31 protein-coding genes (1 of these 31 only partly in view) are annotated in these 51,653 nt (G+C 70.1%); 16 read left to right on the top strand and 15 right to left on the bottom strand.

What is annotated here, in order from left to right; translation table 11 throughout:
• Positions 1-49 precede the first annotated feature (49 nt).
• The 3 genes from Ari01nite_RS40420 to Ari01nite_RS40410 form a co-directional block, all read right to left on the bottom strand.
• On the bottom strand, positions 50-1,084 hold the full coding sequence (locus Ari01nite_RS40420) for an integrase core domain-containing protein (RefSeq protein ID WP_239163437.1): 1,035 nt from the start codon (positions 1,082-1,084) through the stop codon (positions 50-52).
• A gap of 270 nt (positions 1,085-1,354) precedes the next feature.
• Positions 1,355-1,672, bottom strand: a complete 318-nt coding sequence (locus Ari01nite_RS40415; protein ID WP_203788661.1) for a hypothetical protein — start codon at positions 1,670-1,672, stop codon at positions 1,355-1,357.
• A gap of 1 nt (position 1,673) precedes the next feature.
• A complete protein-coding gene (locus tag Ari01nite_RS40410) occupies positions 1,674-8,489 on the bottom strand; it encodes a polymorphic toxin-type HINT domain-containing protein (protein ID WP_203788658.1) in 6,816 nt (2,271 codons plus the stop codon).
• Positions 8,490-8,892: 403 nt separating this feature from the next.
• Between Ari01nite_RS40410 and Ari01nite_RS40405 the strand changes: the two genes are divergently transcribed.
• From Ari01nite_RS40405 to Ari01nite_RS40385, 5 genes are all read left to right on the top strand, one after another.
• Positions 8,893-13,179, top strand: coding sequence for an FG-GAP-like repeat-containing protein (locus Ari01nite_RS40405; protein ID WP_203788656.1), 4,287 nt, complete (start codon positions 8,893-8,895; stop codon positions 13,177-13,179).
• An 881-nt stretch (positions 13,180-14,060) separates the two neighbouring features.
• On the top strand, positions 14,061-15,038 hold the full coding sequence (locus Ari01nite_RS40400; RefSeq protein ID WP_203788654.1) for an NAD-dependent epimerase/dehydratase family protein: 978 nt from the start codon (positions 14,061-14,063) through the stop codon (positions 15,036-15,038).
• 152 nt (positions 15,039-15,190) lie between these two features.
• A complete protein-coding gene (locus Ari01nite_RS40395; protein WP_203788652.1) occupies positions 15,191-15,463 on the top strand; it encodes a helix-turn-helix domain-containing protein in 273 nt (90 codons plus the stop codon).
• 138 nt (positions 15,464-15,601) lie between these two features.
• Entirely contained in the window at positions 15,602-18,148 is a 2,547-nt protein-coding gene (locus Ari01nite_RS50425; protein WP_239163436.1) for an nSTAND1 domain-containing NTPase, read from the top strand.
• Entirely contained in the window at positions 18,145-19,566 is a 1,422-nt protein-coding gene (locus tag Ari01nite_RS40385) for a hypothetical protein (RefSeq protein WP_203788650.1), read from the top strand. Before Ari01nite_RS50425 ends, Ari01nite_RS40385 begins: the two co-directional genes overlap by 4 nt.
• A 171-nt stretch (positions 19,567-19,737) precedes the next feature.
• Here Ari01nite_RS40385 and Ari01nite_RS40380 read toward each other — a convergent pair whose 3' ends face one another.
• Positions 19,738-20,379 carry a DUF429 domain-containing protein gene (locus Ari01nite_RS40380; RefSeq protein ID WP_203788648.1) on the bottom strand — a complete coding sequence of 214 codons (642 nt, stop codon included), beginning with the start codon at positions 20,377-20,379 and terminating at the stop codon, positions 19,738-19,740.
• A 24-nt stretch (positions 20,380-20,403) separates the two neighbouring features.
• Here Ari01nite_RS40380 and Ari01nite_RS40375 point away from each other — a divergent pair, with 24 nt between their 5' ends.
• Positions 20,404-21,285: an NAD(P)-binding domain-containing protein gene (locus Ari01nite_RS40375; RefSeq protein WP_203788646.1), complete on the top strand. Its 882-nt coding sequence runs from the start codon at positions 20,404-20,406 to the stop codon at positions 21,283-21,285.
• On the opposite strand, the gene Ari01nite_RS40370 is transcribed toward Ari01nite_RS40375, so the two are convergent.
• A complete protein-coding gene (locus Ari01nite_RS40370; RefSeq protein ID WP_239163434.1) occupies positions 21,235-22,422 on the bottom strand; it encodes a right-handed parallel beta-helix repeat-containing protein in 1,188 nt (395 codons plus the stop codon). The two genes, Ari01nite_RS40375 and Ari01nite_RS40370, sit on opposite strands and share 51 nt — an antisense overlap.
• A gap of 139 nt (positions 22,423-22,561) precedes the next feature.
• Between Ari01nite_RS40370 and Ari01nite_RS40365 the strand changes: the two genes are divergently transcribed.
• Entirely contained in the window at positions 22,562-24,835 is a 2,274-nt protein-coding gene (locus Ari01nite_RS40365; protein WP_203788644.1) for a putative bifunctional diguanylate cyclase/phosphodiesterase, read from the top strand.
• Between the two features lie 93 nt (positions 24,836-24,928).
• Here the strand turns inward: Ari01nite_RS40365 and Ari01nite_RS40360 are convergent, their stop codons facing one another.
• Complete coding sequence (locus Ari01nite_RS40360; RefSeq protein WP_203788642.1) at positions 24,929-25,138, bottom strand: dodecin; 210 nt, start codon at positions 25,136-25,138, stop codon at positions 24,929-24,931.
• A 143-nt stretch (positions 25,139-25,281) separates the two neighbouring features.
• Here Ari01nite_RS40360 and Ari01nite_RS40355 point away from each other — a divergent pair, with 143 nt between their 5' ends.
• Complete coding sequence (locus tag Ari01nite_RS40355; protein WP_203788640.1) at positions 25,282-29,025, top strand: endonuclease/exonuclease/phosphatase family protein; 3,744 nt, start codon at positions 25,282-25,284, stop codon at positions 29,023-29,025.
• Positions 29,026-29,077: 52 nt separating this feature from the next.
• Positions 29,078-30,643 (top strand): outer membrane protein assembly factor BamB family protein, encoded by a 1,566-nt coding sequence (locus Ari01nite_RS40350; RefSeq protein ID WP_203788638.1) that lies wholly within the window; start codon positions 29,078-29,080, stop codon positions 30,641-30,643.
• Here the strand turns inward: Ari01nite_RS40350 and Ari01nite_RS40345 are convergent.
• The 6 genes from Ari01nite_RS40345 to Ari01nite_RS50415 all read right to left on the bottom strand — a co-directional run bounded on the left by Ari01nite_RS40345 (position 30,638) and on the right by Ari01nite_RS50415 (position 37,872).
• Positions 30,638-31,567 carry a diacylglycerol/lipid kinase family protein gene (locus Ari01nite_RS40345; RefSeq protein ID WP_203788636.1) on the bottom strand — a complete coding sequence of 310 codons (930 nt, stop codon included), beginning with the start codon at positions 31,565-31,567 and terminating at the stop codon, positions 30,638-30,640. The genes Ari01nite_RS40350 and Ari01nite_RS40345 overlap by 6 nt on opposite strands.
• 35 nt (positions 31,568-31,602) lie before the next feature.
• Entirely contained in the window at positions 31,603-32,544 is a 942-nt protein-coding gene (locus Ari01nite_RS40340; RefSeq protein WP_203788634.1) for a hypothetical protein, read from the bottom strand.
• Positions 32,545-32,686: 142 nt separating this feature from the next.
• Positions 32,687-34,264 carry a pectate lyase family protein gene (locus tag Ari01nite_RS40335; RefSeq protein ID WP_203788632.1) on the bottom strand — a complete coding sequence of 526 codons (1,578 nt, stop codon included), beginning with the start codon at positions 34,262-34,264 and terminating at the stop codon, positions 32,687-32,689.
• A 451-nt stretch (positions 34,265-34,715) separates the two neighbouring features.
• Positions 34,716-36,470, bottom strand: a complete 1,755-nt coding sequence (locus Ari01nite_RS40330) for an ABC transporter ATP-binding protein (RefSeq protein WP_203788630.1) — start codon at positions 36,468-36,470, stop codon at positions 34,716-34,718.
• Positions 36,467-36,898, bottom strand: coding sequence for an ATP-binding cassette domain-containing protein (locus Ari01nite_RS50420; protein WP_239163433.1), 432 nt, complete (start codon positions 36,896-36,898; stop codon positions 36,467-36,469). The genes Ari01nite_RS40330 and Ari01nite_RS50420 overlap by 4 nt, the downstream gene beginning before the upstream one ends.
• Positions 36,895-37,872 carry an ABC transporter transmembrane domain-containing protein gene (locus Ari01nite_RS50415; protein WP_239163432.1) on the bottom strand — a complete coding sequence of 326 codons (978 nt, stop codon included), beginning with the start codon at positions 37,870-37,872 and terminating at the stop codon, positions 36,895-36,897. The genes Ari01nite_RS50420 and Ari01nite_RS50415 overlap by 4 nt, the downstream gene beginning before the upstream one ends.
• Before the next feature lie 233 nt (positions 37,873-38,105).
• Between Ari01nite_RS50415 and Ari01nite_RS40320 the strand changes: the two genes are divergently transcribed.
• From Ari01nite_RS40320 to Ari01nite_RS40305, 4 genes are read left to right on the top strand one after another with little or no spacing between them, the layout of a single operon-like run.
• Complete coding sequence (locus Ari01nite_RS40320; RefSeq protein WP_203788628.1) at positions 38,106-39,500, top strand: hypothetical protein; 1,395 nt, start codon at positions 38,106-38,108, stop codon at positions 39,498-39,500.
• Entirely contained in the window at positions 39,497-41,617 is a 2,121-nt protein-coding gene (locus Ari01nite_RS40315) for a CHAT domain-containing protein (protein WP_203788626.1), read from the top strand. The genes Ari01nite_RS40320 and Ari01nite_RS40315 overlap by 4 nt, the downstream gene beginning before the upstream one ends.
• Complete coding sequence (locus tag Ari01nite_RS40310) at positions 41,614-46,245, top strand: hypothetical protein (protein ID WP_203788624.1); 4,632 nt, start codon at positions 41,614-41,616, stop codon at positions 46,243-46,245. Before Ari01nite_RS40315 ends, Ari01nite_RS40310 begins: the two co-directional genes overlap by 4 nt.
• Before the next feature lie 9 nt (positions 46,246-46,254).
• Positions 46,255-47,244 carry a hypothetical protein gene (locus Ari01nite_RS40305; RefSeq protein WP_203788621.1) on the top strand — a complete coding sequence of 330 codons (990 nt, stop codon included), beginning with the start codon at positions 46,255-46,257 and terminating at the stop codon, positions 47,242-47,244.
• A 28-nt stretch (positions 47,245-47,272) separates the two neighbouring features.
• On the opposite strand, the gene Ari01nite_RS40300 is transcribed toward Ari01nite_RS40305, so the two are convergent.
• The 3 genes from Ari01nite_RS40300 to Ari01nite_RS40290 all read right to left on the bottom strand — a co-directional run bounded on the left by Ari01nite_RS40300 (position 47,273) and on the right by Ari01nite_RS40290 (position 50,156).
• Positions 47,273-49,060 (bottom strand): carbohydrate-binding module family 20 domain-containing protein, encoded by a 1,788-nt coding sequence (locus Ari01nite_RS40300; RefSeq protein ID WP_239163431.1) that lies wholly within the window; start codon positions 49,058-49,060, stop codon positions 47,273-47,275.
• Between the two features lie 109 nt (positions 49,061-49,169).
• Complete coding sequence (locus Ari01nite_RS40295; RefSeq protein ID WP_203788618.1) at positions 49,170-49,460, bottom strand: hypothetical protein; 291 nt, start codon at positions 49,458-49,460, stop codon at positions 49,170-49,172.
• Between the two features lie 78 nt (positions 49,461-49,538).
• Complete coding sequence (locus Ari01nite_RS40290; RefSeq protein WP_203788615.1) at positions 49,539-50,156, bottom strand: phosphatase PAP2 family protein; 618 nt, start codon at positions 50,154-50,156, stop codon at positions 49,539-49,541.
• A 40-nt stretch (positions 50,157-50,196) separates the two neighbouring features.
• Between Ari01nite_RS40290 and Ari01nite_RS40285 the strand changes: the two genes are divergently transcribed.
• The 3 genes from Ari01nite_RS40285 to Ari01nite_RS40275 all read left to right on the top strand — a co-directional run.
• The gene (locus Ari01nite_RS40285; protein ID WP_203788613.1) at positions 50,197-50,958 is read left to right on the top strand and encodes a hypothetical protein; all 762 of its coding nucleotides are present in this window, start codon (positions 50,197-50,199) and stop codon (positions 50,956-50,958) included.
• A 92-nt stretch (positions 50,959-51,050) separates the two neighbouring features.
• Positions 51,051-51,470, top strand: a complete 420-nt coding sequence (locus Ari01nite_RS40280) for a YciI family protein (protein WP_203788611.1) — start codon at positions 51,051-51,053, stop codon at positions 51,468-51,470.
• Positions 51,470-51,653, top strand: the start of a protein-coding gene (locus tag Ari01nite_RS40275; RefSeq protein ID WP_239163430.1) for an RNA polymerase sigma factor. Its footprint extends 1,124 nt past the window's final position; 184 of the gene's 1,308 nt are visible here — the first part of the coding sequence; its start codon is at positions 51,470-51,472; its stop codon lies beyond the right edge, outside the window. Before Ari01nite_RS40280 ends, Ari01nite_RS40275 begins: the two co-directional genes overlap by 1 nt.

Here is a 51,653-nt window from a genome sequence, read left to right as displayed (position 1 = left end):
TAGTCGACGATCGCGAACCTGCGGGTGCCGATAATGCCATCCGCGCTGTTCAAGCGGCGTGCTCGTACTCGTGGAGGAGTCCGCCGAGCCGGTCGAGTCGACGGATACACAGACATGCTAGAGCTGCTGGTTCGGTAGTTGGGTCGGGTAATGCTCGTTGGGGTCGTGCGTTGGCGATGCCTCGGTGTGGCCGGTGTTCGTTGTGGTGGCGTTCGTACTCGCGCAAGGTGTACAGCAGACGCGGCTGGTTGAGGATCAGGGTCCGGTCGAGCACCTCGTGACGGCAGGACTGGATCCACCGCTCCATGATCGAGTTCATCCGGGGCATCCGTACTCCGGTGCGCACCACCTCGATCCCGGCGTCGGCGAGGATCATGTCGAACAGGGCCGGGTACTTGCCGTCACGATCACGGATCAGGTATCTGGCCTGGCATCCGGCGTCGTCGAGGTCCATGACCAGGTTCCGGGCGGCCTGCGCCACCCAGGCAGCGGTCGGATGGGGCGTGACGCCGAGGATCCGGACTCGGCGGGTGGCGTGCTCGATCATCGCGAGGACGTACAGCCGGGCGCCGGTCAACGTGACGGTCTCGAAGAAGTCGACGGCGACGAGCGCCTGGGCCTGGGAACGCAGAAACGTCGCCCACGTGCTGCTCGTACGCTCGGGTGCCGGATCGACTCCGGCGTCCTTGAGAATCTCCCACACCGTCGAGGCGGCGACCTGCACGCCGAGAACGAGCAGTTCGCCGTGGATACGACGGTAGCCCCAGCCGGTGTTCTCCGAGGCCAGACGCAGCACGAGCGTGCGGATCGAGCGGATCGTTCGTGGCCGTCCGGGCCGGCGGGGTCGCGACCGTCGGGCATGCCGGCGCGCGATCAGATCACGATGCCAGCGCAGCACGGTCTCCGGACGCACCACCAGCCGCAACCGGTGCAGCACCGTTCGCGGCAGAGGGTGCAGCAGAGCCGCCAGCCACGCCCGGTCCGTGGGGTTGAACCGGGCCCGTTCGCCACCAAGCTGCCGTTCGAGCACCATGATCTGGTGTCGCAGGGCGAGGATCTCGGCGTCCTTGTCACGGTCGCTCATCGGCAACAGCCGTAGCAGAGCGAATACGTTGGTCACACCGAGGTAAGCCAGTCGAAGCAACACAACCGGTCATCCTCGCGGAACACTCCGCAGATAACATCGCCGAGGCCCGGTCGCTGAGACCAGCCTCAGGCCGGACCGCACATGTCGCCGACCGAGTTGGCCTTGACCAGGGCGGATGAGGTTTTCGGCACCAGCAACGTTGGCGACCTTCGACACACAACGCGATGACGGCACTACTTACTGCAGCAGCACCGGCTTCAAAAGCGGCTACCGATCAACGCGCGGAATGAGTGCAAGATAGAGGCCCTCGCCAGAGGGCTCCCATACGCCGGTATCATTGAGGACGTACACCGGAAAAGGTCCAGCAACCACTTCTTCCTTTGGCCATCTTAATTGGCATATTGAGGCACGGCCAGATTCAACGAATCCGGTTGCGACTTCCCTGGAAATTACGAGCCTCTGCTCGTTGCCAATTTCCGAAAACATGCCGGACCGAAACAGTTCTGAGAACTCGTATAGGCCGACCGATCCCACGTCAAGAAGATCACTAATTTCCTGCGTGAGCCACTCCTGAGCTGTAGCCATGTCAGCATCCCCCTCCGAGCGTAGGGTTGCCCGCCAGGGGCACCTTGGCCTTCGCGCCGTTCTGCGAGACCTGTACATAGGGGCCGTGCGTGAGGGCATCAGGCCGGTTCCCAGCAGTGTAGCCCGGCATTACCCGAATCTGTCGGCCAAAGTTTTTCGGGTCCTTGTAGACGACCCCGCCGCCGCTCGCACTCGGCACCCTTTCCCAGGTATCCGGAATTGCTGCCTCAATTTCAGCGGCCGACATCCCACGGAGCGAATTCGGGTCGAATGCATTTGGGTCACCCCAAGGAATTACGGCACCGCCGTCGTTGTGCACGAGGACGGGGGTGTTGCCTGCGAGCACATAGTACGTGTGGATGTCTGCGACGGTGAGGTCGTGCATTGCTTGGGCGCCGGTGTAGTTGCGTACGGCGCTGACCGTGATGGGGGCTTGGTTGACGCTGGTGAGAACCTCGCCTGCCTTCAGGTCCGCGGCGTTCATCCAGGCGTGCTGTGTTTTGCTCCAGAATTTGTGGTGCCAAGTTGTCTCGACCACTGCCTGCGATCCGTCCGCCTCCTTGATGGTGAGGCTGGTCAGTTCGCTGTCGTTGTTGAGATGGAGGGCGGTGATCTTCTTGGTCGTCGTCTTACCGGATTCTGGATCGGTGGTGACGACAACGTCCCCGACTTGCACGTCCTCGATGGCGCGGCGGAAGCCGTCGGCAAGAAGAACGAGCGTTCCCGGCGCGAAGCTGTTGCAGGAGGACGCTCGGGGCTGACCGGGTCGGGGACCTTTGGCGCCCATCGCGCCGCTGCCGTCTCGGCCGCCGAACAGGATACCGCTGTCTTTGGCCGCAGCCAAAGCTGCCCCGAGCGGGCTTTCGTGTCCGGTGCATGAGAATCCGGGCTGCTTACAGAGCAGTTGGGCGAAGAGTACTACGTCGAGAACGTCGGCGCCCTGGCAAGTAGGAGCGCCCTGCATACACTCTGGGCGCGGCATTCTTTTGACGCCGCCCAGCCAGTGGGGACGCTGCCATTCGCGAACCGTCGCCAGCCACCCGTTGGTATAAGTCTTCCAGTCGGGCGCGGCTGTGACCGCAACCCCATATCGCACTTTTGCCGGCTGTCCCTTGCCGTTTCGGCCGTCGCCCTCTTTGCCGTCGGATCCCGGCAGCGGCGTCAGCGTTCGGCAGTTGCGCCGTTCCTCTTCGCAACCGGCCGGCTTGAGACCGGTCGGATCGCTGAGCGTGATGGGGTTGTTGTTGGCGTACGAGTAGCCGTTCCATTGCTGTGGGTCGGACAGGTCCTGGATGGGGTCGACCGATATGAACCGGCCGATGGTCATGTCGTACTCGCGGGCGCCGACGTGCAGCAGGCCGGTGCTGCTGTTCAGAGTCTTGTTTAGGAAGCCGCGGTTGTCGGGGACCGTGATGGTCGCGCCGCGGCGGTCGCCGTACGGGGTGTATTGGCGCCACGTCGGTATCTGCGCCGTGCTGTCCAAATACAGCGTCGGGGTGCCGTGCCGGTCGGTGAATGCGAAGGAGTAGGACGAGGTGGCTCCGGTACGGATGACGGTGCCGCCGCCGGGCAGGGCGTAGTAGCGGGTGCCGGTGACCGTGTTGGTGGCGGTGTTCCGGACGAACTGCTGGGTGCCCAGGTAGAGGGTGACGCTGCCAGGATCCTTCTGTAGCAGTAGCTCACCGTCCGGTCCGTACACGTTGCTGCTCGTCGCGCCGGCGGCGGAGACGGTGTTGAGCTTGCCGGTGTCGGTCCAGGTCAGCGTCTGGTTGCCGTTGCCCGCGTTGCGGCTGGTCATGTATCCGGCGGCGTCGTAGGCGTAGCTGGTGCTGCCGGTCGTGGCCCCGGTCGTGATGGTCGAGGTCAGGGTGTGCGGCTGGTCGGCGCCGTTCTCGTCGTACTTGTAATCGGTTGTGGTGTCGGTGCCGGACGGCAGGGCGTGCTGGATCTGGCTGGTGCGGTTGCCGAGCTCGTCGAAGACCCAGCTGGTCCAGTACGCGCTGCCCCCGCCGATCGTGTTGCCGACCATGCTGCGGTTCGCCGTGGTCGGGTTCGTCGCGCACGAGTCGGTGGCGGTCCACGCGGAGGTGAGCCGGCGTAGTTCGTCGTAGCGGAAGCACTGGGTTTCGCCGATGTTGTTGGCGGCCAGGCGGGTGTCGGTCTGCCGGGTCGGGTTGCCGGCGAGGTCGTACGCGAATTCTTGCTTGGCGACGTCTCGCGGCGTCGTCACCTGGCGGGTGACCTTCCGCCCGGTGATCAGCCCGGTGTGTTCGTCGAAGGTGTTGGAAATGACGGCGAGGTTGGTGCTTGCCCCGATCGTCTGCTGTTCGACGCGCCCGTACGCATCCTTGTTGACGGTCTGCACGTACCCGCCGAGCCCGCCCAGCGAGTTCGGCTTGTCGAAGGCGTCATATTGGTGCGTCACGGTCTCCTGCGGGAGTCCGTGCTTGAGCTGGTACTGCTCCTTGCCCAGCAGGAAATTGCCGTCGGTGTAGGTCCGAAGAACCGTGTACGCACCGGCGAGGGCACCCTCAGTGGGAGGGATGGTGACGACTTCGCCGGTGGAGTCACCTCGAACGGTGAAGCCTCGGACCTGGAACTTGTAGGGCTGTCCACCCGAGAAGGACGTCGCCGTGGTCAGGTGGCCTTTCGGGTAGGTCATGTTCGCAACGGCGTTATTCGTGTTGTCGTACACCAGGGCCGTGAGCTGGTTGCTGGCCGATTGCGAAGCGGTCGGTGCGGCGAATGTGGCGGTCTGACGGTTGAGTTCGTCGTAGGTGGACGAGACGGTCTTGCCGCGTGCGTCGGTGGACTGCAGCAGGTTGCCGTTGCCGTCGTAGGTCAGGTCGGTGGTGCTGCCGGCGTCCGGGTCGGTCTTGCCTACCAGTTGCCCGAGCAGGTTGTACTGCCTGGTCCAGGGGTTGTTCTGGACGTCGGTGACGCTGTTCTGGTTGCCGCGGGCGTCGTAGCCGTAGGTGGTGTTCACGGTGGTGCCGCCGGTGACGGTGAACGTGCCGGTGAACGTGTCCGATGGTGTGTTCAGCGTCGGCCGGGCGGTGTACTCACGCAGGCTGGTCGTGCGGCCTAGGGGATCGGTCAACGTGGTGATGACGGTGCCGCCGGTGGGTGGGATGACGGTGGTCCGGTCGCCGTTGTGGACGGTGACGGTCTTGGAGACTGTTACGTCGTCCTTGGCCTGCTCGACGATAACCGCGCGGCCGAGGCCGTCGTACGTGTTGATCGTCTGGTTCGGCACCTTCCTACCGATATCCTTGGCATTGGCTGGAGGGCCGACCGCCGGTGTGGTGGTGTCGTCCCACCAGCCGTTGTTGGTCCCCGCAATCCAGCCGCGGCTGTCGTAGAACGTGTCGGTGACCAGCCTGCCGCTCTGGTGGGTGACCGCTTGGGTCTGCCGTGGGCGCAGCATCGCGTCGTAGAGGGCCACGGTCTTGATGTAGCCGTTAGCGTCGTTGGCGTTCTCCGAGGTGACGGCGCTGATGCCGGTGTTGGAGATCCGGTAGGTGAACTTGTGGTTGGCCGGTGCTGTGGTGGGGCGGCCGTGCAGCCAGGCTGCGGTAGTGCGGCCGAGGGCGTCGTATTGCTGGCTGCTGACCAGGTCGTTGATGTCCTTGGCGCTGGTGACTAGGCCGCGTCGTGGGCTGACCGTGGTGGAGGTGGTGTGCCCGAGAGGTTTGGTGATCGTGGATCCGGTCTCGAGCTCGCCGATCATGCTGTATGAGGTCTTGGTCAGGTTGTTGTTGCCGTCGTAACTGTGCAGCTTGCGGCCGTAGTCGTCGTAGCTGGCCCGCGCTGTGGTTTGGTAGGTGTAGGCGCCGTTGGTGTAGTCCGCGGCGGCCTGCGTCATGGTCAGATCACCCTTGGTGGGCGCCGCGGTCTGCGGGAACGTGGTCGACCAGTCGGGGTCGTCGTAGAACATGCGGGTGTGGGAGACCACCTGAGCCGGCCGTGACACCGTTGCCGGCGGTGTCAGCGTGTTGAGAGCGCTGGGCACCGAGGCCGGCGTGTTCTGGCTGAAGCCGCCGCAGGCCACCGCGACGGTTTCGGTCTGGGCGATCAGGCCCACGACCCGGCTGTTGCTGGAGGTCGGGGCGTAGGTGTTGGTGGTGCAGCGGTCGTAGGCGGCGTTGGCCGGGACCGTGTGGCTGTAGCTGGTCTTGAGCACTCCGAAGGTCGGCGAGTCGACGTTGGTGTCGTAGGTGCTGTCTGTCTGCTGGTAGCGCCATCCGGCGCCGGCGCCGGTGATCCGCTGCTTCTGCACCGTCAGCGCCGTCTCCACACGTTTCGCGGTCAGGGCCGGCAGGCCGTCGCGGGCACGTGTGGCGGTGGCTGCGGAGATCCAGTACGCGCGAATGGTGGAGCTGTCGACCGGTCCGCTCTCGCCCTGATAGGTGATGGACTCCAGGGTGTTGCCGGCCAGTTCGTCGTGGTCCTCGTGTACGCCGCCGAGCGAGTCGGTGACGTTCACGACGGTGCTGTTGTTGTTTTTGGACATGCCGCGGTAGAAGACGGCTTCCGTTTGGGTGCGCCGGTCGCGGTCGCCGTCGCCGACGAAAGTCTGGACCTTGGCGTAGCCGCGGAACTCGCCGTAGGTGCGGTGTTTGGCTTTGACGGTCTCGTCGTCGTCGTAGTGCCAGGCGGCCCCGCCGAGGTAGGCGTAACTCGTCGCGGCGAGTGGTGCGCCGCCGGTCGGGTCGTCGGTGGTGACCCGGGTGACGGCGTAGGTGTTGAACCAGTCAAGGATTGGCTCGGTGTAGCCTTCGGGCGTCCAACGGATCGGGTAGCACGACTTGGTGTTGGTCGCCGGGTTCAGGCCGCTGGTGGCACCGCACGGCTGCGGCAGCTCGTACCCGACAGTGATCACCGACCCGGACTCGGTGGTGATGCTCTGCAGGCGCTGCCGGTAGTAGGCCGGCAGCCCGTCGGAGGCAGTCACCCGGTTCTGCAGCTTTGTCCCACTGAACGTCACCGGCGGCAGCGTGATGGGACTGGCGCCGGGCGCGCCGGTGGTGTCGTGGCCGGTGCGGACGATCGAGGAGAGCCACAGCGTGGGCGAGGTGCCGTCGCCGGTCGCTGGCATGGTCTGGGTCAGCGCGTAGGAGTCCACCGGCTCGTGTTGGCCGCTCGCCGAGCTGTACTGCTTGGTGGTGATGGAGGTCAGCCGGACCGTGGAGAAATACGACGGCGCCCACGCCTGACAAGTGGCGCCGCTGTCGCAGATCAGGTCGTAGGGTACGTCCGGCCAGTTGGCCTTGGTGCTCTCGTTCAGCGGCTGGCAGGTGCCGGTCAGGCAGCGGTTGCCGGTGCCGAAGACGACCTGGTTGGCGACAGTGCCGTAGGCGCCGCCGTCACGGAAGCCGTAGTCGATGCGCTCGAGATAGCTGTCCCGGACATAGGCGGTCGCGGTTGCGCCCTGGTTGCGGCCGTAGTGGTTGGTGGCCCGCTGGTAGTAGTAGGCCATGGCGTTGCCGTGCGCGTCGGTGACGTAGTCCAGGTTCCAGCGGCGGGCCGTGGTGCACATCGACTGCTCGAAGCCGGCCGCGTTGTAACAGGGATCCCCCGCGTGCGGTGAGTACACCGGCACCGTGTCCACCGAATTGGTAGTCGCCTTATCGGCGGTCCAGCCAGGCAGCCGATTACGGCCAAACTGGTAAACCGACCCGTCCCGGGTGGTCACCGTCCAGTAATCGGCTGCCGCGGTGCCGGACCCGTTATTGCTGCCCGTCACTCGGGTGACGACCTCGCCGTCGTCGGACTCGGGCTTCCAGACGTTCTTGGTCTTGTCGAAGACCAGCGTCGACGAGGAGCCGTTCAGCGACAGCGTCAGGGTAGGCCCGTTGTAGCAGAGATCGTCGGTCTTCTTGGGTGCGGCGGACCCGCCGGGGTTGTCCTTGCAGGAGGCGAAGCTCTGCTCGACGTAAGACTTCGGTGTGGACCAGCCGTCACCCACCCAGGACGCCTGCGCCTGGCTGGCAGCGGTCTGCCCATCGACAGCGCTGGAGTCATACTTCAGAGCCACCGTGGGAGCCAACCCACCCGCGGCCGGCGGCACCGCTACGGGGTAGCTATAGGTGAACGAGCCCGCACCGTTGCCACCCGACCAGGAGCCGGACGCCTTCAGGTCGCTGGCGGCGTAAGTACCTCCGGGCGCGCCGTCCGTACCGGGAGCGGCGGCAGCGGCAAGGACAACGCTCTGCGTGTTCGCGGTGAGGCCGACCTCGGCGGATATTTCGTGGGTGCCGCGGTCGTTGGTGGTGGCGAGCGGGGTTGCCGTCCGGCAGGAGGCCACCTCCGGTGTGCTCAACGCGCAGGTCGGCAGTTGCACCAGTCGCAGCCGGGAACTGAAATTGCCGCCGTACGCCTCGGCGAAGCCGCCGTAGTCGATCCCGACCCGGGTCCGTCCCGCTCCCTGCTTAGCCGTCACCTTGACGAGCACCCCGGCGACCCCGGAGCGTTGGGCGGTCGTCTGGTCGAGAACCTTCACCTCGACCTGTGACGGTCCGGCGTCGGTTGCGCGGCTCGCCCAGACCGGTGCCGCTGCGGCGCGCGTCCTGCCATTCTTGAGCTTCAGCTGCGCGGTCGCGGCCTTCGGCCAGCGCGTGGCGCGCGGCCGGTAGTTCTTCTTGGCGGCGTCCTTCGGGGTGGTGAACCGGTACGGACTCGGCTTCACCCCATCGACGGCAACACCTGGCGACGGCTTCGAAGGCCCGGCGTCCGGCGGCGCCGCCGCGGCGGGCGTTGCCGCCACCACCGTCACCAGACAGGTCACCGCCATCCCGAACGCGAGCCACGCCCGCATCCTCGCCGACCCGGTCCGGCCCCCGCGAACAGCCACAGTCGATCGCCGCCTTTTCGTTGTGTGGCAACACAATAGGCACCAAGATCTCCGTGCCCGCGGGAGGACTCTCGCACAAGACGACAACCTTCGATGACCCGCACAAGGTCACGCTTCGACAACAATCGATCACAGAAAGTGGACTATCCCGGTGATTCGGCGCCGGCAGGGGTGTCGACGTTCGCCTATGCGCCCGTAGGGTTCACGACCAGTAAGTCCCGATCTTGAGAACGGAGACGCGAACGTGCGCACGGGGGGATTTCTAGCGGCGTGCCTGACGACCGGCGCGGTGTGTGCTGCCACCTTCCTCACGCCGAGCGTCGCGGCTGCGGCGCCCGATCCGACCCCGAGCCCAACCTCATCTGCGATGACCGTCGAGCGGGCGATCATGCAGGCGCACCGGACCGGCCAGCCGGTCGAGGCCACCGCATCGGCCAGCGAAACCACCACGGTCACCGCCCAGCCGGACGGCAGCGTGACGCTGACCCAGTCGGCCGTGCCGACGCGCAAGAAGGTCGACGGTGAGTGGCGCGACCTCGACCCCGAGCTCGTTCCCAACGCCGACGGCAGCTGGTCACCGCGGCTGGCCGGCGCCCCGCTGCGCCTATCCGGCGGTGGAGACGGCCCGATGGCCGTGCTCGGCGCCGAAAAGCTGAACATCGCCCTCGGCGCGCCGGCCGCGCTGCGGCCCCCGACCATCGCCGGTCCGACCGCCACCTATCCCGACGTCTTCCCCGGCGTTGACCTGCAGGTCACCGCCAAGGCCGCCGGCGGATTCTCCGAAGTCTTCGTGGTACACGACGCCGACGCCGCGAAAGACCTCGCCACCATCAGCCTCCCGCTGACCACCACCGGCCTGACCGTGGCGGCCGACTCGGTCGGCAACCTCACCGGCAAGGACCCGGCCGGCCGTACGATCATCACCGCGCCCGCCCCGGCCATGTGGGACTCGACCGAGCCGACCACACCCACCCGCACCGACACAGCGGGCATCGCCCGGGACACCGCGACCGGCCGGCCGGCAACGTCAACCAGCGGCGGCCCCGGAGCCGCCGCCCGCCGCGCACCGATGGGCGCCGCCGTACGCGACGCCCACCTGCACCTGACCCCGGACCGGGCCATGCTGACCGCCAAGACCACCCGGTTCCCGGTCTACCTTGATCCCACGTTCAACTGGGTGCCGGCAGCAGGAACCTTCAGCGGCTGGTCCACCGTCGCGAAAGAATTCCCCACCACCAACTATTGGAAGGACACGCCCGATCCCCGCGGTCGCATGCAGTCCGGCAACTCGGACGATGTCACCTCACGCACCTTGATCAACTTCGGCATCCCGGTATCTGCACTCGCCGGCGGAACGATCAACACCGCACTGCTGAAAATCACCGAGACCTGGTCCTGGTCGTGCATCGACAGCCGGGTCAACCTGTACGCGCCCAGCGCCGTGCTGGCCAGCTCCAACGCGACCTGGAACTACTGGGTCAATCGGTTGGGCTCCGTGGTCGACCACAAGACCGTGGCGAACGGCCATAGCTCGTCCTGCCCGAGCGCTGCCATCGCCTTCGACGTCAAAGACGAAGTCGTAGCCAATGTGACGTCCGGCAAGAAGACTCAGACCTTCGCGCTGGCCGCACACGACGAGTCCGACCACAACGGCTGGAAAGAGTTCCTCGAGACCAGCCCGACGCTGGCCATCACCTACAACCACGAACCGAACAAGCCGAGCGGTCTTCGCACTTCGCCGGCCACCTCGTGCACCGCGGGCAACTCGATCGGCGAAGGTCCGGTCAGCCTCTACGCCACCGTGTCCGACCCCAACCAGGGCGCTGTCGGCGTGACCTTCAAGCTGTGGAAGGAAGGCTCCTCCACACCACTGGTCACGACCAATCCGCAGAACTCGTACTACACCTCCGGCCGGACCGCGGTGCTCAAAGTGCCGGCCGCGACGCTGGCATCGGCAACACCAGCCGGCGGCACCGCCAAGTTCCTCTGGCAGGTCCAGGCCACAGACTTCGGCCTACCCAGCGACTGGTCCGCGACATGCAATTTCGTTTATGACCGGGCAAGGCCAGGAGCCCCCGGCATAGACACCCCTGTTGAAGGCTCCGCGACCATCGGGCAGTCGATCACCATCCCCGTGGCCCCGCCCACCGGCACCGTTCCGGTCACTTACCTCTACCAGCTCAACGGCGGCCCGTACGGCACGATCAACGCCACCAGCGGCGCCGCGGAAGTCACCGTCACCCCGACCCGCTTCACCAACACCCTGACAGTCACCAGCCGATCGGCCGGCGGCAACATCGGCGACACCGCCGCCGTCACCTTCAACGCCAACCCCGCCGAAACCGCCATCGACGCCGACCTCGACGGCGACAACCTCACCGACCTGCTGACCATCGGAGGCGGCAACGGACTCGCCGCCGGCCTATGGCTGGCCCCCGGCAAAGGCGACGGACGGGTCGCGCCGAAGGCCACCAACGTCGGCGCCCACGGCACCGGTATCGACACCCCGGGCCAGATCGGCGGCCCCACTCAGTTCACCGGCCGACAGGCCATCACCGGCCACTTCAGCGGCACAGGCATTCAGGACATTCTCGCCTACAACCCAGCCGACGGAAGAGCCGCAGTTCTGCGGGGAAACGGCGACGGCTCCATCATCCAAACCCAGCTCTCATCGACCTTCAGCTACCTCAACTCCACCACATTCCGCTTCACCGACTTCAACGACTTCCAGGACATCAACCAGCCCCAGCAGCTGGTGAACGCGGGCGCCCACAGCACCGTCTTCCCTGACCTGATCGGCATCAACAGCAAACCCGACGGCAGCCACCTGCTCACCTACTACGCCAGCGATTCCGGCGTTCTCGGCATCTACAACGGTTTCGCCCTACCGAACCAAACCCCCACCGGCGGCACCGACTGGAACACCTGGACCCTCGCCTCCGCCCAGACGAGCACCGGCACCGCCCTGTTCCTCTGGCAGGCCGCCACCGGCAAAATCTACCTCTGGAACAACGTCCTGCTGAACACCACCACCGGTGCCCTGGACTTCACACCCCACCTGCTGTCCACCAACTTCCACACCGGCCAGACTCGTAGCCTCTACGCCGCCGACGTGAACAGTGACGGCACCGCAGACCTATGGACCGTCGGCGCAGGTGCCGCCGCCACCGCGTGGCTGGTCTCCGGCCTCAACACCGGCGCCGCGACCGGCACAGTCACCGCGCAGACCAACCAGACCGTGCTGACCGGCACCCACGCCTGGATGCTCAACGACCACGCCGACGAGGACACCTCCCTGATCGCCGACGCCACGCATCCGGCCAAGGACAGCATCGGGACCCTGAACGCGACCGGCGGTGCCCGCTGGAACAGCGGTGACCTGTTCGACCCGAACGCCAAGTTCACCGGCACGGTCGACCTGGCCACCGCGACGACCGCCGTGGACACCAGCAACGACTTCACCGTCGACCTCTGGGCCAGACCCGACGCGGCCGGCGGCGTAGTGGTGTCCCAAGACGGCGTGAACACCAGCGCCTTCAAGGTGTACGCCGAAGCCACCACCAGCAGCTGGCGATTCGCCATGAGCTCCGCCGACACCGCCACGCCCACCTGGACCTACGCCAACGCACCCAACGGCAGCTTCAACCCCGGCGTCTGGACCCACATCACCGCCAGCTTCAAGAAATCCACCGGCGTACTCGACCTGCACCTCAACGGCAAAGACGTCGCCCGCGCCGTGCACCTGAGCCCCTGGAAAGCCACCAAGAAGTTCCGGATCGGCGCCACCCAAACCCCGGCCGGTATCGCCGGACACCTCACCGGCCAGGTCGCGCACGTGCTGACCTTCAACCAGGTCGTCATCTACGACAACGGTAACCGGGCCATCCGCGACTTCGACGGCGACAACAAGAGCGACGTCCTCGCCCGGCACGCCGACGGCACGCTGCGTCTCTACCGCGGTAACGGCGCCGGCGGCTTCAGACCCGGCTACGCCACCATCGCCATCTCCTGGGGCAACATGAGCGAAGTCAGCGCCCCCGGCGACTTCAACGGTGACGGCAGACCCGACATCATCGGCCGCTACTCCGACGGTGTCCTGCGCCTCTACCCGGGCAACGGCGCCGGCGGTCTGATGGGCGGCTGGACGCAGATAGCCACCTCATGGGGCGCGATGAGTGAAATCTTCTCCCCCGGCGACTTCAACGGCGACGGCAAACCCGACATCATCGGCCGCTACAGCGACGGCACCGTCCGCCTCTACGCCGGCAACGGCACCGGCGGCATCGCCAGCACATACACCACCGTCGCCACCGCCTGGGGAAACATGAACGACATCCTCTCCCCCGGCGACTTCAACAACGACGGCAAACCCGACATCATCGCCCGCTACAACGACGGCGTCCTACGCCTCTACCTCGGCAACGGCACCGGCGGCATCAACTCCAGCACCTACAACACCCTCGCCACCGGCTGGACCAGCATGAGCCTGCTGTTCTCACCCGGCGACTTCACCGGCGACACCCACCCCGACATCGCCGGCCGCTACACCGACGGCACCCTCCGCCTCTACCTCGGCACCGCCACCGGAACCCTGATCAGCACCTCCTACAAACAAATCGGCACCGGCTGGAACAACATCCCCTGGGCCTCCTGACATCAACAAACATCGAGCCCGCGCCGTGTACCGCGCGGGCTCGACCACATCCTCCAGGCTGCGGTGGGCGGCCGTCACCTGGACCGCAGCCTGCTGATCGTCGCACGGCGGAGCACCACCGCCGGCTACGACATGGTCGAGGGCGACCCAGGGAACGCCGCCGGTCCTCGCGCCGTCGCCCGTACAAGCACACCGTCGCCATCCTGCGCGAGCCGCCGCCGGCTCGAGCGTGCGACCGCCGCCACGACTCCGGGTACATGTTCACCCGATTCCGGAACTCACCGACCGAACCGCTCTACCCGTTCCCCGCGCGTGCACCAGCCGCAAGCCGGGCACCCAGGCCGTCCGGCGTGATCCGTGCGTGATCGACGATCCTGGCGTGGGCCACCCCTGCCCGACACCAGCTGGCAGCGACCACACGCGGAAGACACCCGAAAGTGGAAGCAAACAGTGGATACCAGCACGGCCAAGTAGAAGCTGACACAAATGGAAGCGGACTCTTAATCCGCGGGTTGTAGGTTCGAGTCCTACGCGGCGCACCACCAACAAGCAGGCCATATAGCCATCGGGCTATGTGGCCTTGATCTTTGTGGGACGTCGGTAGGACGTATGCGGAGCAGCCGCACGGTGTGCCGGTCCTGCGCGACCGGGCGGCGGTCCCGCGGATGGCGGCGTTCGGAGCCGAGCGCCAGGGGTCGCCGAGTCGCCGCCCGCGATGCCGATGCCGATCACCACGCGTCGCGGCCTGTACGGGTCCGCCTCGTCGGCGGGTTTCGGGAAACGACATTGCGCATTTGCGTTGCGCAACTGCGCAACGGCACACCGTGATAGCCGATACGGCGCCCAGAATAGATCGCACGCGATCTACAGGGGGTGACGGGATGGTTGCTCAGGTGAATTTGGAACGATCCACCGTGCTGGTCACCGGCGCGGCCGGCTTTGTCGGCAGCCACATCGTTTCCGGACTTGTTGCACGAGGGGCGGCGGTGGTCGGGGTCGATGTCCGCGCAGCTCCGGCGCATCTTTGCCCTGCCATGAAATTTCACTGCGAAGATTTCGCCGACGACAGCGTGCTCGGCATGGTCGAGGCCGGGCACTTCGACGCGGTGGTGCATCAGGCAGCAATCAGTTCCACGCTGGAGGACGATGGGGACCTGCTGCGCGACGTCAACGTCGACCGGCCGATGCGGCTGGCGCAGAGATGTGCAGTCGCCGGCATCCCGTTCGTTTATGCGTCGTCGTCCAGCGTGTACGGGCGCATCCATCATAAAGGACCGATCACCGAAAACAGCGTCGACGACCGCGCCCTCTGCAGTGGGCCGTTGAATGCCTACGCCCGTTCGAAATTGCTATTCGACTCCCAGCTTGCGACCCGGGCGCCTGCCGGGCTGCATTGGGTCGGGCTCCGATACACCAATGTCTTCGGTACCCGCGAGCGACACAAGGGCCCGATGGCTTCGATCATCTCGCAATTGCTGCGTACGGTGGCGACCAACGGCACACCGACGTTGTTCGCCGACACGCTCGACGCCAGCCGCGACTACGTCCCGGTTCAGCGGGTGGTGGAAGTGCTTGAGCGGGTCCTGGAGGTCCCGGTTCCCGCCGGCACCTACAACGTCGGGTCCGGCTGCCCGGTCAGCTTCGCGACGCTCCTGCGCTGGTGCAGCGAGTTCACCGCGGCGGCCGGCGTCAACGTCCGGCTCGTGCCCAATCCGATCGCCGACCGATATCAGTACTGGACGTGCGCCGACCCGCGAAAGCTACAGCTAGCCACCGGCCTGTCCGCGTTGGCGGTCGAGGACGTGCGGGCCGCTGCGTCCGATTTGTTCCACGCTTTCGAGTCGATGCCCGACGCGTGAGGACGGCGCCGCATCAACCCCGACAGTCACTGGACGCGACCGATCGATTGCAATAAGTGTTGACAGGCATGCGATGGGGGCTGAGAGTTGCAGGAGCCACCTGCAGTTGATGCTCGGGCCGGCCGGTCGGAGCGAGATCGCCAGGAGAATCTGTGCCGGATGTCGCCTTGCCCACACGTGAACGGACTCTGATCGCTCTTCTCGCGGCTGGCTTCAGTGACGCATCGGCCGCGCGCAAGCTCAAGATCAGTCGGAGGTCGGTGACCTACTCACTGCGCAATCTGATGGATCGCCTAGGAGTGGACAACCGCTTCCAGCTGGGACTCGCGCTGGGAGCGCTCGGCGTAGCAAAACCCTATCGAGAGGTGCCGGCGAGGGCCTCGTCCAACGACTGCTTCGGTGGGTCGGCGCACGCCCGGAAGTGACAGCGCATTCTGGCTTGGTGGAAATCGGCGGATTCACGCCCGATCCCGTGGAGATTGCTTTTGTCGATCCTCGGAATCACCATGGCCTGGCATTCGAGCGGCCGGGCACCGCTAGCATTGACCGGTTACGATCGGCCGATGGCCCAGGGCCTTCCGGTCTTCACGGTGTTTCTGGCCTCCCCGGGTGATGTGGTGGAGGAACGCGCGATCGCGCGGGACGTGGTGCGGCGGCTGCAGTTCGATCCGTTCATTCAGCGGCACTGTTCGTTGCGGCTGGTCAGCTGGGACGAGCCGGCCGCGCCGGTGCCGCTGCTGGCCTCGGAACACCCGCAGCACCTCATCGACGACGTGTTGCCCCGGCCGGGTGAGTGTGACGTGGTGGTGGCGATTCTCTGGTCGCGGCTGGGTAGTCCGGTGCCGGCGTCGCCGCATCCTTCGGGGACGGCGGCCGAGATCGACGACGCGCTCGCGGGGCGGCCGGACGTACTCATCTATCGCAAGACCGCGGAGCCTACGGTGGCGCTGGGTGCGCCGGACATCCTGGAGCGCACGCGGCAGTACGCAGCGGTCCGGTCCTACCTGGCCGGGCTCGCGGAGAGCCTCGCCGCGCGGGGGCGGGGCATGTTTCAGGAGTTCGGGTCGCCGACCGACTTCCGGACGCTGCTCGACGCGCACCTGCGGCGCCTGGTCGAGCGGCGGACCCGCAGCCGGCCCGCGGCCGAGGCCGGGCGCGCGGAACGGCGCTGGGACACGTCGCGGTCGCCGTACCCGGGGCTGGTCGCGTTCACCACGGCCGACGTCGACTGCTTCTTCGGGCGCGACCGGGAAGTGGACGCGCTCACCGCGCGGGTGCGGACCACCCCGCTCACCGTCGTGCTGGGTGCCAGCGGCTCGGGCAAGTCGTCGCTCATCGGCGCCGGCCTGCTGCCGCGGCTCGCGGCGCTCGACGGGCCCACCCGGTGGGTGACGCCCACGTATGACGTCGAGCGGCATGTCTGGCACGGGCCGCGGGTCACGCCGACCGGAGTGGGCGCCGACCCGGCCCGGTGGCCCGCACCCGTTCCGGACGTCGGCGGCCGGGCGCTCGTCTTCGTCGACCAGCTGGAGGAGATTTTCGGGCCGCCCTGTGCCGGCTACCGCGACGCGTTCCTCGACCACCTCGTCGCGGTCGCGGACCACGGGCCGGCCACGGTCGTGGTGAGCCTGCGCGCCGACTTCCTCGGGCACGCCCTGCAGCACGAAGGGCTGGCCCGGCATCTGCAGGCCGGCAGCTTCCTGCTCGGACCGCCCGACCTCGCCGCGATCACCGAGATCATCGGCCGGCCGGCCGCGGTGGCCGGTCTCCGCTTCGACCGGGAGCTGCCCGAGCAACTGCTGATCGACGCCCGGCGCGAGCCGGGTCGCCTGCCGCTGCTGGCGTTCGCGCTCAACGAGCTTCATCAACGCCGTTCCGACGACCGGCTCACCGCGGCCGCGTACGCGGAAATCGGTGGGGTCGCGGGAGCGCTCGGACGGCTGGCGGAACGCACGTTCGGCGCCCTCCCGGAGGGCGTGCGGGCCGAGTTCGGCGCGGTGCTCGGCCGGCTCGTCGCGGTGGACGAGGTCGGTGGGCCGGTACGGGCGCGGGCGTCGGTGGCGGCCCTGTGCACGACGGCGGAACGCACGGCCCTGGTCGACGCGCTGATCGCGGCGCGCCTGCTGGTCGCCGATGCGACGCACGTGGAACTGGCGCACGAGGCGGTCTTCCGGGGCTGGCCGCGGCTCGCCCAGTGGATCGACTCGGTGCACGAGGACATGCTCACCCTGCAGCGGCTGCGGCGGGCCGTGGCCGAGTGGCTGCAGAGCGGCCGGGACACGGCCTTCCTCTGGCCGCAGCCGCGGATGGACGCCACCCTCGCGGCGGCCGGCCGGATCGGGGCCGAGCTGCGGGCGGACGAACGCTCCTTCCTGCGGCCCGAGGCGGAGCGGCTGTGCGACGAGCTCCGCCGGTCCGGACTGGGTCACCGGCGCCGGCAGGAGATCTCGGTGCAGCTGGCCCGCCTGGGCGACCGGCGGCCCGGCATCGGGGTTGCCGCCGACGGCCGGCCGGACATCGAGTGGTGCCGGGTCCCCGGCGACCAACCACTGTGGATAGCGAAGCATCCGGTCACGGTCGCGCAGCTGGACGCGTTCCGGCGCAGCCATTACCGGCCGGACGTCGACGGCGTCCCGACCGGGCTGGAGAAGACCGCGCCGAACCTGCCCGCCACGTGCAGCCGGCGGGAGGCGATGACGTTCGTCAGCTGGGCCAACAAGGGCCGGACCGCCGGCGGTCCGGTCGTTCGGCTACCGACGCGAGCGGAGTGGGAACGCGCGGCCGGCGGTCGCACCTATCCCTGGGGCGACGACTGGCGGGACGACCACGCTAACACGATCGAGAGTGGACTGGGAGGAACGCTGGCAGTGGGCATGTATCCCGCAGGGGCGGCGCCGTGCGGCGCGCTCGACATGGCCGGCACGGTGTGGGAGTGGTGCGACGACGAGTCGGCTCCCGGTCACCGGGTGCCGGACGATCTGCACCTGCTCAAGGGCGGCTCGGCCTGGGAAAAGGCGGCGACCTGCCAGGTCACCGGCGGCCGGCGGATGCGCGGCGACGTGGCCCGGGACGACGCCGGGATCCGCCTGGTCCTGGTGGGTACCCCGTGAGTCACCCGCTCGTTCCGGCCGGGCGGACCACGCTCGTTCCCGGGCGACTCGACGCCTCGGTCTTCCAGCATCACGCCGATCCGGACATCGCCCTCTGGGTCTTCACCACGCACGGATTCGAGGCGCTCGGCGGACGCGAGCTGGTCCTCTTCGTACGCCGCCACGGGAACGCCCACCCGCAAAGCCCCTTCCAGATCTTCTCGGTGATATTCGACCAGGTTTCCCGGGGCGCCAGCGTCAACCCGGACACGTTGCTGACCCTGGGCGGAAACCTCGACCTCGATCCGCGCGTGGGCGGCCTGCTCTGCCTCGACTTCCGCGATGACAGCCGCCAACGCTTGCCGCGCGCCGACGCGTACGGCCATCAGACTTTTCCGATTTTGCTTTTGCCACTGCTCACCGAGGAGGCCGAGGCCACCCGGATGCTGGGACAGCCGCGCATGCTCTCCCAGCTCAGCCGGGCGACCGACTGCTGGCCCTACCCGTGGTGGTTCGAGCCGGGGCGCAAGCCGGCGCTCACGATGACCCCGCCGGCAGGCCGGAACCCCAGCATGCTCGCCGGGCTGCCGCTCGACCGCGCGCCGGTCTCCTACCTCGAAGCGCTCCTCACCGGCCCGCATCTCGACCTGCGCCTGCCGATCGAGGATTGCGACCGCTTCGTGGAACTGCTCTCCGGCGGACGCGACACCATGGTGCTCTTCCCGTGCGCGCTCAGCCCCGCGGCACACGGCCGGCTGGTCTGGGAACCCGGTCAGGACCACATCGGGGCGCAGGCCGAGCCGGGCCGGACGGTGGGACACGGCGAAATGCGGTTGGCCGGCAACTTCCTCGTGCTGGCGCACGGCGACGTCGCCGACGAGACACGGTTCCTCGAGGACGGCTTCGCGGTCATGGTGGCCGGGCCGACCTGGCAACGGCTGATCGACGCCCTCCGCGCGAAGAAGCCGGTGACCTGGCGCGCTTCCGGGTACGTGACGGAGGTGAGCCTCGACCTCCACCGCCGGACCCACACCTCCCCGTTCGTCGACACCGGACGGGAAGACTTCATGACGTATTCGCCGGACCAGCTCTATCCGCGAGCGGGCGAACGCCGCCTGCGCAACGCGGAGCTCGACCGGACGGTGCTGCTGACGGATCAGCGGACGATCGCGGCGGCGGTTACCGCGGAGGCGCTTGCGGCTTACCTGCACGAGCTGGAGCTCGCGGTGGACGACGAGTTGGAGGGGGTCGAGCACGGGTGCGAGGAGATCGCGGTGTTCGTGCAGTTGCCGGTGGGTGTCTCCATGGCGGCGCGGCCGGATGTGCTGCCGGTGAGGGTTGGCGAGCGGCTCGTTCGCCGGCTTGACGAGGTGCCGGCGCCGCCGATCGAGGGCGTGATGGTGCAGCTTGAGGTCTATTTCCGCTGCGGGCGCGGTTAGCAGGAGACGGCCACTGTGGCGCATCGCCCGGCGGTGCCGCAACCGGCCGAGCTGCCTAACCCGCTTGCCGAGTCGCTCGGCCGGCTCGAAGATCTCGTCCTGCGTGCGATCGATCCGCCGCTGAATCTCCAAGGCATGCCGGCAACGCCGGTGCGGGCCAGGCTTACCGAGCTACGCCGCACCTACCGGCGAAGTGGCTGAGACCAGGTCGTTCAGCTCGCAGGTCGGGACGGCGATCCATCCCTCGGTGCGTGCCGCCTCGCGTTGCTCGGGGTCGGGTCGGCGGATCTTGCCAAGGGCGGCGGCGCGGGCGGCGAGAGCCGCGATGACCGCATCGAAGGCATCGTGACTGATGCGGCAAAGTTGGTCGAAGCCGCCTAGGTCCAGCCAGGGCGCGGCTGCGGTCAGTTCCTCGACGAGGAAACCGTAGTCCGCCGTACGGCCGGGCGTTTTGTAGCCACGGTGAGTCAGTCGCCATCGGCGTAACGCGGCGGCCGGATAGACCTCGACCACCACGCCGTCACCGCATCGGTCCACTGGCTGTCCCTGCTCACCAAGCCGAGCCAGGAGGGCGGCGCAACGGAACGCGGCGTGCGCGATGCGGTCGGCGGAGACGCTGAGTGGGCGCAGCCCGGCTTCGGCGTGGACGACCTGGTCGATCAGCCGGTACGCCCGATCGCGGCGGCGTCTCGCCACTCGACGACAGCGATCGCGGTCCGGAGGTCCTGTGCGGCGAAGTCCACGCCGAGGGTCAACACGGGTGATGAGCGTAGCGCGGTAGGCCTGCTGAAGGTGGGGCTTGACCTCAACCAAGGTTGACGTTCGACCATGGCCGCCATGGACAACCGGATCACCGTCATCGGTACGGGGGCGATCGGCGGGGCGGTGACGCGCCGGTTGCTGGCCGCGGGGCGTGACGTCGTCGTCTGGAACCGGACCGCGGCCCGCGTCGCCCCGCTCGTGGCGGCCGGCGCCCGGCCGGCGGATTCGATTGCGGCGGCCACCGCCTCGAGCCGGCTCGTACTGCTGACCCTCACCGACTACGCCGCGGTCCGGGAGTGCCTGGCTCAGTTTGACGGCCACCGGCCCGGTCTGACCGTCGTCGCCCTGTGCACCGGCACCCCGCACGACGCCCAGCAGGCGGCCCAGCAGGCGGCCCGTTACCTCGACGGCGGGGTGCAGGCCGCGCCCGAGGCGATCGGCACCGCGTCGGCCACCTTTCTGTTCAGTGGCTCCCGGGACGCCTTCGACGAGCACGCCGCGACGCTCGGGCTGCTCGGCAGTGTCCGGTTCGTCGGTGAGGCGCCGGAGGCGGCCGCGATCTGGGACCTGACGCTCTTCGGCGTCTGGTACGACGCCCAGCTCGGGCTGCTGCGCGCCCTCGAGACCGTGCGTGCGGCAGGCGTGGATGTCACGGATTTTGCGGGTACGGCGGGCAAGCAGCTCGGGTACGTGGTCTCCGCGGTCACCGGGACCGCGGCCGAGGTGCAGCGCGGCGTCTACCCGTCCGGGCCGGCCACCCTGCCCGAGCACCTCACGGTCATCCGGCAGCTTCTCGAGCACCGGGCCGGCCACCGCCTCGGCGACGGTGGCCTGGCGGCGGTGGCGGCCCGGATCGAGACGCTCGTCGCGGCCGGCCACGGCTCGGACGGGCTGACCGCGACGGTGTCAGAGGCGGGCTCCGACTGCCGGGTTACCGCGGGGACGCAGGAATGGTGAGTGGCGGATGGTGCCGTTGGGGGCGCGCGGACCGGTGATCACGGCCGGGTCGGTGCAGACCAGTTCCCAGGTACCGCCGATGTCCCACGAGTTACCGGTGCCGGTGGAGGCGCCCAGCAGCAGGTCGGTCGCGTTGGCCAGGGCGAGGTTACCGGTCAGCGTGGATTGCGAGTCCTGGACGTCGATGCCGGTGCCGCCGTTGCGCCACGCGGTGTTGCGGTCCAGCACCATGGCGCCCGGGTTCGCGTTGTCGATGAAGCCGCCCTTGGCGTTGTCGAACGCGATGCTGTTGCGGACGACGTGGGCTGCCGGCAGGTCCTCGTCGCCGCCGCCCAGCTTGAAGCCGTTGCCGTCGCCGGCGAAGTCCGGGAAACCCCAGCGGTCGACGCCGTTGCCCCAGGCCACCGAGTCCTCGATCACGATCGGCGAGAGGAACTCCCAGGCGTCGAAGCCGTCGTCGACGTTGTTCCAGAGCCGGGCGCCGCGCACCACGTTGCCCTCGCCGGAGCCTTCCTTGATCGCGAGTCCGTCCGCGCTCTCGCCGTTCTTGCGCGGATCCCGGTTCCCGTACGCGTCAAGATTGATCACTTGATTGCGGGCCGACGCCGCCTGGATGTGCAGGCCGCTCTCGTAGTTGTCCCGGGTGATCAGGCGGTCGAAGACGTTGTCGTTGCAGTCCCGGCAGAAAATCCCGTACGGGCCATTGATGATCTCCAGATTGACCACCCGCCAGAAATCCGCCTCGATATGCAGCACGCCCCGCTCCAGGTTGGGAATGCTGCCGTTGAGCGGTGCCGGCGTGTGCGGCAGTTCCTCGCCGTCGATGACGGCTTTCTCGCGCCGGTACGAGGTCAGGGTGTACGGCGTTTCGGCCGTGCCGTCCTTCATGATGCGGATGTTGCGGACGGGCGCATAGGTGCCGGCGCGCAACGCGATGGTGTCGCCGGGCTGCGCCAGGTCGACGGCCGCCTGGATCGACGCCAGCGGGGCCTCGACCGTGCCCGGATTGGTGTCGGCACCGCCGGGCGCCACGATCAGGACGCTGCCGGCCGGGGCTGCCGACGCGGGCGCGATACCGCCGAACGCGACCAGCGCGCCCGCCACGGCACCGGAGAACAGCCACCTTTGCGCCTTCACCACGACGACCTCCACTCAGGAATGCGCTTTCCTGGAAACCTATTGACTCATATCGATGCAGTCAACTTTTCTTCATCTTCCGTCCGGGACGCCGATTGGAGAGGATCGAACACCGCACGCCGGTGAAGGAGGCAGCATCATGCAGCGCGCGAGGCTGTGGCTCCGAGGCAACGCCCTCGCGGCGTCCGGTGTGCTCGTCCTCCTCGCCGGCACGGCGTGGCTGCTCATCGGGCTGGCGCACGAGTGGGCGTACCCGGTCATCGGCTGGTTGCCGGTCGTGGTGGCACCCGTGCTGGCCCTGTACGCCTGCTGGCTGGTCGCCCGCAAGGCGTCGCTGGACCCCGGCACCCGGCGGTTCTGGCGGCACATCACCGTCGCGATGGCCTTCTACGTCCCCGGCAGCCTGGCCAACCTGGTCGACGCGGTCGGCGGGCCGGAGCCGTCCCAGCGCATCGGCCCGGTCGCGCTCGTCTGCTACCTCGGCACGCTCGTGGTGGTCATGTGGGCGCTGCTGCGACTGCCGTCCTGGCAGCGCACCCGCGGCGACTGGATCCGGTTCGGCCTGGACACGTGCGTCGTGCTGGTCACCAGCGGCGCGTTCGTCTGGCACTTCTCGATCCGCGACCACGAGGCCTGGCAGGTGCAGACCGGCTCGACCGGTCCGGTACTCGCCATCATCGGGGTCGCGTTCGTCGCGGTCATCACCTTCGTCAAGGTGGCGTTCGCGGGCGCCGGCCGGCTCGACCGGCGGGCCCTGCACTTCCTCGCCCTGGGCGCCACGGCCAGCACCCTGGTCGGTGGGCTGACGCCGTTCCTCAGCGACCACCCCTACCTGTCGACCACCATGATCTCCATTCCGGTGTCGTCGCTCGGCGTGCTCCTCGCCGCGCTGCGGCAACTGAGCAGCGACGGCCGCCTGCCCCGGCCGCGGCGGCAGCGGATGAGCGTGGTTCCGTACGTCGCGGTGGCCGGCATGGCGATTCTGCTGCTGTCGACCAGCGAAACGGGCGGCACCGAGTCGACCATCCTGAAGTGCGCCGCGGTCACCATCACGTTCCTGGTCATGGCCCGGCAGATCGTCGCGCTCCGGGAGAACCGGCGGCTCCAGCATCAGCTGACGCACCAGGCCACCCACGACCCGCTGACCGGCGTCGCCAACCGCGCCCTGTTCGAGCGGCACGTCGAGCACCTGCTGGCCTCGAACGCGAAGTTCCACGTGGCGCTGCTCGACATCGACGAGTTCAAGGCGACCAACGACCGCTTCGGCCACCACACCGGCGACCGCCTGCTGGTGATCGTCAGCCACCGCCTGACGGCGGCCGTGGGCCCCCGCGGCATGGTGGCCCGCCTCGGCGGCGACGAGTTCGCGCTGATCCTGCCCGAGTCGGACACCGCCGGCGTCGAATCGGTGCTGACCGGCATGGTCACGGTGCTGCGCGAGGCGCCGCAGCTGAACGGCGCCACGATCGGCAGCGTCGCCAGCATCGGCGTCACCGCCGGGCAGCCCGGCGACACCCCCGAGGACCTGCTGCGCCGGGCCGACGTGGCCATGTACGCGGCGAAGGGGCTCGGCGGCGACCGCTGGCACTGGTTCGACCCGGCGATGGACGAGATGGCCCGGGAAACCGCGCGCCTCAACGCCGACCTGCGCCGCGCCCTCGCCGACGACGAGTTCTTCCTGCTCTACCAGCCGATCGTCGACCTGCCCAGCCACCGCCCGGCCGGCGTCGAGGCGCTGCTGCGCTGGCGCCATCCCGAGCGCGGCCTGGTGGCCCCCGACGTCTTCATCCCGCTGGCCGAACGCAGCGGCCTGATCGTCGAACTGGGCCGCTGGGTCCTGGAGAACGCCTGCCGCCAGGCCGCCGAATGGCAGACCAGGTACGGCGGCAACGCCCCCGCCAAGGTCAGCATCAACGTGTCGGCCCGCCAGCTGGCCGAACCCGACTTCGTCGAGACGGTGGACGAGATCATCTCCCGCACCGGCGTCGACCGCAGCCGCCTGATGCTGGAGGTGACCGAGACCGCGGTACTGGCCCCCGGCCCCGGCCTGGAGGCGATCCACCGCCTGCGCGCGAACGGCCTGCGGGTGGCCCTGGACGACTTCGGCACCGGTCAGTCGTCGCTGAGCCTGCTGCTGAACTGCCCGGTGGACGTGCTGAAGGTCGACCGCTCGTTCGTCTCCGGCAACGCGGCCGACCACGCCGGCGCGGTAATCGTGGAAAACCTGATCGGCTTCACGAATGGCTTGCACATCGAGGCGATTGCCGAAGGCGTGGAAACGCGGGAACAGGCGGGGCGGCTGTTCCAGGCGGGATACCGGCTGGCGCAGGGCTATCTGTTCGGCCGCCCGATGTCCGCCGAGGACATCGAGGCCCAGTTGGACGCGACAGCCGGGACGATCGTGATGTCCTGAGGCGGGGCCGCGAAGCAGAAAGCCGCCCGGCAGAGCAACGCCGGGCGGCGTACGGGAAACCGCAGTCGACTGTGCGGGAAACGGAAGCTCAGGTCAGTCCTCGACGCGGAAGCCGACCTTCAGGCGAACCTGGAAGTGGGCCACGTCGCCGTCGACTACCTGGCCTCGGATCTCCTGGGTTTCGAACCATTCGATGTTGCGGACGGTCTGGGCTGCCTTGCGGATCGCGGTGCGGATGGCGTCGTCGACGCTGGTGGGGCTGCTGCCGACGACCTCGCTCAGGCGGTAGACGTGGTTGCTCATCGGGGTGTCTCTCCTCGGGCTCGGGGGTGGCCGGTCCCCGCTAGCGAACCACGCGGCGCGCCGGGATCGCGGGGAACGGCGTCAATTCACCCAGGGCTGAAAGGTCTGGTGCGCCGTTCTGGATCAGCCAGACAGTGGGCGCCATGAATTTCCGACGAAAGCTCCTGGCCGCCTCGGCGGCCTCGGCCCTGGTGGTCACCGGGCCGCTGCCCGCTCGCGCGGCGCCGGATCCGGGTGGCACGGATCCGGCTGGCACGGATCAGGTTGTGCAGGCCGTGCCGGAGAAGCAGCGCACGGCCGTGCTGGGCCGCGGCTGGAAGTCCTCCGGCGACCTCGCCTGGCAGCTGTCCGGCGACGCGGACGGGTTGCACGTGCAGACCGCCGCGGAAGCGGACGGCTACGCCTGGCGGACCACGGCCACGCTGGCCGAGCCGGGCATCGAGACCGACCTCTGGATCGGCAACGCCTGCGTCACCGGCTCCGGCGACCGGGCCGTGGTGGCCTACGCGCCGCGCACCTTCACCAACCGGGGGGTGCTGTTCGACCGGGGTGCGTTCGCGGCCGTGGTCGACCTGCGCACCGGCTCCGTGCGCAAGCTGCGGGCGCGGGTCAGCCTCGCGTACTTCAACCCGTCCTGCGGTACCGGCGAGGAGGCCGTGCTGACCCAGGCCGGCGACCAGGACCTGGGCCGCACCCGGCTGCTGCGGCTGAACGCCGCGACCGGCGCCGTCACCTCGAAGATCGAGGTGCCCGGCCAGCTGACCTCGGCGGTGCCCACGCCGGGCGGGATTGTCGCGGCCGATGCGGGTGCGGTGGTACGCGTGGAAGCCTCCGGCAAGCGGCGCATCCTGGCCCGCACCTCGTCGGTCCCGTTCCGGCTGGCCGCCGACGCGGACGGCGGGGTGGTCTATCTCGAGCAGACCGGCAAGGACACCACCGTGGCCCGGCGGTTGGGGCGCGACGGGGGCACGCCAGCCACCCTCACCACCGGTGCACTGTCCAAGCTGGACGTCACATCCGGCCGCGGGGGCCGGGTGTACGTGACCGGTGCCGCCACGAAGGCCGAGGCGGGCACCGTCACGCTGCTCGACGCCCCGGCCGGCACCCGGGTGTCCACCGAGGGTGCGCTGGCCGTCACCGGGGTGTCCGCCGACCGGAAAGAGGTGAGCGCCCGGGCACTGCGCACCGGGCGTACGGTCACCCTCTCGGCCGTGACCACCGCCAAGCCGGAAGCGAGCCGGGACCTCAGCCCCGCGCTGCTCGGTGATTCCACCAACCCGGCCGACTTCGCCGAGCGGTACTGCTCGGTCCCCCGCAACGACCCCAAGAACCAGGCCATGCAGCCCAAGCCGCGGCAGGTGGAATGGGCCGTCGACCAGGCCGTCCGCAACGTGCTGACGGTGTACCGGCCAGACAACTGGAAGAACCTCGGTATGCCCGCCTACACCCCGCAGGGCATGTTCCCGCCGATCCCGCTCAGCGGCGGCGGCAACGTGCCGGCGCAGGTGATGCTCGGCATCGCGGCGCAGGAGTCGAACCTGTGGCAGGCGGCCCGGTTCGCGGTGCCGGGGGTGACCGCGAACCCGCTGATCGGCAACTACTACGGCGTCGACATCTACAACGGGACCGAGGCCGACGACTGGACGATCCGCTGGGACAAGGCCGACTGCGGCTACGGCGTCACCCAGGTGACCGACGGCATGCGCCTGGCCGGGCGGGAGAAGCCGGGCGAGACCGCGCTCCCCCACCACCAGCAGCGGGCCGTGGCGCTGGACTTCGCCGCCAACATCGCGGCGGGGCTGCGGATCCTGCAGTCCAAGTGGAACCAGACCCGGGACGCCGGGCTGGTCCTCAACAACGGTGATCCGTCGAAGATCGAGAACTGGTTCTACGCGGTCTGGGCGTACAACAGCGGGTTTTATCCCGAGTCGCAGGCGGCGGCCAACAACGGCGCGTGGGGTGTCGGGTGGGCCAACAACCCGGCCAACCCGAAGTACCCGGCGAACCGCGGCTCGTTCCTGGAGACCGACGACTACAAGGACGACTACGCGGATGCCGCCCGGCCGCAGTTGTGGCCCTATCCGGAAAAGGTGATGGGCTGGGCCGGGCACCCGGTCGAGGTGCTGGAGGCGCCGGACACGCTGGTGATCGGCTACCGGGCGGCCTGGTGGAACGGCGGCGCGGTGAACGGGCCGATCAACCGGCACCACGTGCGGCCGCCGCAGGACATGTTCTGCGACTTCAGCAACAACTGCGAGTTCGGCTCCACCTGGCTGCCGGACGCACCCGAGGTGATCGGCGAGCCGGCCGGGCCGTGCAACCACCGCAACTCCAGCGGAAAGATCGACCTCAAGTGCTGGTACCACAAGGCCGTGGGCTGGAAGGTGGACTGCGCCCTGACCTGCGGCAACGAACTGGTGCGATTCGATCCGGGGTACGCCTACCAGGAGGACGGCACGGCTTACCCGCCGAGTTGCGACCTGACCGGCCTGCCGTCCGGCTCCCGGGTCATCGACAACCTGCCGAACCAGACACCGTCGGTCCGGCCGAACTGCTATCTGTCCGCCGGAAACAACGGTGACCTCAAGTTCGACTACATCACCGACTCGCACGGCCAGTATCCCGGCAAGATCGACACGCATCAGCTCGGGATGGGGCTCGGCGGGCACTTCTGGATGACCAACAGCCGCCAGCGCACCGCGCCGGACGGGCTGGTGTTCAGCGGCACCTGGCGGTTCAACCAGGCGTACCAGGGAGTGGGCCGGGTCTGGGTGCATCTGCCGCACCTGCACAACGGCACGACGTACGCGCAGTACGCGGTCGGCACCGGATACGGCGACCGGATCCGGACCATCTCGCAGAAGGGCACCGGCAACCGCTGGGTGAGCCTGGGCGTGTTCCCGTTCGACGGTACGCCGCAGGTACGCCTCACCAACGTCTCGCCGACCGGCGACGGCAGCCAGCGGGTGGCCTTCGACGCGGTCGCCCTCCAGCCGCTGACCAGCGTGCGCACCGTGTCGACGCTGAGCTGGAACCTGGCCGGCGCGGCCCAGAACGACGGCGACTTCTACGTGGTGGACCGGCTCATGGCGGAGGTGACCCAGCGGCGGCCGGACGTGCTGCTGCTCAACGAGATCTGCGACGGACAGTTCGACAACCTGTCCGCCAAGCTGGCCCAGTCCGGCTGGCAGATGCACGGGAACTTCCAGGTGACCGGGTCCGGCACCAACCCGACCTGCTTCAACGAGAGCGGCGGTGACCTGGCCGAGGGCATCGCGGTGTTCGTCCGGGGCACCGTGACCGGCACCCAGAACTACCGGTTCCGGCTGGACAACAGGCTGGTGCTGACGCCGTCTACCGAGGATCTCGGCACTCGCGGGGTGGCGTGCAGCATCGTCCGGTTCAGCACCGCCGACAAGGACGCCAAGGTCTGCGTCACGCACCTGGAGACCGGCTATCCGGCCAACATGTCGGCCGCGTACCAGGCGCAGGAACTGGCCCGGGTGTTCGGGCCGGAGGCCCGGCAGAAGCCGTTCATCCTGGGCGGCGACACCAACATCGACACGCTGCCGGCGAACGACCACATCGGCGCCGTCTACAGCGAGCCGCTGGGCACCGGCGAGTTCAACGAGGTGGAGCAGGCTCGCGCCTGCATCGTGGCGAAACCCTGCGAGGAGTTGCAGGGCGGCACCGACACGTTCCTCGGCGGCGGACCGGACGCCGAGCAGAAGAAGCTCGACTACGTGTTCGCCGACCGCTGGCACTTCGCCATCCCGGTCGGCCGGGTGGTGGTGAACGAGAACGTCGGGCTGTGCGGCGAGCAGCGGAACAAGCCCTGCTCGGACCACAAGCTCATCTACAGCGAGCTGTATCTGCCGGCCGGCTGAGATGCACGCATCGTCTACCGTGGATATCCAGACCAACACGGGGAGTGATGAGTTGTCTCGACATACCGTCCCGTACCGCATCCTGGTCCTGGTAGCCGCGGTGCTGCCGCTGGTCGCCGTCTCGGCGGCGCCAGCGGTGGCCGGTGCCCGGCCCGGTGACTGGCCCACCTGGCAGGGTGATCTGCAAGGCTCCCGGCACAACGCGGCCGAACACCGGATCACTCCGGCCACCGCCGCCGAGCTCAAGCTGAAGTGGGCGTTCGCGTATCCGGCGACCGGCGCCCCGGTCAAGAGCCAGCCCGCGGTCGTCGGCGGCGTCGTCTACTTCGGCGGACCGGACGGCAAGTTCTATGCGCTGGACGCCCGGACCGGGCGGACGCGGTGGACGTACGACCTGAACGCCGGCCGCGCCTTCGTGCTGGACGGGCCCGCCGTGGCTCGCGGCAAGGTGTACTTCGGTGACAGCCGGGGTTACGTGTACGCCCTGGACCAGCACACCGGCCGGCTCCGGTGGGCGAAGGACACCGAAACCCATCCGGCGGGCCTGCACACCAGTTCGCCGCTGTACTACGACGGCAAGATCTACATCGGGGCGTCGAGCGGGGAGAACACCGGCGACGCGAACACGCCGTGCTGCACGTTCCGCGGCCACCTGGACGCGCTCGACGCCGAGACCGGCGAGTTGGCCTGGCGCTACTGGACCGTCCCGGAACCGGTGCAGGTCGGCACCTGGCCCAGCGGCGCGGCCCGCTGGGAACCGTCCGGTGCCGGCGTCTGGAGCTCACCGGTCATCGACCCGGCCACCCGCACGCTGTACGTGGGCACCGGCCAGAACTACACCGGCAGCGCCGGTGACTTCGACTCGCTGCTGGCGCTGGACGCCCGGACCGGCGCGGTGCGCTGGAAGCAGCAGGTCACCGACGCCGACACCTGGCGCAGCCTGTGCAACGAGCCGGACGCCGAGGGCTACTGCCCGGGCCTCAAGGACGGCAGCGCGCTCGACTACGACATCGGCGCCACCCCCAACCTGTTCCGGGTGGGCGGCCGCACCATCGTCGGCGTCGGCCAGAAGAGCGGCGTCTACCACGCGTTCGACGCCCGCACCGGGCGGGTCGAGTGGCGCCGGCAGCTGGGCGTGCCGCTACCCAGCGGCGGCATCTCCGGCATTCAGTGGGGCAGCAGCTACGACGGCCGGCGGCTGTACGTGGCGACCTACTTCGCCGATCCGGGCACGCTTTTCGCGGTCGACCCGGCCACCGGCCAGGTGCTGTGGCAGACACCCAACCCGGCCGACGGTTGCACCACCGGCGGCGCGGCCCGGTTCCCCGAGGTGTGCACGCTGGCACACACGCCGGCGGTCACCACCAGCCCCGGGCTGGTCTACGAGGGCAGCAACGACGGCAAGATGCGGGTGTACGCCGCCGGCACCGGTGACGTGCTGTGGGAATTCGACACGATCCGCGAGTTCACCGGTGTCAACGGGCGGACCGGGTTCGGCAGCGCGATCTCCGGCAACGGCGGCGCGGTGGTGTCCGGCGGCATGCTCTACGTCCAGGCCGGCTACTACCCGTTCTATCCCACCGAGCACGGCAACGTGTTGCTGGCGTTCGGCCTATAGGTCCGGGGTGTCGGCGGGGGCCATCAGGCGCAACGCGTTGGCGTGCAGCCCGATCCGCAGCGGCGTGTGTCCGCACGGTTCCCCGTCGACCTCCACCCGGGCCGGGCGGTCGGTCTCCACCCACAGCTCGCCGGTGGCCAGGAACGGTTCGTCGCCGAGCGTGCGCCGGTGGCCGGTCGCCGCGTTGCGGGCGGTCTCGCGCAGCAGGCCCAGCCGGGTGCGGCCGCCCACCGGGTAGGCCACCAGCAGCCGGTCGTCGGCGTGCGCGTCCGCGGTGATCGGCCGGCCCGCGTGGAAGCCGCCGTTCGCGACGTACAGCTGGTAGGTCACGAAGACGTGCTTGCGCTCGTCGGCGCGCACCACGGCGCGCAACGGTCGCTGCCGGAGCAGAAGGCCAAGAGCGGTGAGCGGGTACGCGAAGCGGCCGAGCACGCGTTTCAGCGGCCGCGGCGCCTTGAGCATCACCTCGGCCGACAACCCGATACCGACGTGGTTGGTGAACAGCATGTCGCCGGCCTCGCCCAGGTCGACGTCGATCACCTTGCCGTCCACCAGGGTCGCGACCGCCTCGTCGAGGTCGAGCGGCGTGTGCACCGTACGGGCGAAATTGTTGGTGGTCCCCAGCGGCAGCAGACCGAGCGCCACGTCGCGATGCGCGAGCAGCCGGGCGGCGGTGCTGATGGTGCCGTCGCCGCCACCCACCACGAGCAGGTCCGGGCTCAGCGCGAGGGCGTCCTGGAGGCGGTCCTCGAGATCCTGCGGACGGTCGATCCGGTACGCGCCGAGCAGGTCGAACCGGCTCGCCACCAGGCGTTTGCGGGCCGCCTCATACAGCTGCTGCCCGCGCCGGGAGTGGGCGTTGACCAGCAGCACCACCCGCTTGTCGCGCCGGATGGCCTCGGTCAGCTCCTGCTTGGTCCGCACCGGCCCGACCCTACCGGTGGCAGCCAGGGCCTGTCCTATGCGTCGCCGCGCGCCGGTTCGGTCTCGCTGATCGGCAGCACCGGCTCGGGGTGATCGCAGGACCGCGCGACCGTGCCCGAACCGCAGCAGCACGACTCGTCGGCCCGGCCCGGCAGCGGCACGCCCAGCGAGATCGTCTCATCGTCGCGCGGGAAGCCGGCCGCCATCGCGGTCTCCGCGGCCACCCACCAGAGATCACGGCAGTACGGCACGAGGATCTGGTACGCGAGGTGCACGGCGTTCGCGATGTGCAGCTTCACCGGCGACTGCGACCCGGTCGGCTCCAGCGACAGGCGCGGGCGGCCGTCCCGCAGCGGCGGCGCGGCCCGCCAGTAGGCGCCCTGCGACTCGGCGTTCGGGTGCACGACCTCGCACAGCATCGCGTACATGTAATCCAGGTTCTTGGCGAACTCGACGTTGCCCCGGGACACCCGGTCGCGCCGCGCGGTGCCGGCCAGTTCGTCGTAGAGGTGGTTGCCGAGCCGGGCCTGCCACAACTCGGCCCACAGCGGGGTGTCGGTGGCGCCGGCGACCTCGAGCACCGCCTCCGGCGAGCCGTGCACCGGCCGCCACGCGTCGAGCAGCTTGGCGTGCCCGTCCACGGTCACGAACGAGATCTCCAGCAGCATCCGGGCGGCGCCGGCGGCCAGTTGCAGCGACCCGTGTTCCAGGCAGTCCAGCGCGGACGCGCCGAGTTCGACGCCCTGCACCAGGCGCTCGGCCCGGTGCGCCACCACGAACGAGGCGAACGACAGCGGGTCGTGCAGGTGGAACTGGTCGGTGCCGAGATGGATGAAGGTCGAGGGCAGCGGGTGACTGGTGAAGTCGTGCAGCAGGAAGTCCACGAACCGGTCCAGCTTCTGCAGCTCGATCCGGGTCTGCGGGCCGACCCCCGCGGTGTCCCGCAGCGCCGGCTCGATCACGCTCGACCAGGCCACACCGTCGGATCGTCGCAGAAGCTGGATGCCGCGAAGCGCCCTGGGCCATCCCCTACGCTCGTCCGCCACGTGCCCGAATTTACCCGCAATAAGCAGCGGGGGCCGCCGTTTCCGGCGACCCCCGCTGTGATGCTGGTGCTGACTAGCTGGCGTACGTCTGGAGCTCCGCGATCCGCGGGGTGCCGGACGCACCGGTGATGTCGAACGTGATCTTCTTGGCCGACGTCGAGGCGAAGCTGATCGCGCTCGGCGAGCCGCTGCCGGAGGCCAGGACGGCACCGGTGTCACCGTTCAGGACTCGCCAAGCGGTGATCGAACCGCCGCCGGAAGCCTGCACGATGTTGACCCGGGACACCGAGGTGGCGGCGCTCCACTTGACCGACACGTAGCCGGTGGAACCGTTCGGGCCCCAGTAGGTGGACGTGTTGCCGTCCCGCACGTTGCCGTAGCTGGTGCCGCTGGCCTTGCTCGAGCCGTCCGCACCCGCGCTGAGGCTCAGGTTGGTGCCGGTCGGCGGGTTGGTCGGGCCGGTGGTCGGCGGCGTCGTCGGACCGGTGGTCGGCGGCGTCGTCGGGTTGGTCGGCGGCGTGGTCGGGTTCTGGGTCGGCGGCTGGGTCGCCGAGCAGTTGCCGTTCGAGGTCTTGATGCCGGTGTTGGCACCGGCGGTCGAGGACACGATGCTCGGCGTGCAGGAAGCGCCGTCCAGCGAGTACGAGTACGGGATGCTGACCGTGGTGGTGGACGCCATCGCCGGGCCCGCCGGGAAGCTGTCGCTGCCGGCGGCCGACCAGGTCACGTTGTCCAGGATGTTGCCGGCGGTCTGCCAGGTGCCGCGCTGGTCGGTGTAGAACGTGCCAAGAACGTCCTTGGAGTTCTTGAAGTAGTTGTTCTCCACCTTCGCCCGCGCGCCGGCCCGGGAGTTGATGCCCGACTCGATCAGCTGCACGTACGAGTTGTTGTAGATGTGCGCGATACCGCCCCGCAGCAGCGGCGTACGGGAGTCGATGTTCGAGTACAGGTTGTGGTGGAACGTGACGAAGCCGTTCGCGGTGTCGCTCTCGCTCGACCCGATCAGGCCGCCACGGCCCGAGTTGCGCAGGATGCTGTACGACAGCGTGACGTACTGGGTGTTGTCCTTCATGTCGAACAGGCCGTCGAAGCCCTCCGACTCACCACCGGACGCCTCCAGGGTGACGTGGTCGACCCAGACGTTGCGGACGGTGCTCTCCATGCCGATCGCGTCGCCGCCGTTCGAGGTCGGGGAGCCCGACTTCTTGACGTTACGGACCGTCACGTTCTGGATGATGATGTTGCTGGAGTCCCGGATGTGGATGCCCAGCTGGTCGAACACGGCGTTGCCGACACCGAGGATCGTGACGTTGCTGATTTCCTTCAGCTCGATCTTGTCGGCCGCGGTGTTGCAGCTGTCGCCGGAGACCTTGGTGGTGTTGCCGTGGTTGATGGTGCCGGTCACCTCGATGATGATCGGGGTGCTGCTGCTGGCCCGGTTGCACAGGGCCGTGTGGATCGCGGTACCGGTGCTGGCTCGCACGGTGGTCCCGCCGGCGCCGCCCCGGGTGCCACCGTTCTGGGTGGCGTATCCGGTGGCGCTACCGACGGCGGCCGAGGCCTCCAGCATCGGCAGGACAACCGCGATCGTGCCCCCGGCAGCGGCCGTGGCCACCGCCGCCAACAGTCGCAGTGCGACTGGTCGTCTCATCCTCTTCTCACCTTCGTCTTCGAGGGGTGACGGCCCGCCACCGTGGTCCACCGCGCGTTCCTGCCGCGCGTCCTGCCGGATTCCAGAGCGGGCCATGCCGAAAGCGCGCTCACACCCACCGCAAGGGTCACAAGGACCGGGCTGACTCGCGGCGTTGGAAAGCGCTTTCCACTGGGAGAATAGGGAGCCTTCGATTTTCCTGGCAAGATTCTGTCCGGATTACGGTGTAATGCCTGGCGTAACTCCGACGTAACTTCTGTTTCCCCACCACACCCCGTCGCGACCCGACCGCAGCCCGCAGCGAACCCCCACCGCGACCCCGCCGCCACCGCCCGCCGCGCCGCCACCGCCTCGCCACGGCCCACCGCCCGCCGCGCCACCGCCCGCTGGCGCTCGCCCACGACGCGATGTTGTCGATCTGCGGCGGGGAGGCCGGGAGTTCGGAGGCGCGTCAGCCGGGGACTCGGCTCCAGGTCTGCCACAAGCGGCTGTACGGGCCACCCGCCGCCAGCAACTCCTCGTGGGTGCCCTGTTCGGCGATGCGGCCGTGGTCCAGGACCACTATCCGGTCGGCGGTGGCGGCCTGGGTCAGGCGGTGGGCCACCACCAAGGTGGTTCGGCCCTCGGTGGCGGCCATGGCGGCGTTGTCCAGGTCGCGGGCTCCGGCGCTGCCGGCCTCGGCCGTTGCCTCGTCCAGGATGGCCACCGGCGGGTTGGCCAGCAGCAGGCGGGCCAGGGCCACCTGCTGGGCCTGCGCCGCCGTCAAGCGGTGGCCACCTTCGCCGACGTGGGTGTCCAGGCCGTCCGGCAGAGTGGGCAGCCAGCGGGTCGCGCCCACCCGGTCCAGGGCCGCGTGCAATTCCTCGTCGGTGGCCGGCGGGTGGGCCAGGCGCAGGTCCTCGGCCAGCGGGCCGGCGAACACGTGCACCTCCTGGCTGATCAGGGCGATCGAGCGGCGCGTCCGGATCGGGCCCAGGTCGGTCAGGGTCTGGCCGGCCAGACGCACCACGCCGTCCGAGGGGGTTACCACGCCGGCGGCTATGCCGGCCAGGGTGCTCTTGCCGGCGCCGCTCGCTCCCACCAGCGCCACCCGTTCGCCGGGGCGCAGGTGCAGGCTCACGTCCCGCAGGACCACCGGGCCGTCCTCGTAGCGGTGTGCGGTCACGGTGATGTCCAGGTCGCCCGTCCGGACCGGGTCGCCGACAGCCGGCGGGGACTCGGGCAGGGCCGCCACCCCGACCAGGCGGGCCAGGCTGGCCATCGCCTGGAGCACCGAGTCGGCTTCCAGCATCAGCATGCCGATCGGGTTGAACAGGCGGTGGAAGTAGAGGGCCGCCGCCGTGGCCGCGCCGACCGTTGCCGCGTCCTCGCGTACCAGGAAAAAGCCTGTCACCAGGACCGCGGACAGGCCGATGAACTCGGCGCGGTTGATCCGGGAGCCGAAGCGGGTGTAGACGCGGAAGACCTCCAGCGACAGGTCGCGGGCCACCGCGGAACGGTCGGCGATACGGGCTACGTGGGCGTCCTCCATCCGGTACGCGCGGACCGTCGCGGCGCCGTGCAGCGCGCCCGCCATGGCCTGCGCGCGCTCGCCGGTGGCCACCCGCTCGCGGGCGTAGAACGGCACCGACTGCGGCAGGTACCAGCGCAGCGCGAGCGCGTACGCGGGCACCGCCACCAGGCCTGCGAGGCCGAGTCGCCAGTCGAGCGCGAACATGCCGGCCGCCGTGAGGGTGACCGCGAGCAGCGAGCCGATCAGCGGGGGTGCGGCGTCGGTGATCGCGGAGGTGACCACCGAGACGTCCTCGCCGGCGCGGGAGACCAGGTCGCCGGTGCCGGCCCGTTCCATGGTGCCGGACGGCAGGTGCAGCACCCGGTCCAGCACCCGCTCGCGCAGGCGGGCCAGCACCGTTTCGCCCAGCCGTGCGGTCAGCGCCGCGGCCACCGCGGTCAGCGCCCCGGCCAGGACGGCGGCACCCGCGATGACCGCGGCCGTGTTGACGACGTCGGCCGTCGTGGCGCCGGCGATCACCTGGTCGACCAGGCGGCCCAGCATCCACGGGGCGACCAGGCCGCTCGCCACCGCGACCAGTTGCAGCACCGTCGCGGCCACGCCCAGCCAGGGCAGTCGCGCCAGTTCGCCGCCCAGCGTGCGGGCGACCTCGCGGTTCGTCGCGATCGGCAGAAGGACGCGCGGCTCGGTCATCGCAGCACCGCCGCGCGGTAGCGGGCGTCGTCCGCGACCAACTGGTCGTGGGTGCCCTCGGCGACGATCCGGCCGCCGTCCAGGACGGCCACCCGGTCGGCCGCCCGCAGCAGCGCGGGGCTGCTGGTGACCAGCACCGTCCCTCGTGGACCGTCCCTGCGGGCGGCCGTCACGCCCTCGGCGACCAGGGTCTCGGTGACCGCGTCGATCGAGGTGGGGGGGTCGTGCAGGACGAGCACGGGCGGGTCGGCGGCGAGCGCGCGGGCCAGGCCGATGCGCTGCCGCTGGCCGCCGGACAGGTTGGCGCCGCGTTCGGTGAGGGTCCGGTCGAAGCCGTCGGGGTGCGCCGCCACCACGTCGTCGGCCGCGGCGACCCGGATCGTGCCGTGGTAGTCGTCCCGGGGCACCCGGCCGGCGAGCAACCTCACCAGGGCGTCCGCGTCCCTCGGGTCGTACGCCAGCACCCCCAGGATCTCCCCCGCACCCAGCCGCAGCCGGACCGCCTCGAGGCCGTTGTACTTGATCTCGTCGAGAGCGAGGCGCTCGCCGGCAGCGGGTCGGTGCCGTGCCTGGTGAGCGGTGCCGAACCCAGCACCCGGGCGACCCGGCCGGCCGACGCCCGGGCCCCGGCCAGCAGTTGCACGCACCAGCCGAGGGTCTGCACCGGCTCGGCGATGAACTGGGCGAGGCCGACCACCGCGACGAGTTCGCCGACGGTGAGCCGGCCGGTCAGCGCCAGCCAGCCCGCGATGCCCGCGACCGTCGCCAGGAACAACCCGTTCACGCTCGTGGTGAGTCCTAGGTGCAGGCCCTTGGTGTTGGCCGCACGCAGGGTGACCCGCAGGGCGTTACGGCTCGCGGTGGCATATCGGCGCGCCGCACTCTCCTGCGCACCGATCCCGCGCAGCACCCGCAGCCCGGTCACGAAATCGACGGCCAGCGCGGTGGTCTCGGCCAGCGCCTCCTGCTGCGCCTCGCCACGCCGGGTGAGCACGGGAGCAAGTCGCTGCAAACCCCATACCATCAGGGGTACGCCGAGCAGCACTCCGACGCCCAGCCACAGGTCGATGACCAGCAGGGACACCGCGGCCACGGTCACCGCGGTGAGCGCCGCCGCGGTCATCCCGGCAGCCCGCACCACCAGCACCGACAGCTCGGCGTCCGAGGCCGTGACCGCGAGCAGCTCCCCGTCGCGCATGCCGGAGCTGTGCCCGCGCGGGTCGAGGGCGCGGCCGGCGATCTCCACGCGCACCAGGTGGGCGTCGTGCTCGACCGCGGCGTAGGCCTGCCGGGCACCGAACAGGTAGGCGAGGGCGAGGACGGTGAACAGCAGCGCGAGCGCGCCGAGCGAGATCAGCAGGGCGGTGGTGTCCGAGGTGGCGACGGCGCGGTCGATGACCACCCCGATCGCGACCGGCCCGGCCGGCTGCCGGCGCCGACGGTTACGGTGCCCCCCGGCTCCCGGCGCCGGTCCACCATGGGCACCGTCCGGCAAGCGCAAGACGGCGTCCCGGGCAATCACACTTTTGGTGGCTCCCCGTACCCGGAAGATGACGAAATGCTAGCGGTCCAGCGGGACCAGCGCAGACGAACCCTGCGAGTCTGGCTCGCATCCATTCGTCCGCGGGGGTCCACATGAGCGAGGTCGCGATGGTTCCGGTGTGGACCACCGACTGGCCGGGACGCGATACGCGACGTGTCAGCGAGACGCTGGCGGCCGGCGATCGCCTGCGTCACCGGATGACCGGCTGGTTCGCGCTGTGCCGGGCCGAGCGCCGGTTCGACCGGTTCGCGGCCCACTTCGACTTCCTCGAGCCGCTGCTCGACGAGATGGCCGCCCGCCTGCTCGACGACGCGGCGGCACCGGTGCCCGGCACGACCGGCGCCACCTACGACCGTTGCCGCGAGGTCGAACGCGGGCTGGCCGTGGTGGCCCGCCTCTTCGCGTGGTACGCGGACAAGTACGAGCAGCGGTGCGACGGCCGGCTGGGGCCGGTGCTGGCCGCCGCCGACGAGGTGGTGCGGTCCTGCTGGGCCGAGCCGTTCGCGAAGGTCGGCGCCGCCCGCCCCACCGGACCGCTGACGTTCGTCACACCCCAGTACGGTGCCTGCGCCACGATCCGGGCCGCGGTACCCCGCACCCTCAAGATCGACGCTGCCGGCATCGTCCGGGAACTGGTCGGCATGCTGCCGGTGCCGACCGTCGCGCTGCCGGACACCGCGGCCGAGGGCGGTTGGTGGCTGTCGCTGGTCGCTCACGAGGTGGGTCACCACCTGGAGGCCGACCTCGACCCGAGGCTGGCCGAGCGGACCGCCGGCGTCGTCGATCCATCGTGGAGTTCCTGGTCCAGTGAGCTGTTCGCCGATGTCTTCGCGGTCCTGGCCGTCGGCGAGGCGGCCGGCTGGGCGGTGCACGAACTCGAGTACACGGCACCCGCCGCGTTCTTCGCGACGCCGGTCGCCGGGACCGCCTATCCCCCGCCGGCGATCCGGCTCGCGGTCATCGGCGAGGCCGTACGCCGGCTGGGCACCGGCACCTGGCCGCCGGCGGCCGACGAGATGGGCGACTGGCTGCGGGCGGCCGCGGCGGACGACCCGGCCATCGACACGGAGCCGGTCGCGGCCCACCTGGCTCGGGCGGCCGCCACCGTCGACGCCCTGCTCGACATGCGGGTTGGCGAACGCCGGCTGGGTGACCTGATCGACAACCGCGTCGGCTGGTTCGCACCCGGCGGCCGGATCGCCGAGTGGTCCGGCGCGCTGCTCAAAACCTCCAGCCTCTTCCCGGTCGGGCTGAGCGAGTCGGCGCGGCTCGCGGTCCTGGCCGGAGTTCGCGCGTACCGGACCGAGCTGGCCCGGGACGCGGACGCCGACGCGCTTGCCGATCTGCACCGGCGGCTCGTCGACGCGGTTGCCACCGCCGGGCCGGACGGCACGCTGGCCGGCGAGGACGACCTCGGTGCGGCCGCCGGACCGGCCGCTCGACGATGCGCCGACCGGGTTCTTCGATTCGTCAGGGAGAGCTCGTGACACTTCCCCGGATCCTGGTCGATGTCCGAGGCACCGGCGAGGACTGGTCGGTCAGCGTGCACCGGGACGACGAACCGCTCACCTATCCGATGCCGGGCCGGAGACTGCCGGACGGGACGCTCGTGCCGGTACCACCCGATGCCGACCTTCCCGAGCTGGCCGCGCTGCTCGACCGGGTCGGTCGCAACGCCACCGACGCCGAGGACGTGCGGCGCTACGGCCGCCTGCTGTTCGACTGCCTGCTCGGCCCGGCCTGGGCGGCGATCCGCAGCCGGGCGGACGTGATCGCGGCCCGCGGCGTCGAGCTGGCGCTGCGGTGGCCGGCCAACCAGGCGGCGTTGCACCCGCTGATGTGGGAGGCGATGCACGACGGCGTCAACCACCTGGCGGGTCATCCCGACCTGCTGGTGGCGATCACCCGGATCGTGCCGGTCGACGTCACCGAACCCCCGGCCGAGCTGACCCGGCCGCCACGGATGCTGCTGGCGGCGGGGTCCCCGCTCAGCGACCCGGTGATCCGGTCCGGCGCCATGTTCGTGGGCCTGGTCCGCACGCTGGAGACCTTCGGCATGTGCGCGCCCCGGGTGGACGTTAACGTCACCGCGCAGCAACTGGGCGAGGCCTGCGAGGCGTTCGAACCCGACCTGGTGCACCTGGTCGCGCACGGGCAGGCGACCGGTGAGGGCCCCACCGTCCACCTAGGATCCGGCCTCACGGGTGGCGGCCAGGTGGATTCCAAGCAGCTTCTCGCCGCCCTGACCGGCGGCGGCCGGCCGGCCGCGGTGATCCTGAGCGTCTGCCGGTCCGGTGCCGGGCATGCGGCGACCGGCGCCCTGTCGCTGGCGTCCGAGCTGGTCGCCGGCCAGATCCCGGTCGTGGTGGCGATGACCGGCGAGGTGAGTGAGACCGCGTGCCGCCTCTACACCACCAAGATGCTGGAGGCGATGCGCGAGGGCGCGCCGCTGGTCGCCGCGGCCGCCCGCGGCCGGCGCGCCGCGCTGGTCGGCGCCCGCTCGTCGATGCAGCGGCTCGACTGGGCGATGCCCGCCCTGTTCCTGGCGGCGAACGTCGCGCCGGACACCAGGCTCATCGACCCCGACCGGGCCCGCTGGATCGGCAAGGTCGCGGTCGGCCTGGAAATGCTGAAGGAGCCGGTGTTCATCGGGCGTACCGCCATCCTGGGCCGCATCGACCGGGCGTTCCCGCCACAGGCCCGGCCCACGGCCGGCTTTCTCACCGTGGGCCGCGAGGGCCCGATCGCCGAGCTCGGCGGCACCCGGCTGCTCCGCGAGATCGGCCAGCGGCTGCTCCGCCGCGGTCACCTGCCCGTGCTGCTCGGGCCGTTCAGCCAGCATGCGCCGAGCACGCTGCGCGACGTCGTGGTCGAGGTGGTCACCAAGATGATCCAGTACGCCGAGGAGACCGGCGTACGGCTGCCGCCCTCGCGTCTGCTCGGCCTGCACACCGCTTCCGGCTGGGACGCCCTGTCCAATGCGGACGCCGCCGACGCGTACTACACCGCGATTGATGCGCTCCGCCGCGAGTGCGACGCCGACCTCATGCCCGAGCGGACCCGCAGTGACCTGCGCACCGATCTCTACGCCCTGGCCCGGTCGATGGCCGGCCTCGGCCCGCCGTTCGGCGAGCACACCACCCCGGTCCTGCTTGCCGACGAACTGCACCGGTGGGAGGGCGTGGTGCGCGACCTGCTGAAGCTGGTCCGGCCGAGCGGGCTGGGAACCGCCGACGAACCGATCCCGGTGATCGCCACCGCCTCGCTGCTGGCCGGCGACGGCGAGGCGGTCAAGCAGTTCGTGCAGACCGGCCTGCGCCAGCCCGGCTACCAGTTCGAGACGCTCGACGAGCTGCCCGGCGACGAGGCGGCGCTGGGCTTCCAGTGGGTGTTGCTGCGCCCGTGGGGTGAACATCCGGCGTTCGTCGTGCCGGACGCCTCGAAGGTGGACAACCTGACCAAGATCCTTCGCCGGCTGGACGGGCGGCCCAAACACGTCGACGAGCTCCTCTACCAGTTCGCCGGCGTGTGCACCGACGTCGGCGTGCTCGAGGAGGTCCACGACGACAAGATCTACGCCGACCACGCGGAGTCGTACGCATGAGCTTCCCGACCGATCTGGAACTGGACCGGCTGTTCGCCGACGCCGTCGAGCGGGCTCGTAAGAACCGGCTGGCCATGCTCGACTCCGCCGTCCTGGCCCGGCTCGCGCTGCTGCCGGAATGGACGGTCGGGCTGTCCACCGCGGTCGGCCTCGACATGTCCGGCTCGCTCGGGCTGGCCGCGTTGACCGAGGCGGGCCTGCTCGACACCCGTGCGTCGGTCGAGGTGGGCGGCCGCCGCGGCCAGGCGTTCTGGCTGCGTACCGGCGAGCGTGCCGAGGTCGGCCGGCACCTGCGCGGCCAGCGCGGCAGCCTGCTCCTGCGCGACCTGCGGGAGCTGGCCGACCGGGTCAGCCGGCTGGACGCGGTGACGATCGAGACGCACAAGCTGAAGCCGTGGCTACGCGTCGTCGAGGAGTTCCTGGACGACCGCAGCGGCCTGGGCCTGGTTCGCACGGTCGACCGGCTGATCGAGGAGCACAGCCTCCCCGACGCGGTGACGCTGGTCGCGGCCGCAACGGTGCTGGGCGACATCCTCGGCGGCCCGCTCGCCGACGCCGGCCGCCGGGCGCAGTGGCGAATCGATCGGGCGCACCGCACCGAACGCGACGCGATCTACCTCGAGCACTACGTCAACCGCGAGGAGGCGGAGGCGGCCGTCGACGAGTTGCTGCGCAACGGCGCCCAGCACTGGGCGTTGCACCTGCGCGGCGACGGCGGCGTGGGCAAGACGATGCTGGTCCGCTACCTCAGCTCGGGCCAGTTCCTGGCCCGGCACGGCCACGAGCGGCCGGTGGCCCGGGTGGACTTCGACCACCTGCCGCCCCGCTATCCCAAGGACCGGCCGGGCGAGTTGCTGCTGGCCCTGGCCGCGGAGCTGCTCGGCTACGGCGAGACCCGGGCGGCCGGCGAAGCGCACCGGCAGTTGGTCGCCACCGCGGACGAACTGCACGAGGAGCTGAGCCGCTCGGAACGGCTCGACCATCGCATCGCCGAGCTGGAACGCCAGGTGGTCGACCGGTTCGTGAAGTTCCTGCGGGAGCTGCCGGCGCCGCCGCTGCTCATCCTCGACACCTGCGAAGAACTCGCGAAGCTGTACACCGCGGGCGCCTCGGCGCCCGCCATCGACCGCACCTTCGAGCTGCTTGAACAGGTGCACTCCCGGTACCAGGGCCTCCGCGTGCTGCTGGCCGGTCGCCGCCTGCTGGTGCCGGCCGACGATCCGTTGCGGCAGGCCGCCGAGCCGCGGCTGTCGCCCCGCCCGTACGTCCGGGTGCTGCCGCTGCGCGGCTTCGACGGGTCCGAGGCGCGCCGCTACGTGGACACCCGGTTCGCCGGCGGGGACGACCGGCGCCGCGCGGTCGCGGTCCTCGACGCGGTCGCCCGCACCAGCGCGGACGGCCGATTCAACCCGTTCGACCTGCACGCGTACTGCGAATGGGTGCGCAACGACCCCGGCCTCGACACCGCCGAACTGGCCCGGGCCAGCGGCGACCCGTACGTGGAACGTCGCATTCTCGGCCGGCTCGGCACCGGGCCGGCCCGGCAGGCGTTGCCGGTGGCGGTCGCGTTCGGCCGGTTCGACATGGCCCTCGTGGCGCCGGCGCTGGACCGGCTGGGTGTCGACACCCGGGCCGCGTTCGACGCGCTGGCCGGGCAGGAGTGGGTGAACACCGTCTCGGTGGGCCCGACCGGCACCCCGGACCTGCTCGAGGTGGACCCGCACCTGTGTGGCCGGCTGCGCGCCGTATTGGCCGAGCAGGACCCCGTCGACCACCGGGAACTGGGCCGCGACGCCGCCTCCGTGGTGCAGCGCGGCGGCCTGGGCCGGATTCCGGCCGAGACCGTGGAGGCGACCCTGCGCCTGCTGCCCGCCGACGAGGTGAGCTCGTTCTGGTCCGGGCTGGACCGCCGGATCGTCGCGGAACAGGAGTGGGCCTGGTCCGATCAGATCAGCACGCGGGCCGCCGGCGCCGAGGCGGAGATCCGGCCGCGGGGACCGTCCATTCTGGCCGCCGTCTTCGCCACCCAAGCGGTCGCTCGCCTGCACACCGGTCTGGCCGCCGACGCCGCCGCGGTGTGGGAGGACGTCGCGAGGTACGTCGACCGGCACCCCGACGAACTCGAGCGGGCCCGGCTGTCGGCCCGAGCGGAGCTGAGCCGGCTCGGCACCGGTGAGGTCGCGACGGTGCCGCCCGAGGTGCTGGCCGCCGCGCCGACCGCATCCGTGGTGGCCGCGCTGGAGGCGGTGGCCGGCACCGCCCGGTGGGAGGCGGCCGATGCGCTGATCGAGCACCTGCACGACGTCCTGGACGACCGGCACGACCCCGCCCTCGAGGTGGCGGTGCGGTTGTGCCGGGTGGTGGGCGGGCTGCAGCGCGACGAGCCGGTCGGTGCCGCGGCGGCGGAGACCGTGGCCACCGCCGAACGGCTGCCCGGCGAGAGCCGGGTCGCCTATCCGGACTGGCTGGTCCCGGAGCACCTGCTGGACCGGTGCCGGCTGGCGCTGTTGCTCTCCTCGATCGCCGAGCCGGACGTGCGACCGGACCAGGCGGTGCTGGACCGCTGGTGTGCCGAGGCGAGGCCGCGGGCGCACGCGATCGACCCGGACCGGCTGCTGTCGGCGATCTGCACCCTCACCGACGAACCCGCCGGCGACCTGGCGATGCCGTACGTGCCCGGTCGGGTACCGGTGCACTGGCTGCACGCTCAGGTGAGCCCGCTGGCCGTCGCCGTCTCGGAACTGCTGGACCTCGATCAGGCGCTGCAGTTCCTGGGCACGCACATCGCCGCCGCCGTCCTGGCCGGCGACGACCCCGACACGGTCGATCAGTGCCAGCTCGCGGTGCTTCGCCGGTGCCGTGCCGACCGCACCGCCGCCTACCTGCCCAACATCGGCGAGCTGGCCCGGCGGGGCTCCCGGCATGTGCGCGCCGAGACCTGGCTGGTGCTGACGCTCGCCGACGGCACCGTGCCCAAGGCGCCCGAGGCGGCCGGCAGCTACTACGGCTGGTGGCGCACCTACACCAAGGACCGCCGGGACATCCGCCCGCCGGCCGAGGGCGACCTGTTCCCCGGCAGTGCCCGGGCTACGCTGCTGGATCGCAAGCTGCTGATCCGCACCGGGAAACCGGTGGACGCGCGGCCGGCCGGCACCGCCGCGTTCCTGCTGCCCTACGTGCTCGAGGAGTACGTCCGCGGCCACCTCGCCGAGCATCGTGCCGCCCCGGACCTGCCGGCCGGGCTGCCCCGGCGGCTCGCCGACCGGGCGGTCGTCGCGGCCGCCGAGGTGCTCGCCCTCCGCGCCCCGTCGGTGGCCGGGCCGATCCTGGTCGAGGCCGCCGAGAACATGACCGAACGCGCCCCGGCGGCGGCGTGGCGCGCCGCGGTGCTGGCTCGTCTCGCGCTGGGCCGGTCCGCGGTGGCCAAGCCGTCGGCCCGCCGCCGCGCCTCGGCCGTCCTGAGCGGCCTCGAGCGGCACGGGCCGGTGGAGAAGGCGCGAGCCTGGCAGGTGCGCCGCACCGCCAAGGTCGGTCAGGGTCTGCTCCGGCGCACCAACCGGGTCGAGGTGACCGGCCGTTCCACCGGCCTGCTGAGCCGCTGGCAGATCATCCTCGGCGCGGTCACGCTGCTGCCCGCGGCCGCCGGCGTCGTGGAATCCCATCGGACCGGGCTGCTGGGCCCGCTCCTGGTGGGCGTCGTCGGCCCGGTGGCCTTCCTGTTCTTCTTCCTGATGAGCCGGCTCGTTCTGCGGGTGTCGAGCATCGGCCTCTACATCCGCGAGACGGAGGGCGAGCTGATGCTGTCCTGCCGGCCCTCCACCGGTCGCTACTCCATCCCCCCACACCGGTGGCGCCTGTCCAGGCACCGGTTCGACCGGCACACGCTGGATCTCCGGAACCCGTGTCCCAACTTCGGCCGGGCTCTTCGCGGCACCGGGCGCACGGCGATCAGCCTGTCCGTGGACGAGGGCTCGGCGCTCTGGGCGGAACCGTGGGAACAGCTGTTCAGCAAGCACGCCGAGGCCGGCCGCGCACCCGACCTGCTGTGGCACCGGATCGTGCAGGCACGCATGAGCCCGGCCCAGCACCGGACCGGCACCCAGTACGCCGGACCGCTGCACCTGGACCCGAGCGGCTCCGCACCGCACCCGGCCTGTCCCCTCGTGCTGCACCTGGTCGGTGCCCCGGTACGGACCTCGGGTGGGACCTGGTTCGGGATCGACGACGGCTCCGCCCCGTCCGACTCCAACGGTCGCGGGCAGACCCTGTTGCTCAGCCTCGACGACGAGGTAGAGGCCGGCTCGGTCGTGGTGCTGCAGGCGTCACCGGTGGACGGCCCGGCGCAGACCCTCGACGACGAGCGCGGCGCGTTCCTGGACTGCGCGCGCACCGCGATCGACGCCGGCGCCAACGCGGTCTTCGTCGTGCCGCCGCTACCGGACGAGGTGGCGACGATCGTCGGGCGGGCGATCAGCGAGGACGCCACGCACTGGCCGGCCGTGCCGACCCGGGATCGTCTGGTCAGCCTCACCGCCCGGCTCAAGGTCATGGTGGCGAAGCACGAACCGCCGGCGGTCCTGTCGGCGGACCGGCCCGTCCACGACCTCCTCCTCATCACCCGCCGTTAGGGAGCAGCCATGTGGCAACAGATCAAATCGGTGTTCGTCGCCGACGCCTCGCACGTGACCGTGGAGTTCGCGCCGCTCGCTGACGCGGTCCCGCTGGTACCGCAGCAGGGCTACCTCCGGGTGTGGCTGGTCGAGGGCTACCTGGCGAGGGCGCGCACCTGGGGCAACGACCACTTCCCCGCCCTGCACGGCGGCGCCGCCCTGAACTTCGCCGGTCAGAGCATGACGGCGTTCGCCCAGTTCAACCGCGCGCCGGAAGCGATCACCGCGCCGGGCGCGCAGCTGAACTTCGCGCTCACCCCGTCGCTGCCGTACGAGGGCGGACCCGTCGAGGTCGAGGCGGCGCTGTTCCGCACCACCGCGAAAGGCCCGCTCGGCGCCGCGGCGGACCTGGTCGGCGCGCTGGCCCCGCTACTCGGCCCGCCGCTGGCCGCGGCCGCCACGCTGACCGATCGGGTCTCGACCGGTCTCGACGTGATCATGAAACAGGCCGACGACGGGCCGGTGCTTGCGGTGCACCAGAGCTTCACCGCGGTCCGGTCCGGCTATCTCGTGGTCGCCAACACCCCGCCCGGCACCTTCGGCCGGGTGTCGTTCCCGGACGGGTTACTGCACGCGGACACCGGCGCCGGCCCGCAGCGGCCGACCGGCACCGATTTCCTGGTGCTGCACGTCGACTGCCGCACCGAGCCGGAACGGTGGCGCCTGGCCCACTTCGACGAGCTGGTGCGCGCGGCCGGCACCGCGTACCTCAACAAGCAGTACGACACGTTCAAGGCGTTGCGCACCGAGGCCGTGATCGCCGCTTGGAACTGCACCGACTTCGTACCGGCCGACCGGCGCCGGATCGCGAAGTTCCTGGCCGAGGAGATCGACGAGGTGAAGGAGCTGGGCGCCGTCGCGCGCACCGCCCAGGCCCTGGACGACGCGGCCGCCGAGCGGATGCCGAGCCGCAAGGACCCGGAGGTCGGCACGCTGCGCCTGGACGACCTGCTGTGAAAGCCTGCTGTGAAAGACGGTCTCGTGGTCAGTTGCGCCAGGTGTCGGTCAGGGTGACCGCGCCGCTGCTCGGGACCGTGGCGGTGCGGTTGCTGCCGGATTCCCAGGTCACCGAGCTGTCGGCGTTCTTGCGGAGGTACTTGTACTCGAAGCTGGTGCCGGCCGGCAGCGACACCGTGCCGCGCCACACCGGGTAGGCGGCCGAGGACAGCGCCACCGCGTTCGCCGGGGACCAGTTGCCCAGGCTCGCGTGGTTGCCGGTGACGAAGATGTTCTGGCCGTACGTGGTGGTGGCGTTGACGCCGAACGTGGCGCCCGCACCGGCCGGCGGGTTGCTGGTAGGTGCCGTCGTCGGCGTCGTGGTCGGGGTGGTAGTGGAACCGCTCGCGCCGACGTAGAGGGCGATCGCGTCCGAGGCGGGCACCGTGGCGGTGAACTGGCCGGCCGCGTTCACCGCGTACGACGTGCCGGTGCACCCGCCGCTGCTGGTCGGGTCGCCGTGCTGGACGTCGCAGTAGGTGCCGGCCGGCAGCGACGTCTGGAAGGTGCGGGTCAGCGGGCTGCCCTCGTGGTTGATCACGACGTAGCCCTTGGTGCCGCGGCCGAACGCGATCTGGTCGGCGTTGTTGGTCCACCAGTTGGTGACCGCGGTGCCGCTGACCGCGTTGCGGAAGCGGACCATGTTGCCGATCTGGCGCCACGCGTGCTGGCACTTCCAGCCGTCGGCGTAGCAGGCGTTGACCGTGCCGTTGTTCGGCGGCCCGGCGTCGTGGTTGCTGAACTCGTAGCCCGAGTTGACGTCCGGCGCGCCGTACGGCCAGGCCAGCGTGAAGACCTGGGCCAGCGTATAGGCGGAGCCGTTCTTGTAGCTCAGCGTGTCGCCGCCGCGTTCGGTGTCATGGTTGTCGACGAAGACGCCGGCCTGGTTGCTCGGCAGGTAGCCCCAGGCGGTGCCGATGTTGCTCAGGTACGCCAGGTTCTCGTTGAGGAAGATCCGCTTGAGGTCCCGGGCGAAGCGGAACTCCTGCACGTCCCCGGTGCCGGTGTACTCGGTGGGCGACACGGCCTCGCCGGCGCCGAAGATGACTTCCTGTTTCCAGTACGCGCCGGTGTTGCTCAGCCGGGACTTGATGGCGGCGAGGTCACTGGCCGCGATGTGCTTGGCCCCGTCGATCCGGAAGCCGTCCACGCCGAGCGACGCCAGGTCGTTGAGGTAGCCGGCGATCTTGCCGCGCACGTAGTCACTGCCGGTGTTCAGGTCGGACAGCGAGACCAGCTCGCAGTTCTGCACGTTGGCGCGGTCCTGATAGTTGTTGATCGACGTCCGGCAGGAGTGGAAGTCCTGGTCGGAGTAGAGCCCCGGGTAGTTGTACTTGGAGTAGCCGGAACCGCCGGTGCCGGTGCCCGAGCCGGCCGACATGTGGTTGACGACGGTGTCGGCGACGACCTTGACCCCGGCCGCGTGACACGCGTTGATCATCGACGAGAAGGCGGCGCGGTTACCGAGCCGGCCCGCGATGTGGTACGAGACCGGCTGGTAGGACGTCCACCACTGGCTGCCCTGAATGTGTTCCTGCGGGGGCGAGACCTGCACGTAGCCGTAGCCGAGCGGGCCCAGCGTGTTGGTGCACTCGCGGGCCACCGAGGCGAAGGTCCACTCGAACATCACCGCGGTGACGTCCTTGTTGCCGGGCGGGGCGGCCAGGGACTCGGGGGCGGTCGCAACCTGGGCGACGCCGAAGGCACCCAGGCCGAGGGCGACGGTGGTGGCGGCTAGAACGGAGGCGAATCGGCGGCGGGGGGATCGGGGGTCCACATCGATCTCCTGGGGGGATGGAAAGACCGGAGGTTTTCAGCAACAACGTTGAAACTTTCTGAAAACACTTGCGACAAAGATAGGTACCGGTCAGTACCCCGTCAAGAGGTCAGAGCTCGACGCGCTGTTCGGTGTTGCCGATGCGCAGGGTGGCGTGGGCCGGCCGGGCCGGAAACGCTCGCAAATGCGGTTCCATCGCGGCGAAGAGGTCGGACGCGTCCGGGCCGAAGGCGAAAAGCCGGACCTCGCCGCAGTCGATCAGGTTGCCGTCGAACTCGCCCGCCTGGGCCGCCTCGATGGCTCCCACCAGGCGATCCTCCAGCGCGGCCACCGCGTCCTGGCCGAAGCTGGCGCCCGGCTGGTTGAAGGTGACGATCACGGTCTGGTGCGACGAGCCCACGACCTTGCTCCTAGCGATCCGGCGTCGGAATCCGGGGAGGGACGTCCATCCCGGAGCCAACCACATCCGGCGGGTGGATCAGCGCAGGATGCCGAAAACGACCCCGGCGATCACCGCTCCGATCGTGGTTCCGGCGATCACCTGCCAGGTCGTGTGGTCGCGCAGCCGCACCCGCGACCAGCCGACCGCGGCGACCAGCACGGCCGAGGCCAGCAGTAGCGGCCCGAACGCCAGCACCAGCACCACCCCGGAACCGGAGGCCACGCTGGCGTGCACGCTCAACTTCCAGAAATGGTTGACCGCGGTGGCGATCACCCCGCCCACGAACGAGGCAACGATCAGCGCCACCAACTCGCGCGGCGCGCCCAGCACGATCAGCAGCAGCAACCCGATCAGCACCGACACCAGTCCCAGGCTGAGCGGCTTGGTGCGCTGTTCACGGACCCCGATGTGCCGGTCGCTGAGCCTCCCTCGCCACACCGCAATCAAGATCATGCCGTACGGGATCAGCGCGCAGAACGTGCTCGCCAGCAGTCCCCACCGCAGGCCCTCGACGACCGTCGGTGCGGCGTGCACAGCGATCACGAACGGCAGCGTGGCGGCCAGCACGGCCGGCGCCAGCGCCTCGGTGAGCAGCCGGGCCACCCGGGTCAGCGGGTCGGCAGGGGTCCGGTCGGCAGGGGTCGCGTCGAGCATCGGCTCACATCCTGCCCTACCGGCCTGTCACGCTGAGGGGATGGCACCGTGGCCGCCCGCCGAAGTGACCCGCACGGCCCGCGACCGGTTGCTGCCCGCCGGCGCGGTGTGGGCCGGCTTCCACACCGAGGACGTCACCGCGCACAGCGACGCGCTGCTGGTGCTGTTCCGGTGGCGGGACAACCCGAGCCGGTTCGGGATCCGCTTCCGGTTCCCCGGTGACGCGCCGGTCAGCGAGTGGACCGGGTTGCCGGTGGACAGCTGCCAGGCGTGGGCCGACGACCTGGCCGGGCTGCTCACCGAGGAGGTACTCACCGGCTTCGTGGCCCGGGCCCGGCGCCGGCCGCGCGACGACTTCATCGAGTTGCTGTGGCCGCAGCGGACGGCGAGCCTCGCCTTCTACCTCACGGCCGTGGAGCACGGCGCCGGCTGGCCCGAGCAACTCGCCCACCCCGCCGCACCGGCCCGCCGCGCGCACGGTCCGGGACGGCTCATCGGCTGGTTCCAGGCCGTCACCGACGACGAGCGCAGCGCGTACCTGGGGCAGGCCGTGGTGACCTGGGAGCCGGCGGCGTCCCGCACGGCCCGGTTGGATCTCGTGCGCGTGGTGGCGGACGCGCCGGCGGACGTCTTTCCGGAGCTGGCGCGCCGCGCCATCGACGAGGCCGCCAACCACGGCGCCACCCGGGTGATCACCGATCTGCGGAGCAAAACCCTGATCCGGTACGGCTTCCGGCCGGTCCCCGGCACGGCGGAATATGCCGTCGAGACTAGTTCTGCCCGCATTTATCCGATCGCCTGAAGTTTTTTGGATCGGGTGTCGATCCGGCGCGCGGCCGTTCGACTGGCAGGTGAGAGGGTCGATCGGCGATCCCACCGGCGAGGAGAACGACAATGGCGAAGTACATGCTGATCATGCGGGCCACCGACGAGACCTGGGCCAACATGTCCAAGGTCTCGTTCGACGAGATGCTCGAGACGATGGGCCGCTTCAACGAGGAGCTGATCAAGGCCGGCGTGCTGCTGGCGGCCGAGGGCCTCGACGACGCGTCGCAGGGCGTGGTGGTCGACTTCAGCGGCGAGACCCCGGTGGTCACCGACGGTCCGTACGGCGAGACCAAGGAGCTGTTCGGCGGCTTCTACCTGCTCGACGTGGCATCCAAGGAGGAGGCCGTGGAGTGGGCCAAGAAGCTGCCGGCCTTCCCGGGCAGCAAGTGCGAGATCCGCCGGGTCCCGACCATCGACGAGTTCCCGCAGGACAACGAGTGGATCATCAAGGAGCGGGCCTGGCGTGAGCGGACGGGTCAGCTCTGATGTCCGCGGCCACCGACGGCCCGCCGAGCCCCGACTCGGCGCGGCGGGCCGTCGAGGCCGTCTGGCGGATGGAGTCCGCCCGGATCGTCGGTTCGCTGGCCCGCTACACCAAGGACTTCGCGCTGGCCGAGGACGTCGCCCAGGAGGCGCTGGCCCAGGCGCTGGTCACCTGGTCGCGCGAGG

The sequence above is a fragment of the Paractinoplanes rishiriensis genome, from assembly GCF_016862375.1.
GTDB classification, from domain to species: Bacteria; Actinomycetota; Actinomycetes; order Mycobacteriales; family Micromonosporaceae; genus Actinoplanes; species Actinoplanes rishiriensis.
This window is presented reverse-complemented; position numbering and strand designations above follow the sequence as displayed.

Coding starts and splice junctions, on each gene's coding strand:
- Ari01nite_RS40415 (WP_203788661.1), bottom strand. CDS start 1,672: ATGGCTACAGCTCAGGAGTGGCTCACGCAGGAAATTAGTGATCTTCTT.
- Ari01nite_RS40290 (WP_203788615.1), bottom strand. CDS start 50,156: ATGCTCGACGCGACCCCTGCCGACCGGACCCCTGCCGACCCGCTGACC.
- Ari01nite_RS40280 (WP_203788611.1), top strand. CDS start 51,051: ATGGCGAAGTACATGCTGATCATGCGGGCCACCGACGAGACCTGGGCC.
- Ari01nite_RS40310 (WP_203788624.1), top strand. CDS start 41,614: ATGAGCTTCCCGACCGATCTGGAACTGGACCGGCTGTTCGCCGACGCC.
- Ari01nite_RS40410 (WP_203788658.1), bottom strand. CDS start 8,489: ATGCGGGCGTGGCTCGCGTTCGGGATGGCGGTGACCTGTCTGGTGACG.
- Ari01nite_RS40365 (WP_203788644.1), top strand. CDS start 22,562: ATGCAGCGCGCGAGGCTGTGGCTCCGAGGCAACGCCCTCGCGGCGTCC.
- Ari01nite_RS40285 (WP_203788613.1), top strand. CDS start 50,197: ATGGCACCGTGGCCGCCCGCCGAAGTGACCCGCACGGCCCGCGACCGG.
- Ari01nite_RS40405 (WP_203788656.1), top strand. CDS start 8,893: ATGACCGTCGAGCGGGCGATCATGCAGGCGCACCGGACCGGCCAGCCG.
- Ari01nite_RS40355 (WP_203788640.1), top strand. CDS start 25,282: ATGAATTTCCGACGAAAGCTCCTGGCCGCCTCGGCGGCCTCGGCCCTG.
- Ari01nite_RS40330 (WP_203788630.1), bottom strand. CDS start 36,470: ATGACCGAGCCGCGCGTCCTTCTGCCGATCGCGACGAACCGCGAGGTC.
- Ari01nite_RS40375 (WP_203788646.1), top strand. CDS start 20,404: ATGGACAACCGGATCACCGTCATCGGTACGGGGGCGATCGGCGGGGCG.
- Ari01nite_RS50425 (WP_239163436.1), top strand. CDS start 15,602: ATGGCCCAGGGCCTTCCGGTCTTCACGGTGTTTCTGGCCTCCCCGGGT.
- Ari01nite_RS40305 (WP_203788621.1), top strand. CDS start 46,255: ATGTGGCAACAGATCAAATCGGTGTTCGTCGCCGACGCCTCGCACGTG.
- Ari01nite_RS40320 (WP_203788628.1), top strand. CDS start 38,106: ATGAGCGAGGTCGCGATGGTTCCGGTGTGGACCACCGACTGGCCGGGA.
- Ari01nite_RS40420 (WP_239163437.1), bottom strand. CDS start 1,084: ATGAGCGACCGTGACAAGGACGCCGAGATCCTCGCCCTGCGACACCAG.
- Ari01nite_RS40335 (WP_203788632.1), bottom strand. CDS start 34,264: ATGAGACGACCAGTCGCACTGCGACTGTTGGCGGCGGTGGCCACGGCC.
- Ari01nite_RS40360 (WP_203788642.1), bottom strand. CDS start 25,138: ATGAGCAACCACGTCTACCGCCTGAGCGAGGTCGTCGGCAGCAGCCCC.
- Ari01nite_RS40400 (WP_203788654.1), top strand. CDS start 14,061: ATGGTTGCTCAGGTGAATTTGGAACGATCCACCGTGCTGGTCACCGGC.